Origin of the sequence: Methanotorris formicicus Mc-S-70 (assembly GCF_000243455.1) — an archaeon.
Classification (GTDB): domain Archaea; phylum AGJL01; class Methanococci; order Methanococcales; family Methanococcaceae; genus Methanotorris; species Methanotorris formicicus.
The window spans coordinates 1-57406 of sequence record NZ_AGJL01000003.1; the positions used below are offsets into that span (position 1 = coordinate 1).

Genomic DNA, 57406 nt, shown 5'->3' on the forward strand with positions numbered 1-57406 from the left:
AAATACGAATTATAAAACCATGAATTTAAAAGAATTCGTTATCAAAATTAATGAATTAATTCGAATGCACATATATACAAATAAACCAATAGATAATACTCAGTTGTGCATACCTAATGCATATTCGGAGATACTGTAAAATAAAGTAGGAAATAACCTTCCGTATGCCGAAAAATTTATATAATGGTTTTGAATATTATCTTATGAAAAAGTGAATTATGGTGAAAAAATGAAGGTTCTATTTTTAGGTAAAGAATTGGATGGTATCGATTCTTATAATGTTGAGAACTGCATGTTTTTACCATTTAATACAATAGATATTGCGAAGTATGATTTATCTATAATATACTTGCCGTTATTCTTTAAAAACCTAACTTCCTATTCAGCCAATCAGGCAAGTGTCATTACAATCCTAAAAGATTTGAAAATAAAAGAATGCCTCGAAAATAAAACCAACGTCGTTGTTATTGACCCTTACTTTAAGGATATATCAAAAGGAAGGATAGTGGAGCATTACCTAATGAAGCATTTAACAAGGGATGAGTTTACGGTTAAAGTTAAGGAAGGAAATGGGGTTGAAATTAAGGATGAAAAGTTCAAACCGTATATCAACTTAATTGGAGAATACAGCCACATATACAATATAAAGGATGAAGATGGAAAATTAGGGCTTGTTGATTCATTAGAACTTGTCTCTGATTACGATACTTGGGATTATGAAGTTTTATTCACTACAAAAGATGGAAAACCCTTAGGAGTTAGGGTTTACAAAAATGGCTCATTATATATCTTACATCCTCCAAAAGAAGGATTTAATGACTTTATGGGATTGATAGACACAATAAAAGAAATTATAAAATAAACGTGGTGTAATTATGACAAGTAAAGCAATTGAAGATTTCAAAATAACCTCATTTAAAATAACATTAAAAAAAGATGGTTTGCCAAGATGTAGTACCAAAACTACGCCTGGAGTAATAACACAAAGAAGTTGTGTATACTATGGAGCAAGATGGATTTTAGCACCAATAAAAAATACCATCCATGTAGTTCACGGTCCTGTTGGATGTGCTTACTATGGTGCCTATGTAAGAAAAAAGAACTATATGGTGGTTTCATCTGATGCCAATGAAGTTGATATTATATACGGTGGAGAGGAAAAGTTATTCAACACAATAATAGAATCTGCAAAGGAACTTAAAGGGGATGTAATATTCGTATATGTGACATGCCCAACAGCACTAAACGGAGATGATGTTGAAGGAGTATGTAGAAGAGCAGAAAAAACCTTGAAGATTCCTGTAATTCCGGTCTATTGTCCAGGATTTTGTGGATATCACCAATCAAAAGGGCATGAAATTGGTATGATGGCATTGTTTAGATTGATAGATAAGGAACCATTGGATGAAAAGACCGATGATATAATAAATGAAAAATATGAAGAAAGAAAGAAAACTATAGTTAGATTAGCCACACGGTTAAAGAAAAACCATAAAATCAAAAATTATCCATTAAGATACAATCATATTAAAAAAGTAGAAAAATCCCATAACAATAAAGAGGATTATAAGTATGCAGTAAACATCATTGGGGAGTTTGATGTTGCGGATGATTTAAAAGTAATAAAAGATTTATTGAGTAAATTAGGCATAAAGGTTATTTGCACGTTCACTGGAGATTGTGATGTTAAGAACATAATGGAATCAAAAAAGGCAAAATTAAACTTAATTCATTGTAGAGCAACTGGGAAACATATTGCTAATTACATGGAAGAAAAATATGGTATCCCACAATTGAAGGTTTCATTCTTTGGCATTACAAATACTCAAAAATCCCTATTAGATATTGGAAAGTTCTTTGGAATTGAGGATAAAGTTGTGAGATTGATAAATGAGGAATACAAAAGAATAGAAAAAGAACTAAACTACTACTTGGAAAAACTTGAAAATAAAAGAGTTGGTATATTCATGGGTGGTTCAAAGATAGGAATGCTTTCAAGTGCATTTAGAGACATGGGTATGGATGTTGTTGTTGTAGGTTCCCAGTTTGGAAGTTTGGAGGACTACTTAGAGGCATATATGAATGTTGATGAAGATACAGTTCTAATTGACGATGCATCGAATATTGATTTACAACTCCTCATGGAAAATAAAAGACCTGACATATTTGTTGGAGGTACGAAAGAAAAATTCTTATCATTGAAGGTAGGAATACCTTTCATTTCATTCCCACAAGATGACTACCCATTTACAGGATTTGTAGGCTTCTTAAATTTTGCAAAAGAAGTATATAGAAACATATACCACCCAATTTGGAAAATGATTGAATTTAATATGGGCTGTTTCCTTAAATGAAACATTAGAAATAATTATATACTTTTGAAACATTATAGTTATTCATAATTTGTCGTAAAAAGAAAAAAAAGGTTGTTGAAGATGTCAAACGAATATTTAGAGACAGTTAAACTAACTGCAAGATTTAAAATAAAAGAAATTCCCAACGAATTAACCAATATATTCCCAACCTATAAAACAATCGTTAATAACCTATTAAATTATGCTTTTAAAAATAATATTACAAGTTTTAAACGATTAAAGTCAGAAAAGTATAAGGATTTGAGAGGGAAGTATAAAAAACTACCCTCTCATTATTTATATACTGCATGTCAAATGGCAACCTCAATATTTAAAAGTTGGAGAAAGAGGCATAGAAAGGGAAAGGCAAGTAAAAAACCTGACTTTAAAGGCAGTGTAATAATGTTAGATGACCATTTATTTAAATTGGATTTAGATAAGGGTTTAGCAAGAATTTCAACGCCTTATGGAAGAGTTGAAGTAGAACTTTACTCCTCAGATTATCACAAAAAGTTTAAGGATTGGAAGGTTGGACAAGCATGGATTGTTAGAAAAAAGAATGATTATTATTTAAATGTCGTATTCTCAAAAAATATTTTGATTAAAGAGGGAGAAAACGTTGTAGGAGTTGATTTAAATGAGAATAACGTTACTATTGCCACTGATGAGAATATAATCCAAATTATAACTAATGAGAGAACTATTCGAACTTCTTATTATGTTAAAAGGAGAAAAATACAAGAGAAGATTAGATTGGGAGATAAAAAGAAGGAATTATTAGAAAAGTATGGGGAGAGGGAGAGGAATAAGATTGTTGATATTTATCATAAGGTTGCTAATAAGATTATTGAGATTGCCAAAAAGGTTGGTGGTGTTATTGCCTTAGAAAACTTGAAGGAGATTAGGGAAAAGGTTAATTATTTTAAAAAGTTGAATGGTCGCTTGCATAGATGGAGTTTTAGAAAATTGCAAGAGTTTATTAAGTATAAGGCAAAACTTAATGGGGTTAGGGTTGTTTTTGTAAATCCGCATTATACTTCATCCCGATGCCCGATATGTGGGGGTAGAATGAGCCCGAATGGGCATCGGGTTTTAAAATGTGAGTGTTGCGGTTGTATTGCTGATAGGGATGTTGTTGGTAGTTTAAACATTATGATTAGAGGATTTAAGGCTATAAAACCGAAGGATGTGGGGAGTTCCGTTCCCCCCGAAAGTTATCCAATGAAATTGGGAGGGTGGAAGGTTATCCGCTATGCTTGTTTCAATTGTTTCAAAATTAGCGGATAACCAGAACGGTTATGATACACTACCTGATAGCAAAGATTTTTGGAACTGCAATATTTGGCAGAGGTTTTTGTGGTTGGGGATGTTGGATAGCAATGATCCTTGAAGTTCTACCTTATAAAAACCCATCAGGAAGAGTTAAAAACTTGGGAATTTTGAGATATATTGTTTTTTTACTATCTTTAGGAATTGTCCTTTATTTTTGGAAATGTGGTTACACAATTTATGGATCTAGAGATAAGGAATTATTATGGTTTATTGTAGGATTAGCCATATACTACTCGTTTGGGATTTCAATGGCATTTCTTTTCAAGGATAATAGGGCATTTTGTAAATACTTTTGTCCAATTCCAGTTTTACAAAAAATATTAGGAAGATTTGCATTGTTAAAAATCTCAATTGATAAAAATAAGTGTATTAATTGTGGTTTATGTGAAAAGAACTGTCCAATGGATATAAAACTTTTAGACTACAAAAATAAAGGTAAAAGAGTTTTATCAACCGAATGTATCTTATGCACAACTTGTATGGGTGTTTGTCCAAAAAGTGCAATTGATGTAAAAGTTAAATTTGATTTTGGAGAAGAAATTTTGGGATATAGGGGTTAAAACCCCCAATTATTTAAAGTATCTGTCTAAGATTCCCTTTAACATTTTTGCATGTCTTGCTTCATCCCTACTTGACTCATCAAAGAAATCATGAGCAGGATCTATACCAAGTTCTTTTGCCTTTGTTGCAGCGGCTTTTTTCTCTTTATTTGCCATACATTCTCCTTTTAACATCATTTCAATATTTTCTTTTAAGTTTTCCGAAATAACACCATTCATTTCAGCAAAGTGAGCAGCGTGTTCTGCCTCTTCCATTGCTATTCTTTTTAAAACCTCAGCAACCTCAGGTAATCCTTCTCTTTGTGCCTGTCTTGCCATCGCTAAGTATAATCCAACTTCTTTACACTCTCCCTCAAAGTTTGCTTGGACTTCTTTTTCTAACTCTGTTCCTTTTGTTATTCCTATTTTGTGTTCATTTATTAACTCCAATTCCATACTTTCACCCCATTTTTTTATTACAATAATTAATAGTGTTAATTCTTATATATATCATTAATTGTTCGAGTTTATTTACTTTTAGCCATGAAAAATCCGAGATTCGTCAATAAATAAAAATATGGTAAAAAGTAGAAAGTTTAAGAAGAATTTATTCTTTTATTTTTGCAGCCAATCTTTTACCCATATTGTAGCATTTCTCTAATTCATCTTCTGTTGGGACATAGTAGAGTTCATATTCATCCAAGACCTCAAATCCACATGCTTTAAGTTCTTCTGCAAGTTTTTTAACCGCTCCTCCTTCTCCACCCATTGAACCAAATACAAGAGATAATCTCTTTCTACCTGTTCTGTTGAATTTCAATCCTCTAAGGTAGTATATTAAATCCCCAATACTTGGGTATGGCTCATCGTATATTGTTGGAATTCCAAAGAGGACAGCCTTACTATCTAAAATATCCTTAACAATTTCACTTCTTTCATCTTCATGTAGGTAGTACATAACAACTTCTACTCCCCCACTTATCAACCCTTCTGCAAATGCGTGTGCCATTTTTTGGGTTGAGTAGTGCATTGTGTCGTAGATAATTGTAACTTTATCTTCACATTTTCCAGTAGCCCAATCTGCATAAGCACTTATAACCTTCATTGGGTCTGTCCAAATTTGTCCATGGGAAGGAGCAATCATCTTTATCTTCTCAAGTAATCCAAGTTCTTTTACTTCATCAAACTTCTTCAAGACCAATTTTGATAATGGTGTTATTAAATTTGCGTAGAACTTTTTAGTAGCATCCATTAATACATACTCTGGAATTTCGTGGTCAAATCTCTTTGTGAAGCAAAGGTGTTGCCCAAATGCATCGTTTGAGAATAAAATTCCTTCTTCTGCATAGAATGTAAACATACTATCTGGCCAGTGTAATAATGGAGCCTCTAAGAACACCAATGATTTTCCTCCCAAGTCAACACTGTCTAAGGATTTAACAACTTTAAATGGTGCATCTTTTAATGATGGGTAGTGCTTTTTAAGCCCCTCAACTGCAACTTCAGTACAGTATATTGGTGCCTCTGGGAACTTTTTGTGGATTTCTGGTAAAGCACCACTGTGGTCTTTTTCTACATGGTTCTGAACAATCACATCAATCTTAAATTCCCTTCCCTCTTTTTCAAATGCATCCTTTATCCTCCCCCACATCTGAGTTGAGGTTCCTGGGTACGTGTTGTCTATTAAAGCAACTTTTTCTTCTCCAAACACAAGGTATGCGTTGTAGGTTGTTCCTTTTAAGGTGTATCCGTGGTATTTTCTAATGTCCCAATCTAAAACCCCCGCCCAATAAACTCCATCTGCAATCTTTACAGCATCTGCTTTCATTACTTTCACCCACTCAAATTGTTCAATAATTAAATTTATTTATACTCTAAATTTTTAAATGGTTATATTTATCTTAAATTTTAAAATAAGTTGTAAATCTTACTTAAATTTATGGGTATTTTTCCAATATTTAACGTAAACAACTATATACCAAGAACAAATAAACACCTGTATTTATCACGAAAAAAAGGGATATATTCGATTTACACTACAATAAAACCACTTCTATTTCACATAGATGTCGGGACGGTCGTAGGAGACACTTTTGTAACGACAAAGAAAATTATGAAGGAATCTAAAGAATTGGGGATGGAATATATTGGTAAACTTAGGAAAAACATTATAGTCGAGTATTTCGGTAAGAAGGTTAAGGTAGAAGAATTGTTTAGGATGGATTTTAGCGAAGATAAGCTTAAATTAAGGACTGTTAATGGAATAGAGTTTAGATTATCTGCTAAAATCGTGAATATCTCCGATGTTGGTAAAGTTAAAATCGTTGCAGTGTTTATGGAAAATCAGAGATTAGACGAAATGCTTCGCATTTCGTTGCTCGCTTACTTCGTAAGCGAAAACCCAAGTATTTAGTATCTACAAACTATAAAAAGAAGGCAGAGGATATTATAAGCGAGTATATGAAGAGACCGAAGATAGAAGAAAAACATCGAAGGGACAAATCGATTTTAGAAATCGAAGGAAACTATCTAACGTCTGAAAAGAGCAATATTGGATTTGTTAGATTTATGGCGATAGTATCAAACTGCATAGAATATTTGATACAAATATGGACTATCGTTTTATGAAATGGTTAAAGAGTGTAGTAAAGAACTAATAAAGAGGGGAATATTGTAATCACACTGTCAGTCAATTTAAATCATCGCTAAATACCATTACGGCAATCAACTAACAATCCAAACATTTATATAGCAATAATTGTAATGATTAATAATGATGATTAATACATCCCTGAGGTGAAGAGATGATAGAAATTAGATTTCACGGTAGAGGAGGACAAGGGGCTGTTACTGCTGCACAAATTTTAGCAAAAGCCGCATTTTATGATGGAAAATATTGTCAAGCATTCCCATACTTTGGTGTTGAGAGGAGGGGAGCCCCAGTCATGGCATTTACAAGAATCGATGACAAAAAGATAAGGTTGAGATGTCAGATATATGAGCCGGATTATGTTGTAGTTCAAGATGCTACATTGTTGGATTCTGTTGATGTTACGAATGGTTTAAAAAATGGTGGAAAGGTTATAATAAACATGGTAAAGGACATTAAGTTGGGAGATTGCGATACTTATTGCATTGATGCTACAGGGATAGCATTGGATGTTTTAGGGGTTCCTATTGTAAACACCACAATGTTGGGAGCGTTTGCTGGCGTTACAGGAGAAGTTACAATTGAATCATTAAAAAAGGCAATTATGGAAACATTCTCAGCAAAGTTAGGGGAGAAAAACGCTAAAGCAGCAGAGGTTGCTTACGAAACAATACTTGAAAAATACAAAAAATAAAAAATTAAAAAAGTGGTGGTTTTATGGTTACAATTGCTGCAATTATATATGAGGCAGGAAACTCAATCAGAAATAAAACCGGTAGTTGGAGAGTATTCAGGCCAATTTTGGATGCGGATAAATGTATAAAGTGTGAAAACTGCTATATATTCTGTCCAGAAGGGGCTATACAGGAAGTTGATGGGAAATTCACCATTGATTACGACTACTGCAAGGGATGTTTAATCTGCGTAAACGAGTGTCCAGTAAATGCAATAACAAAAGTTAGGGAAGGAAAATAAAAATAAAACAGGTAAATATAATCCCAAATAATCTAAAAACTTAAAATTGGTGAGATTAAATGTGTAAGGTCAAAGTCATAACTGGAACAAGTGCTGCTGCAGAGGCTGCAAGGCTTGCTGATGTTGATGTTATTGCAGCATATCCAATAACTCCACAAACAACATGTGTTGAGAAACTTGCTGAGTTTGTTGCTAATGGGGAGTTAGATGCAGAATATATCAAAGTAGAAAGTGAACATTCGGCAATGAGTGCTTGTATAGGGGCAAGTGCAACAGGGGCAAGGACATTTACAGCAACTGCATCCCAAGGGCTTGCTTTGATGCATGAGATGTTATTCGTTGCTGCAGGGATGAGGTTGCCAATTGTCATGATGAATGCAAACAGGGCATTGTCTGCCCCAATAAACATCTGGAACGACCAACAAGACAGCATATCCCAAAGGGACACTGGATGGATACAATTTTATGTTGAGGACAACCAAGAAACACTCGATACAATATTGCAGGCGTTTAGAGTAGGAGAGCATGAGGATGTTTTGTTGCCAGTTATGGTTAACCTTGATGGATTTATCTTAACTCACACAGTAGAGCCGGTTATTATTCCTTCAGAAAAGAATGCTAAAGCATTCGTTGGGGTTTATGAATCAAAACATGCTTATTTAGACCCAGACAGGCCAGTAACACAAGGGCCTGTTGGAGTTCCAGAATGTTATATGGAAACAAGATATGCCATTGAAAAGGCTATGGAAAATGCAAAGAAAGTTATTAAAGAGATTCATGATGAATTTGCAGAGAAATTCAAGAGAAGTTATGGAAATGGTTTGATTGAAACCTACAATATGGAAAATGCTGATACAGTTCTCGTTGCAATGGGTAGTGTTTGTGGAACAATCAAGGAAGTTATTGATAAATTAAAGGAAAAAGGAAAAGAAGTTGGTTTGTTGAGGATTAGATGCTACAGGCCATTCCCAGTAGAAGATATTGCAAAAGCATTAAAAGATGCAGAAAACATTGCAGTTCTTGACAAAAACATAAGTTTAGGTATGAACAAAGGGGCATTATATTTAGATTTGGCTTCAACATTTAGGGATAAAAAAGTTGTTAATTACATTGTTGGTTTGGGAGGAAGGGACATAAGAATAGATGATATTAAAAAAATCATCTCACACGTTGAAGTTGCAAAAGATGGAGAAACTGCATGGATTGGATTGAATGAATAAATTAATAATAAAATTTTAAATGGTGAAATTATGCAATTTCCAAGAGAAGAGTACTTTGCTCCAGGACATAGAGGATGTGCAGGATGTGGTGCTGCGATTGTTGCAAGGTTGGTATTGAAAGCATCAGGAAAGGACACAATTTGTACAAATGCAACTGGATGTTTAGAGGTTATGACAACACCATATCCTGAAACAGCATGGAGAGTTCCTTGGATACATACTGCATTTGAGAACTCTGCTGCAGTTGCAAGTGGTGTTGAAAGTGCCATTAAAGCATTAAGAAGGAAAAGGGGAAAATTCAACAAAAAAATAAATGTAATTGCCTTTGGTGGAGATGGAGGGACAGCAGATATTGGTTTCCAAGCATTGAGTGGTGCAATGGAGAGGGGGCATGATATGGTCTATATTATGTACGATAATGAGGCATACATGAACACGGGGGTTCAAAGAAGTGGTTCTACCCCATTAATGGCTGCAACTACAACATCCCCAGCAGGTTCAAAGATTAGAGGGGAAGATAAACCTAAAAAAGACATGCCATTGATTATGGCAGCACACGGAATTCCTTATGTCGCTACTGCCTGCATCTCCTATCCAGAGGATTTCATGAATAAAGTTAAGAAGGCATGTGAGATTGAAGGTCCTGCATATATTCAAGTGTTGCAGCCATGCACAACAGGATGGGGATATCCAGCAGATAAAACCATAGAAATTGGAAGATTAGCAGTTGAAACAGGAATTTGGCCATTATATGAAATAGAGAATGGGGAGTTTAGGATTACATACAAACCAGCAAAAAGAAAACCAATAAAAGAATACATAAGAATGCAAAAGAGGTACAGGCACTTAACTGATGAAGATATTGAGAGATTGCAAAAATACATTGATGAGAGATGCAAAGAATTCGGGCTTTAAATTTTCTAAATTTTGTTTATTTTTTAATTCTTTTATAAAAACTCAATAGGTGCATTGTCATGAAAAAAATAATGATGGTAAATGATAAATGCGACAACTGCGGGGATTGTGTCAAGGCATGTATGGAAATTTATGGAGTTAGTAGGATAAGTATTTTAGAACATGATGGGAACTATCTGCCAATAGTATGCCAGCATTGTTCCTCTGCACCATGTATGCAGGTATGTCCAGTTAATGCCATTGAGTTTAGGGGAGAGGTTGTTTACTTAGATGGTGAAAAATGCATCGGCTGTGGGTTGTGTGCATTGGCATGTCCATTTGGGGCAATAGTGATGGCAGATAAAGCACATAAATGCGTTCTCTGCATTGAGAGGGATGAACCTGCATGCGTTAAGGCATGTTCAAAGAGATGTCTTGAAGTTATTAGTGTTGAAGATGCTATATGGGACAAGAAAATTAAAAATATTGAGAACTTTGCAAAATTGACATTAAATAAAAAAATTGAAAATAAAGGTGGATTATTTTCAAAAATAACTGTTAATGCGAGGGTTAAATTTTAATCTAAAACAAAAACCTACGAGAGGATGCCGAGCAAAGTGAGGCATCCTACCCTATTTGGATGAAACCTTTTTAAAAGGTTTCTTTCAGAGATAACAGTTAATGCGAGGGTTAAGTTCTAATTTAAATAAAAAACCTACGAGATAATGTCGAGGAAGCATCTTTTGAGGTTAAGTTCTAATTAAAAATTTTCAGGTGGATCGTATGAAAATCTTGGCTAATGTTGAGTTGTGTGTAAGTTGTGGGAAGTGTGAGAGAATTTGCCCAAACAATGGGATTTTTGTCATTGATGGTATTCCAATTAAATGTATGCATTGTGAAAAAAGCCCATGCTTAAATGTGTGCCCAGAAAATGCAATCGAAAGAATCAATGGAAAGGTTGTTTTAAATAAAGATAAATGCGTTGGTTGTGGTCTCTGCATGACAGTCTGTCCAATTGGAGCAATAAGATTTGATTTAGATGTTGCTTCAAAATGTAACGGATGCTACGATAGGGAAGAAGAACTTTGCAAATTGGTATGTCCAACACATGCATTGGATGAACTTGAACACACCATAGATAATAAGCAACAAAACGTCATATCAAAATTCAAAAAAATCTACTCATACATCTAGGAAATAGTTTATTTAAATTGGAATTAAGTTTGCATTAATTTTTTTGTCTTCAATCTCCAACTTCATTATGGATTTTATTGGACATCTTGGAGTTGTTGGACTTCCAGGGTTTAGTAATAGGATATCTTTTTGTTTTTCAATTAATGGTGTATGTGTATGTCCGGAGATTAGGATATCCACCCCCATCTCTAAACCCAAGTATTTTAATTTTAAAGTATCTCCCCTTGGGTATATGATATCTCCATGTATAATCCCTATTTTTATACCATCTATATCTAAGATCTCTTTTCTTGGCAATTCTAAGTAATCCATGTTTCCTTTAACAGCAACAACCTTTGACAAATCCTTCAACTCATTTAACACTTGAGGGGATGTTACATCACCACAGTGCACAATTAAATCTACATTTGAGAACTCATCTATAACCTTTTTTGGCAGAATATTTGCTCTATCTGGGATGTGCGTATCTGATATGATGCCAATCAACATGCTCCCACCATGATATATTTAAATATTTTGATAATAATGTCAAAAATAAAATGTGTGTGGCTTCCTTGGGGTGGGCACGACTCCCATACCACCACTTTGCCCCAAACCACCGCTCTATCCCGCTACCCCATGAGCGTTGATGTCCCGCCTACCGCTGCTCCCTTCCGGGCCTGACGGGGTTCGGCGAGTAAAGGAGGTTGCTCCCTCCTTCCAGAGGGAGTTCCTCCACCATCAAACCCCATGGGACGAGATATCACTGCAGGGTTTGGGAGTGGCGGTATAGAAGCCATGCCGCCCCCAAGTTTTCGGCCCCCGCATGAGGACGATTTCGGGTTACAGGGGACGCCCAGCCCCCCGGCCTAGCCACACACATTCTATACTATAGAAATTTGAAGGTATAAATAATTTACTACATGTCAAATTTTTTGTCAAAATGTTCTAAAAAATTATTTGAAAAATGTTTATGACATATATCTACAGGGTGTCATACTGAAACTTACAACAAACTATTTATAAATTAAATATTAAAAAATAAATAATATAATTGTACTTGGAGGATGATTATGAGGTTAATCAAAGAGGCTTTATCTAAAAACAATGATGAATTTAGAAAAAATTTGAGTGATGATTTTGGAGAAGCAAGAATTTTGGTCGTTGGATGCGGAGGAGCAGGAAACAACACCATTCACAGATTGATGGAAATTGGTATTGAAGGGGCAGAAACTATTGCTATAAATACGGATAAACAGCATTTGGAGATAATTAAGGCGGATAAAAAAATACTGATTGGTTCAACATTAACAAAAGGTCTTGGTGCTGGGGGTTATCCAGAGATAGGTAGAAAAGCAGCAGAATTGGCAAAGAATATTTTAGAGGATGTATTAAAAGGTGCAGATTTGGTGTTTGTTGCGGCAGGGATGGGTGGAGGAACTGGAACTGGTTCTGCTCCAGTTGTGGCAGAGGTCGCAAAAGAAAATGGCGCTGTTGTAATTGGGGTTGTAACATACCCATTCAAAATTGAGAGAGCAAGGTTAAAAAAGGCGGATGAGGGTATTGAAAGATTGGCAGAAAGTTGTGATACAGTTATTGTTATAGATAACAACAAATTGGTTGATTTAGTTCCAAACTTGCCAATGAACGATGCATTTAAAGTTGCGGATGAGATTATTGCTCAAGCAGTTAAGGGGATAACTGAAACCATATCTGTCCCAAGTTTGATTAATATAGATTATGCTGACGTTAAAGCGGTAATGACTGATGGTGGAGTGGCGATGATTGGTGTTGGGGAAGTAGATTCAGATACAAAAGGAGATAGGATTCAAACAGTAGTTAAAGAAACCTTAGAATGCCCATTGTTAGATGTTGATTACAAAGGGGCAAAAGGCGCTATCATACACATAACTGGTGGGCCAGATTTAACATTAAAAGAGGCAAACGACATTGGGGAAGGAATAACTGAAAGTTTAGACCCTGATGCAAATGTAATTTGGGGGGCAAGAATAGATCCATCAATGGAAGGTTGTATAAGAGTAATGACAATCATAACAGGTGTTAAATCACCAAATATCCTTGGTAGGGATAGAAAACCTAAGAGGATTATACCAAAACTAGAAAAAAGAGGAACTAGTAGTTTGGGGATTGATTATATTGTATAATTTATTTAAACATTTTTAAATTAACAATTCTGAATTTATTTTTGTACACGATAAAAAGGAATGGATATAAATACCCCTACAATTTTAAGAATTGTACGTTAACAAATATAAATTATCATTTTTTTATGATATTTGGATCATTTATGTTTTAAACTAAATTTTGATGTGGTGGAGTATGAAGGCTCATGAGAGGTTATTATTAAAATTAGAATCATCAGAGGAATTCATAGAAGAATTAAAAAGAATACTTTTGGAGTTGAATGTTCCATTAAAAGAATTTTCTGAGATATCAGGTATTCCCTATAGTACGCTTTACAAAATCATGCAGGGGAAAGATTTTAGAATTTCAACATTAAGAAGAATAGTAGAAACCATAAAAAAATTTGAGCAGGAAGAAACTTGTGAGGATGTGATTGCAATAATTGCTGCAAGGCCTGCACTTGATAGGATTAGAAGTAAAAAAGTAGAAATAAAAGGAAAAGAATACATTTTAAAAGAATATCCTGCCCATACATTGGAAGATTGTATAATTGCTGCAATTCAGGCTGAAAGGGAGGGTGTTAAGGCTATAGTATGTGCCCCAATAGTAAGTGCCAGTATTGAAAAAGTCGTTAGAATTCCAGTAGCAGTTATAATTCCTGAAAAAGATGCATTTATGAATGCTTTGGAGGTTGTAGTTGATAAAATATAAGATAAGTATTATTCAGTATCTTCATCTACGATTTTGACTTTGAATTCACAGTAATCATGTCCTGTTGCGTGGCATTTAACCTCAGTAACATATACACTTTTACCCAATATATTCTCTAACATACCTGCAATAAGCCCTGCCTCAAAAAAACATACTGGTTTTCCAATATTTGGTAGTCCAGAGCAGTCGATGCATTCATAAATCCTTATTTTTAGTGGATTTTCATCTACAATTTCCAATATTCCTATGTTATACGCCTTGAAGAACTCTATCATCTCTTCTATTGATCTAATTTTTAAATATTTTCCAAAAGATTTTCCAGCAGAGTATATTTTGGAATTTTTACTAAATCCCAAATAGTTAAGCATTGAGAACTTAAGAACTCTAAATAACACCACATCAACACATCTTCCTAATGTTGGTCTATCAACGTCATCTAAATCATCAAAGTTTATATTACCTTTATCTTTTTTCCCAATATTTTTATTTTGTAAAGTTTTCATAAACCTCCCCCATGAAAATATAAACCTTAAAGTAATTATTATCATATCTAAATTAATATGTTGTAGTTAAACCTTTAAATACTTTTTTATTTTTTTCATTTTTGGAAATAATAAAAAATAGATAAAAATACCACGTTCAAAAAATTGTTAAAATTATCTTTTTTCAATAAAGGACTTTACTCTATCTAAGTTATTCTCCATTATTCTATTTGCCTCATCTTCAACATCTTCTAATGCACTTATTGTCAAAGCAGGCATATGTACTTCATCTAAAAATTTGTGTATGTCTTTTTCATGGAATATTATTCCCTCATAGTACCTTAAATTAGGAATTACATACAAAACCCCATCTAAATCAAGAACTTCTCTTGCAGAGTCCATAACAGTATCTATCGTCAATGTCATTGTACCAGATGTTTTTGATACCTTTGATTTTCTGTAGGTTTTTAAAATACCAATTCTCTCTCCAACTGTTGCCCTCTCCATGGTGTTATCTACTTTATAGATATATTCGTCATAACAACCTTTTGGATCCTCAACAATCAAACATTTTGGATTGAATTTTTGTAAGAAGTCAGGAGATAGCCCTCCAATGCCAGTTATATCAATGACTAAATCTGGATTTACTTCTCCAGTCCTCATTTTTAACTTTAATTGATTCATTTCCATAAATTTCACATTTTTGTTAAAGACAAACTCTTTTAAATGATGTTGAATATCAACTAAAATAACCTCTTCAGAGTAATCTGTGAGTGAGTGAGCAATATAACCCCCACATAGGTATGCTCCAAAGATAACAGTTTGCTTAAATTCTTCACCTTCTAAAAAGTATTTTATGGCTTTTGCTTTTTTCTCAACGATGTGGTTTATTATGTCATTAATTTTTATCTTTGTATCTATTGTCTTTACTGTTTCGGTTATGCCGTATTTCATTACTTCCACCCTTAGTCATTCCTCAAGATCAGTTTTTAAATAATTACTCGTTCTTATAATATAAAGGTTGTATGTCTATTCCTATTCTTTTTAAGGCATCTATCAACTCTTTTTTTATTCTAACTTCAATATCTTCCTTATGTAATACTGATGACGGGGATAATGAGGCGGATAAAATTCTTCCTTTGCCATCCATTATAACAAGCATTGAACCAGAACCAGGAACTCCCAACCTGCCTCTCGCAATAATTAAATCTGCCTTTTCTGTATCAACTGCCATCAGTCCTTTATTTACAGCAGGCATCCTTGTTAAATCAGCGTAGTTTGTATTTATGTTAAGCATTTCGATTTTTGCATTCACGATATGTGAGAGAATATCCCCTATTACTTTAAATTTTTTTTGATTGTTTGTTGCTATTATTATTTTCTTTGCATTTAGTATGATTCTTTTTATTGCTTCAACTTCCTCTTCTTTATCCCCTTTCCTCTCATTCTCTATAGATTCTGTATATGCTTTTTTTATAATCTTCTCCATACTACCACAAAATTAAGTTTGTGAATTAAAAATAAATAATTAAACTCTCTTCAACCAATCTAAATCATTTTTATGCAAATCTCTAATGTCTGTAAGTCCCAATTTAAGCATTGCCAATCTACTAAACCCAATTCCCCATGCTAAAACTGGCTTTTTAATCCCCAATGGTTCTAAAACCTCTGGCCTAAACATTCCAGCCCCGAGTAACTCAAGCCATCCTTTACCTTCCAAATAAACCTCTGCCTCAAGTGATGGTTCAGTGAATGGGAAATACGCAGGTCTAAATCTAACTTTTTCAAAGCCCAATCTGTTTAAAAATTCCTTTAAAATACCTATGAGATTGTCAAATGTAACGTTGTCATCCATTATTATGCCTTCGCATTGATAAAACTCTGGCAAATGCTTGTAGTCAATTGCTTCATTCCTAAACACTCTACCTATGCAAAATACTTTATGTGGCTTTTCCTTCTCTTCATCTGAAAGTGATGCGAGGTATCTTATTGATGATGCTGTTGTGTGGGTTCTTAAAACTGTTCTTTTTGAAACGTTTTCATCAAACTTATATTTCCAACCCTCTGAAATCTTTAAACCGTTGATGGTTCCATCTTCGTGGATATCCTTGACCTTCCTTAATAAATCCTCTGGAACATCTCCCTCAGTCGGGTATTTTAAGAAAAAGGTATCTTGCATTTCCCTTGCAGGATGGTCTTGTGGCTCAAAAAGAACATCAAAGTTCCAGAACTCTGTTTCTACAATTGGACTTTTAATCTCTTTAAATCCCATACTAATTAAAACTTCCTTAATTTCTTTTATAATTCTTGTTAATGGATGCATTTTTGCAGGATAAACCTCTTCAACAGGAATTTTGACATCATAAGGTCTTATATATGCCTCTCTCCATCTTCCACCAATAATGTCTTCTCTTGTTAATTGGGTAATTTCCTCTTTTATTTCAATTGGATTCTTTATGTATTCTTTACCTTTTTCAGTGAGTTTTATTTTTCTTTCAACTTCTTCATCAATTTTGAGGAATCCTCTCTTTTTTAGGTTTTCAATAATTTTTCTTTCTTTTTCATTATACGAATTCAAGTGTGGATTTTCCTTTATTTTTGCTAATAAAATCTCTTCCTCATCCTCATAATCCAACGTCTCAAAAACAATATTTCCTTTTTCTATTTTTGCAATCCCCTTTTTCTTTAAATTTCCCAATGCCGCATTTATCTCATCTTTATCCAAAATATTTTTAAGGTCTTTTATTGGTATTGAGTTCAAATTGTTTTCTTTTAGGTATTTTGCTATTCTCCTCTCTGGAAGTCCTTTTTCTAATACCCTATTTCCCTCCTCAGTTAATACGGCAATAGATTCTTTATTTTCAATAATATCTACAAGTTTCTTTCCAGAAAGCCATAGAGCAGTTCTCATAATTTTTTCTTTTTCCATGTATTGGGAGAGTTCATCAACGTCCATAATTTCCTTCTGCGTCTCTTGAAAAACCTTTAACAACTTTTTTTCATCCATATGAAGTTCCACAATTACCACCTAATAATTTTTATTATCCTTCATTATTTAGAAATTTTTAGTGAGAATAGATTTTTATTGTAAACATACAGGTGTAATGTTTATTCTATCTTTTACCTAACTAAATAAAAAATTTTTCAAAAAATTCATCTACATTTAAATTTATAAATTTAGAAAAAATAATAATATGAATTAAGAAAATTAAATAACACATTTGGAAATTTAGAAAGTTTAAATTTATCTATCATTGAAATGGTGATTTAATGATTGACAAGAGTATTATTGATGAAATGTATAAAGAAGGTTATAGAATTGCTCAGTATGGTATATACTCAAAAAAGTCAAAACCCTATAAAACCTTTAAAATTCCCGTTGATGCGGGGCTTGGCTGTCCAAATAAGGAGAATGGCGGATGCATATTTTGTCCAAAAATGGGTAGGCCTATTGCTGTTAAATATTGCAACGTAAAATACCCACTAAAAGAGCAAATCGAAATGCAAATGAAAAAACAAAAGGATAAAGGCATTGAGAAGTTTTATATCTACTTCTACCCAGGAACAAACACTTATGCTGATTTGGAAACACTAAAAGAACTTTGGGATTTTGCACTATCTTATGATGATGTTATTGGACTATCTATTGGAACAAGACCAGATTGCTTAGAAAAGGAGAAATTGGATATTTTAGGGGAGTATGTTAAGGAAGGATATGAAATTTGGATTGATTTGGGCATTCAAACCATGCATCAAAAAACACTCGAACTTTTAAATAGAAAACATAATGTCTCAGATACAATAAAGGCAATAAAGGAATGTAAAAAAAGGAATATTTTGGTTTGTGGTCATGTGATCTTAGGTCTTCCAAATGAAACATGGAATGAAATGATGGAAACTGCAAGGATTTTATCCATTTTAGGGATTGATGCATTAAAAATTTATCCTCTTGTTGTTGTAAAAAATACAAAATTAGAGGAGATGTATTGGAGAGGAGAGTATAGAACACTCGATGAGAAACAATACATCAACTTAGTTTGTGATTTTTTAGAGAATCTCTCCCCTCATGTTTTAATTCAAAGAATTTCAAAAGATAAGGTTCCAGAAGATATAAAAGTATCGCCTGAATGGACATTGGGTAGGTTGAGGATATTAAATGAAGTAAATAAAGAATTAGAAAGAAGAAACAGTAGGCAAGGGGCAAAATATACTTATGACACATAGTTATATAAAATTCTACAAATTTTATTTAAGAAATTAAAAAAATAAAGTTTTAATGTCGTGATAGTTAAATTCATAGATAAAATATAAATATGACAATCTATCTTTATATTTTAGGTTAAAGTTTACTGCATACACACAAAAATTAGGGCAATATTTTAACTATTATTTAATGCAATTTTTGATAGTAATCAATCATTTACTAACTATTACGATTTTTACTTTCTATTTTATATAATATTTGTGAGGGATAGGATGGTAAAGATAACCGACACTACTTTTAGAGATGCACATCAATCATTAATGGCTACAAGGATGAGGACGGAAGACATGTTACCTGTTGCCGAGAGGATGGATGAAGTTGGATTCTATTCTATGGAAGTTTGGGGTGGTGCAACATTTGATGCATGTATTAGGTATTTAAATGAAGATCCTTGGGAAAGGTTGAGGGAGTTGAAAAAGAGGATCCAAAATACCCCTTTGCAAATGCTTTTAAGGGGGCAAAATTTGGTAGGATACAGGCATTATCCTGATGACATCGTGGAAAAATTCGTTCAAAAATCAGCGGAGAATGGGATTGATATTTTTAGGATATTTGATGCGTTGAATGATGTTAGGAACATGGAAACAGCAATAAAGACAGCAAAAAAATGTGATGCTCATGTTCAAGGTGCTATTAGTTATACAATAAGTCCAGTTCACACGATAGAGCAATACGTGGAACTTGCAAAAAGATTGGAAGAACTTGGATGCGATTCTATATGTATAAAAGACATGGCTGGACTTTTGAGACCATTTGAAGCAAAAGAATTAATTACAAGATTAAAAGAGGAAGTTTCAGTTCCTATTCAATTGCACAGCCACTGCACAAGTGGAATAGCCCCAATGACATACTTTGCCGCTATTGAGGCAGGGGTTGATGTAATCGATTGTGCAATGTCTCCATTTGCAATGGGGACTTCTCAACCTCCAACAGAAAGTATTGTTGCAGCATTGAAGGGAACTAAATACGATACAGGATTGGATTTGAAGTTATTGGAAGATATTAGAAAATACTTTGAAGAAGTTAGGGAAAAATACAAGTGTTTAATAAACCCAATCTCAGAGAGGGTAGATGCAAGAATCCTCTTATATCAAGTTCCTGGAGGAATGTTGTCAAACCTCGTTTCCCAATTAAAGGAGCAGAATGCATTGGATAAATTTGAAGAGGTTTTAGAGGAGATTCCAAGAGTTAGAAAAGATCTTGGTTACCCACCACTCGTAACCCCAACATCCCAAATTGTTGGAACCCAGGCAGTTATGAACGTTTTAACTGAAGAAAGATATAAGATTATTACAAATGAAGTTGTAAATTATGTAAAAGGATTCTATGGAAAACCACCTGCTCCAATAAGCAAAGAGTTAATGAAGAGGGTTTTGGAAGAGGGAGAGAAACCAATAACATGCAGGCCTGCTGATTTGTTAGAGCCGGAGTATGAGAAGAGAAAGAAAGAGGCTTTAGAAAAAGGTATTGTAAAGAAAGAAGAGGATATTTTAACTTATGCATTATATCCACAAATTGCTGTGAAGTTTTTGAGAGGGGAATTGAAAGCAGAGCCAATACCAAAAGAAAAGGATGTATCCAAATTCATGGAGGTTCCAACGGAGTATGTTGTTGAAGTTGATGGAGAGGTGTTCAATGTTAAAATTGAACCAGTTTGGGGAACTGAATTGAAAGAAAAGAAAGAAATAATAACTGCTGAAACCGAAGGGGCTGTTTTATCTCCATTTAGAGGAATGATTACAAAGATAAAAGTTAAAGAAGGTGATGAAGTCAAAAAGGGAGATGTAATTGCTATATTAGAGGCAATGAAGATGGAGAATCCAATTGAAAGTCCAGTAGATGGTAAGGTTGAGAAGATATTGGTTCATGAAGGGCAATCTGTGAATGTTGGGGAAGTAGTAATGATAATCAAAATAAATTAATTTTTTTGTATATATTTGATACGTTCTTTTTTATTGTAAAATTAAATTTATTTTGGTGAGATACATGTTCGAAAAAGTATTGATAGCAAATAGGGGAGAAATTGCTGTAAGGATTATAAGGGCTTGTAAAGAGTTGGGCATAAAAACTGTTGCTATTTATTCTGAGGCGGATGAACACTCCCTCTATACATCCCTTGCTGATGAATGCTACTGCATCGGCCCCCCTCCAGCATTGAAGAGTTATTTAAATATAAATGCAATATTAAACGTTGCTGAAAAAGCAGGGGTTGATGCTATCCATCCAGGTTATGGATTTTTGTCTGAAAATGCAAACTTTGCAAGGGAATGTAAAAAGAGGGGCTTTGAATTTATAGGGCCTTCTCCAGAGGCAATAGAGGCAATGGGGAGTAAGATAAACGCAAAAAGAATTATGAAAAAAGCAGGAGTTCCGGTTCTTCCAGGAAGGGAAGAGCCAATAGAAACTGAAGAAGAGGCTGTAGAGGTTGCAGAGGAGATAGGATATCCAGTTATAATCAAGGCCTCTGCTGGTGGGGGCGGCATGGGAATGAGTGTTGCCTATAACAAAGAAGAATTAATTGAAAAAATAGGATCCACAAAGTCAATAGCAAAAAGTGCATTTGGTGACGCTACAATATTTATTGAGAAATATTTGGAAAAGCCAAGGCACATTGAGATTCAGATTCTTGGAGATAAGTATGGAAATATGATTCACTTAGGGGATAGAGAGTGTTCAATTCAAAGGAGACACCAAAAGTTGATAGAGGAGGCCCCATCACCAATAATGACGGAGGATTTAAGAGAGAAAATGGGGGAGGCGGCAGTAAGGGCTGGAAAGGCAATAAATTATTACAGTGCAGGGACTGTTGAGTTCTTATACAATGATGGGGAGTTCTACTTTTTGGAGATGAATACAAGGATTCAAGTAGAGCATCCAATAACGGAAATGATAACTGGAGTTGATATTGTAAAAGAAATGATAAAAATAGCTTCTGGGGAGGAACTTTCTATTAAACAGGAGGACGTTGTATTTAGGGGGCATGCAATAGAGTGTAGGATAAATGCAGAAGATGCCATAAATGACTTTGTCCCATGTCCAGGAAAGATTAAGGCCTATAGATCTCCAGGAGGTCCTGGAATTAGGTTGGATAGTGGAGTTTATAGGGGGGCTGAAATACCGCCATACTACGATTCATTGATATCAAAACTTGTAGCATATGGAAGAGATAGGAATGAGGCTATTGCAAGGATGAGAAGGGCATTATCTGAGTATATAATTATTGGAGTTACTACAAATATCCCATTCCATAGGGCGGTTATGGAGGAAGAGGACTTTATAAAAGGAAATCTCTCAACCCACTACGTTGAGGAACATTGGGGGGTTTTAAAAGATAGGATACTTAAGTATGCGATAGAGGCTAAGGAATTGGATAAATTATTTATTGAAAAAGTATTTCAAGATAATAAGAAAGTTGCAGCGATTGTTGGGGGCTTAAATGCCTACATATCTCGCATTATAGCCAATAACAACAAAGAAAAAGATAAATATGGCGGGGAGTAATTATATTTTAATATTTAAATTTGTTTATATTAATCGAAAACTTTATATACCACTTTGTTAATTTTTAATTTGTAGTTAAGTCGTGGGCTCGTGGTCTAGATGGCTATGATGCCGCCCTGACACGGCGGTGGTCGGGAGTTCGAATCTCCCCGAGCCCACCATTTTTATTTATTTTGGAAGTTTATATCCATATATTTGAATTAATAAATTAATAGGTTTAAAAAATAAAAATAAATAGTTATTTCAACAACATCCCAACTTCCATACCAAGTTTTTTTGCACGTTCAACATCATCAATACTACAACTAATTTCTTTTTTTTCTCTTTTAATTTTTCCATCCTCTACAACAGCACATTCAAGTTCTAACTTTTTCAATTTCTCATCATATTTTGCAAGAGATCCAAACGGAGCCTGACAGCCCCCACCATACTCCCTTAAGGCAAATCTTTCAGCAGTAACTTCTAAGAAAGTTTTTTTATCATTTATCTTTTTCAAGATATCTATGATTTCCCAATCATTCTTCCTTACTGCTATACCTATAGCCCCTTGGGCAGGGGATGGTAATATATTTAATCTCTTAAAGTTAAATTCCTCATTTAAATTTATTTTAAGCCTTCTTATTCCTGCCTCTGCTAAGACGATGGCATCGTATTCATTGTTTCTCAACTTATTCAAACGTGTATCGACATTTCCTCTTAAAAGTTTTATCTCAATGTTTGGATACATTATCTTTAAAAATTCTTTCCTTCTTATACTTGATGTTCCAACAACAATTTTTTCCTTTCCATTCAAAAATCCCTCAACTTTTTCATTATCTTTATTCCAAATAATCAAATCATGATAACTTTCCCTCTTAGGCATTGCGGCGATTATTAAATTCTCATTCCATACAGTTGGGACGTCTTTTAAACTATGAACTGCTATATCTATCTCGTTATTTAACATTGCCAAATCAAGTTCTTTTGTAAAAACACCAATCCCCAATTCAGAAAGTTTTTTATTTTGAATCTTGTCTCCAAAAGTCTTTATTATTTTAATCTCAGTTTCCACCCCTTCATTTTTTAGTAAATCAGCAACTTGGTATGTTTGAGTTAATGCTAGCTTACTTCCTCTCGTCCCAATAATTACCTTCAAAAATACCACCTTTTTTAATTATAGTTGTTTGTAAATTTTAACTAAAATTTTATTTATATATACAGTATCTCCGAACATCATAATGAACTATAAAAAAGTTAATATTTGATAATAATCAACCAATATTATTCAATAAAAAATAGGGGGTGAGTCATATAATGCGAAGAATTGCCATGCGGTGGAAGTTATTTCAGCCTTTAACGATTTTATTAATTAAAACAATTCAAATTGTCTAATACATATTCGGAGATACTGTATTAAAATTTAGGAAAGTGTCCATTAATAAGTATATCCATTTTATAGTACTGTGAAACACCTTAGTTTCATATCAACATAAAAACATTGTTACTTCCTAAAATAAATGCTATCGAACTCTATATTCTTAATCAATTTCCAAGTATTTTCATCTAAAATGTGCATCTCCAATGGAGAGAATGTATATAAGTAGTTGTTTATAAACAAAGATCTTAAAACGATGGTTTTATGTACGTCATCTTTAACCATCATTATCTCATTATTCTCAACTTTAAATATATAAGCATGCTTATTAACTGGAAAGAAGAAGATTTTATATTTTTCATCCCATAGAAATGCATGATAATCTCTCAACGTAGGGCTCCAATACTCATCCAATTTGTACTTATCAATCTCTTTTGGATTCTCCAAATCAGAAATATCAAACAAAGAAATCTTTAATTTTCCATCATCATCCCTACCGATACCAATAAATAAGTTATTTCCAATTGGATGTAGGTAAGTTGAATATCCGGGAATTTTTAATTTGCCCAAAACTTTTGGATCTTTTGGATATCTCAAATCAATAACCAACAATGGATCTGTTTCTTTATAGGTTACTACATAAGCCTTATCTCCCATAAACCTAACTGCATAAATCCTTTCCCCTTTTTCTAATCCCGTGAGTTTTCCAACAACATTTAGATTTTCATCTAAAACAAAGATATTATTGGTCATTCTATCCTTGAATCTCCAATCTCCAATAGTTGTTGCTACTCTTAAATATCCTTTATATTCGTCCATTGCAAAGTTATTTAAAAGATGCCCACTAACTTTTCCACTCTTCACTTCAAAGTTATCTAAGTTAACTTTAACTATCCCAGTGAGTTCATATTCTTCCCAGTGTTCTTCCAAATAATTTTCAAAATCATTCTGCAAATTTTTCATTAAGTTGTGTCTATCTTCAGATGGTAGTGAGTTTAGATATTTGTTGATGGTTTCGGTTATTTCAATAAATTTTGCCCTCTCTCCGAAGTCCTTATTTTCAATGACTCTTTTTATCTTATCAACCACGTCTTCTGGGAAATATTTGCCTGCATTTTCTTTTAAAAACTCAAGCATTAGTTTCTCTTCATTTGTTTTTAGATGGTAAGCAAAGTATAGGTTATTCTTTGACATGTATAAGGTTGTTCTGTAAGAACTAGTAATTGCTATTGAGCTTTCAACCTTTCCATCTTCTATATTTATTTTGCCTATTATATAGGTTATATCAAAATTCCTTATGTAGATTGGAGGAGGTATGGGGATGTAGTATTTATCATATCCGATTCTATATCCATTCCATATAATTGGGCATTCAACAGAGTTTTTTCTAACAACTAAGTATATTGTGTTGTTGTATAACCTTGAATCTATATAACTTCCATTTAAGTTCATCTGCCAAATTATTTTTGGATATTTTGGATTTGAAACATCATAAGAGATTATTTTATGCCTACCAATAATTATCAATGTGTTATTTATCAAATAGAGATTTCCACTTTGGGAGATATTGTTTATTACCCCTGCCTCCTCTGGTGGTAAGGGATTAATTAAATAACTCTTTCTATGAGAAAAAACTATAATTTTCCCATTTGTTTTTAATATGTCTGCTTCGTCAACATCCTTAACTTGAACATTCGTTTCCGAGTATCTTTCTGATTCTTTAACACCAGTAGACTTTGCATCAGATACTGCCACTGCCTGTTCACCTGTATACCTAAGTCCTCCAACATAGTATCCATCTCCCTCAAGATTATTCTTAAACTCTTCAAATTTTAGTTTAGATTCAGCGGGAGTTAGTTTAAAGTCCCAATTTTTTTCCTTTATTTCTTCTTTATCCTTCTCAAAACAACCACAAATTAGGGATAAAATCAATAGTATGGATATCCCAAAAGTTATTAAATTTTTCATAATCCCACCAAATATTTAATTTTATAAATTATTTTATTTTAAAAATATAAAAGAGTTTTCAAATTGTTCGGTTACTTCCGAATGATTTTATAAGTAAGATAACCGATAAAAATTAATAAAATAATAGAAATTCCTAAAAAAGATAAGAATAAGATATCTTGATGGAAACCTACTTTAGTATATGAGTTGGCAACTGATTTTGAAAGAACATGAACTTCTTTTGTTCTTATCCCTCTTAAATAGTAAACCCATATTCCAATTAATGTAAATATACTCCCAAGTATTAAAATTAATGACTCTAAGTTCTCTAAAACCTTCTTTCCCTTATCTGTTATTTTATAATAAACCCACTTGCTATAACTCTCTTTTTCAACTAGTCCCATTTTATATAATACATTCAAATGCTCACTTATTGTTGATTTTGATTTACCTAATTTTTCTGATAATTCAGAAACAGTATAATTCCTTTCATTCAATAATTTTAGAATATCAATTTTTGTTTTTAATATTCTCATCATTTATCCACCAATTTGGCATCCTTAACAATATAAACCCCACTTATACCATCCCAAATAATTTCATAATCAACCACTTCAATCCTCTTTTTAAAAAATGGTGCATCAAATACAAATGTCTCCGCTTCCCCCCCTTCAAATGCCTTATTTATTTGGTATTTTTCACAAATCTTTAATAATTTATCAATATTCTCTTCCGTAATCCTTTTACCAAGCCATTCCTTCCCTAAACCATAGGCAGAAACCCCCACTATCCTAACATCAAAGAACTTTGCAACATCTCTTAAAATCAACTCCTGATTTTTATGCCATAAGGGAGCAAAGGATTTTATCCCAATCTCTTCACATATATGGTCGATTCTTGTTCTTTGGTATTCGCTTGCCAATGCTCCACTCACAACTCCATCTATATCTAACTTCTCTAAAACCTTTTTTAAATCTAATACCTCTTTCTCTTTTTCCCCTTTTGTATAAACCCTTACCAAAGGAATACCAACACTTTCAGAAATAAGATCCGTGAGTTCAACGTTTGGAATGTGGAACATGTAACTCTCTTTATTTTTTGAAATGACATTTACCAAATACTTAACTTCCCAACCTTGATGTAATGCCCACCAAAGAGCATAGGTTGAATCTTTTCCTCCTGAATACAGAGAAGCAACCTTCATAATTCCACTCACTTATGCTTTATTTTATTGTTTTTTAAAGAAAATAAATTTATGTAAAGATTTCATAGTTATAGCCATTTTGCAATCAAACGACAATCCTAATAAATCCGATAATATTTTACAACGTAAACGATTATATTCTATTTGACATTTAAATTTAGTGTTGTTTTAATTGTTGAAATCAATCCGTAAAGTATATATAGATAGTTTAGGAAATAAATTTCCGATATGTTGGAAATAGTTTTCCGACCATAACAAGGGGGTCAAAAGATGAGTGACATAGAAAAGGTAATACAATTTGTAAAGGAAAATGGCGTTAAATTCTTAAGATTCCAGTTTGTTGACATTTTAGGATTCCCAAAGAATGTTGCATACCCAATAAAAGAAGGGGAAAAGGGATTGGATGAATTAAGAGACATTTTAGAAAATGGAGTTTACTTTGACGGTTCCTCAATTGCAGGATTTGTTGGAATTCAAGAATCCGATATGATTTTAAAGCCTGATGTTTCAACATTCTCAGTTCTTCCATGGAGACCAAATGAAAAATGCGTAGCAAGAGTTATCTGTGATGTTTACAGAACAGAAGGAAAACCATTTGAAGGAGATCCAAGAAGTTGTTTAAAGAAAATATTGGATGAATTAAAAGAAGAAATGAATGGGGAGTACTTCGTTGGTCCAGAACCAGAGTTTTTCATATTAAAGAGAGACCCACATAACCCACACAAATGGGTTCCTGCTGACGATGGTGGATACTTTGATGTCGAGCCATTAGACGAAGCACCAGACATTAGAAGAGACATCGTCCTTGCATTAGAAAACCTTGGTTTCCATGTTGAGGCATCCCACCACGAAGTCGCTCCAGGACAGCATGAAGTTGACTTCAAATTTGACAATGCATTAAAAACAGCAGATAGTGTTGTAACATTCAAAACAACAATCAAAGCAATTGCTTACAAGCATGGTTTAAAGGCAACATTCATGCCAAAACCATTCTTTGGAATGAACGGAAACGGTATGCACTGCCACCAAAGTGTCTGGCTTAATGGAGAACCTTCATTCTACGACCCAGATGCAAAATACCAATTAAGTGAAACCTGTATGCAATACATCGCAGGTATATTAAACCACGCTAAGGCAATCGTTGCAATTACAAACCCAACAGTTAACTCATACAAGAGATTAGTTCCAGGTTATGAGGCTCCTGTAAACATCGCATGGGCAAACAAAAACAGAAGTGCTATCATTAGAGTTCCTGCAGCAAGAGGAAAAGGTACAAGAATTGAGTTCAGAGCTCCAGACCCAACATGCAACCCATACTTAGCATTCACAGTAATGCTTGCTGCAGGATTAGATGGAATTAAGAAGAAGATGGAAGCTCCAGAACCAGTTGAGAAGAACATCTTCAAGATGGGTGAAGAAGAGAAGAAACAACTTGGAATTGAATCAGTTCCATCCAACTTGAAAGAAGCATTAGATGAATTAGAATGCGACGAAGTATTGCAAAAAGCATTAGGTAATCACATCTACGAAAACTTCATGGAAATTAAGAGAGAAGAATGGGATGGATTCAGAACTTCAATTACAAACTGGGAGTTGGACAACTACTTGATATACTAAATCAACTCCCTTTCTTTTTATTTTATTTGCCACTAAATTCATACATTTAAATTTTTGATAATAATTGATGAAAAAATATAAAAATAATGAGTTACAATGGATTTTTGCAATCTTGCTATTGTCCTAACTCCCGTTTTATGGGGGTTGGGGTAAAGGTCGATGACCCAATGGAGCATTTTGTGGGGACTCCCGCCCACAAACACTGTGATGAAGTCGGGGAGGCTAAGGGAGAGATATTAGTTGTTTGCGTTAAATATTGGAAAAATACCTTAATAAATTTAAGGAAGATTTACAACCTATTTTAAAATTTTAAGACAAATATAACCATTTAAGAATTTGGAATATATGAATATCCACTGCAACCTTCGGTTGCAGGGAAGTTGGATAATTATAGATTATCCAACTATTCCAATAAAATTCGCAAACAACTAATAGTTGCCCACGGAATTAGTGATGGCTATTGAATATAAAAAATTCTAAATATCAATAAAATATTCTTTAAATTTAATGAGGCATAACCAATCATAACGTAGGCAACCATAGTTAAAAATAAGAATAAAACTATTTTTCGTTGTTAAAATTAAATTTAATAGAAAAACAGCCAACAATAATAAAAAAGGAGGATTAACTATGGCAAAGTTTAAAGTTGTAGTTGCTGACCCAAAAGAAGGAAAATGCTACCAAATGGAAGTTGAAACAGATGCATTAATTGGGAAAAAGATTGGCGATATTGTAGATGGAAAAATCGTTGGATTGGAAGGATACAAGTTACAAATCACTGGTGGTTCTGACCAGTGTGGATTCCCAATGAGACCAGATGTTCACGGCAGTGGAAGAGTAAGAATCTTATTAAGTAAGGGCCCAGGATTTAAGCCAAAAGAAAAAGGTGAAAGAAGAAGAAAAACTGTAAGAGGAAATACAATATCAAGTGACATTGTTCAAGTAAACACAAAAATTGTTGAGTATGGGGACAAATCTGTCTCTGAATTATTAGGTTTAGGTGGAGGAGAAGAATAATTTTTTAATCTTTTTTATTTTTGATTTTTGAGTTACATCTGTTTTTGGTTTTATTTTGGGTTTTTACGTGAACTATAAAAATCATTAATGCTATTATTTTTATATGCGATAATTTAATTTAATGTTAATTCTGATGATTAATAGCAATATTTAAAGATTACCGAGAGGGATATCATGACTAAAAGAAGACAATCAGAAGTTAATATTGGAATGGTGGGGCACGTTGACCATGGAAAAACTTCATTAACAAGGGCATTGACTGGAGTTTGGACTGACACACATAGTGAGGAGTTGAAGAGAGGAATCTCTATTAGGTTGGGATATGCAGATTGTGAAATAAGGAAGTGTCCAAAATGTCCAGAGCCAGAGGCATATACAATAAAGGAAGTCTGTCCTAAATGTGGTTCTAAAACAAAGTTTTTAAGGAAAGTATCTTTTGTTGACTCCCCAGGACATGAGACATTAATGGCTACCATGCTCTCTGGAGCATCTTTAATGGATGGGGCTATTTTGGTTATTGCTGCAAATGAACCATGCCCACAACCTCAAACAAAAGAACATTTAATGGCATTAGATATTTTAGGGGTTAAAAATATCATTATAGTACAGAATAAGATTGATTTAGTTGATGAAGAAAAGGCATGGGAAAACTATAAACAAATTAAGGAGTTTGTAAAGGGAACTGTTGCAGAAAACGCCCCAATAATTCCAATTTCAGCACATCATGAGGCAAATCTTGACGTACTTTTAAAGGCAATCCAAGATTTCATCCCAACACCAGAGAGAAATCCTGAATTACCCCCAAGAATGTATGTTGCAAGAAGTTTTGATGTTAATAAGCCGGGAACTGAAATAAAGAAATTAAAAGGTGGGGTTTTAGGGGGAAGTATTATTCAGGGGATTTTAGAGGTTGGAAAAGAAATTGAAATAAGACCAGGAATCCAAGTTACAGAGGGTAATAAAACATACTGGAAACCATTAACAACAAAGATTGTTTCACTTGCAGCAGGAGGGAAGGGTGTTAAAAAAGCATATCCTGGAGGTTTAGTTGGGGTTGGAACTGAATTGGACCCTTCATTGACAAAATCAGATTACTTAAGCGGTAGTGTTTTAGGAGAGCCGGGAACTTTGCCACCAGTACGTGAGAGAATTACTATAAAAGCACATCTATTGGACAGGGTTGTTGGTTCAAAAGAGGAACTTGTTATAGAGCCATTAAGAACAAGTGAGGTTTTAATGATTAACGTTGGAACTGCAACAACTGTTGGAGTTATCACCTCTGCAAGAGGAGATATTGCAGATATAAAATTAAAACTTCCAATCTGTGCAGATAAAGGGGATAGAGTTGCATTGAGCAGAAGAATCGGTTCAAGATGGAGATTAATTGGATATGGAATTATTCAATAAATTTTTTTATTTTCTGATAGTGTGATTTAACACTATTAAAATTAAAACCAAAACGCTCATCTTATAATTTTATGAGCGTCGAAGTATATAAGTTATTCATACCAAAGGATGAGGAGTGTATTGCAATTATAAGGGAGATTAGATGGAGTGATAGATATATTTGCCCATATTGTGGTTCGAAAGATGTTGTTTTAAAAGGCAAAGAGCGTTTATTTTTTTGGTGGTGGTATGGATTTATCCATAATTTTAAAAAAGAAAGGGGTTATAAGGAAAAAAATTGAGGAATTGGAAAACAAAAATTTAAATGTTAACGATTATTGGGTTGAGTGTGATTTTAATAACCCAAAGGATTTATTTTTTGGTGGAGGGGACGGAAGTTTTAACAATATTGATTATATTTCCTACTCGTTGTATATGATTGGGAGTATCTCCTATTTGCATAGAGTTGGTGAAAAGATAGAGAGGGCAAAATCCAGTTATGATATTGATATTATACAACCATATGTTTCTGTTAGAGATAGATTAAGACTCTATATGCTAACAATGGAATTGAAAAATGCACTATGGACTTTAGAAAATAAGGGTGTTGATTACTATTTAATTGATGGCTCGCTATATTCTCTTTTAATCCAAACACACACCTATGGTTCAAAATACGTGGATGTTGAAGAGATATACAATAATTATAGCAAAGAAATAAAGAATTTAATTGAAGAGGAAATTAAAAGTGGGGATATTCGCATAACATCAAATAATATTGAAGTTGAAGATAAAAATGAAAAAATTGTATTAGAGCAAGTTGAATACATAATAACTTTTTTGGAGTTGTTAAAAAAGTATAAGGATAGATTAATAGGCATCTCAAAAACTTCAAAGATAAACATATATTTCAAAAATGCACTAATGCCAGATATTGCAGTATTTTCAAAAAATACAAAAAATAGTGGATATTCAATACCGATAAGTATTGAAAATTTAAAAAAAGAGATGGAGGAAATAGAAGAAATGGAAAAAAATAGCAACAAACTCAAAAGAAAACATGATTACTTAAAAAGAATAATAAACAACATTGAATATATAAATAAATTTGAGAACGTTTTAGACAATCTCTACCTGCAATTTGTTAGGTTAGAGAATAATAAAGGTATCCTTGGAATCTCTTCATTAAAACCTATAGATGAACATGTACTATCAAGTTTAAGAGAAATCTCTGTAAACGGCTACCCATATATATTAAAAAAATCCCATGAAAATGTTGAGATAACGGATGATGCATTAGAGATGTGTGCAAAAATTCTAAAGATTAATGAGACTGTTGATAGGTATCTCCTCAAAAAGCAGAGAAGAATGGGTTTATGATTTTTATTATTTTTTTATCCATCAACTTCGTCAAATAACGAATATAATTACAACAAAATCGAAATGTTTTTATACAAAAAATTTGAAGGTATAGACATGGAAAAGATAGCAATACATATTACTGGGGATATAGTATTGTCAGAGAATCCTGGAAAGGCAATGAAGAAGTGGCGGGAACTCTTTAACATCCCGCAAATTGAGGTAGCAAGATATTTAGGGGTTACTCCCTCTGTTGTAAGTGATTATGAAGTTGGGAGAAGGAGAAATCCTGGAGTTGGAATGATAAAAAAATACGTCCATGCTTTGATTGAGATAGATAAGGAAAAGGGAGGACACACCCTTAAAGCATTGAGAAGAATATTGGATACCCCTCCATCTATAAAGGCAATACTTTCCATTAAAGAATATGAGAATCCAATAACTATTGAAGAATTTGCCAGAACAATTGATGCAAAAATTGCATATGGAGAAAATTTGGGCAATATCATTTACGGGCATACTGTTGTAGATAGCATAAAGGCAATCCTTGAAATGGATGGGCAGGATTTTTTAAACCTCTATGGCTGGACTACTGAGAGGGCTTTGGTATTTACAAATGTCTCTTCTGGAAGGAGTCCAATGGTTGCTATAAGAGTTAGTAACATGAAGCCAAGGGTTGTTGTTTTCCAAGGAGTTCAAGAGATAGATGCACTTGCCATAAAATTGGCTGAGGTTGAGAATATTCCCCTACTAATCACCAAATTGGATATAAGAGAGTTATTAAAAAGATTGTCTGATATTAAATAGCAGATGAAATAAGTGGGATGAAGCGCCATATCGTTGCATCCTGAAAATACTTAATAAAAAGGTGAAATTATGAAAGTGGGAATTGTTGGTTATGGAGCATACATTCCAAAGTATAGGATAAAGGTTGAAGAGATTGCAAGGGTTTGGGGAAAAAATGCAGAGAGTATAAAAAAGGGATTAGTTGTCAATGAAAAAAGTGTCCCAAGTCCTGATGAAGATACAGCAACAATAGCAGTTGCAGCAGCAAGAAATGCCTTAAAAAGGGCAGGGATTGAGGGGAAGAAAATTGGGGCTATCTATGTGGGGAGTGAAAGCCACCCTTATGCTGTAAAACCAACATCAACCATTGTGGCAGAGGCAATTGAGGCAACTCCTGACTTAACATCTGCTGATTTGGAGTTTGCATGTAAGGCAGGAACTGCAGGCATTCAAATGTGCATGGGGTTAGTCGGGAGTGGAATTATTGAATATGGTTTAGGTATTGGGGCAGATACTGCCCAAGGAGCCCCAGGGGATGCATTGGAATATACAGCAGCAGCAGGGGGAGCGGCATATATAATTGGAAACAAGAAGGATGAGTTAATTGCTATTTTTAATGGAACCTACTCATTTACAACAGATACGCCGGACTTTTGGAGAAGAGAAGGGCAACCATACCCGAGACATGGGGGGAGATTTACTGGAGAGCCTGCCTATTTTAAGCATGTTTTGAGTGCAGCAAAAGGGCTAATGGAAAAGATGGGAACAACACCAGAGGATTATGATTACTGTGTTTTCCACCAACCAAATGGAAAATTCTACATAAAAGCAGCAAAAACGCTTGGATTTAAAGAAGAGCAATACAAAAATGGATTGTTAACTCCTTACTTAGGAAACACATATTCAGGAGCAGTTCCTTTGGGATTATCCAATATATTAGATAATGCAAAAGAAGGAGATAGGATTTTGGCTGTCTCTTATGGAAGTGGGGCAGGAAGTGATGCATTTGACTTAACTGTAACAAAGAGAATTGAGGAAGTTAAAGATAAAGCCCCAAAAACAATGGAAATGCTTAACGATAAGATTTACATTGATTATGCAACCTACGTCAAGTTTAGAGGAAAAATTAAGATGTGAAAATTATTTTGAGATGTGATATAATGATTGAAAAAATAAAGAAGGACTTTGAGGAATTTAAAGATAAGATATATGGTATATTGTTATATGGTTCTTACGCAAAAAATGAATATACAGAGAGAAGTGATTTGGATATTTGTTTGGTTGGGGCTGAAAAAGATATTTATTTAGAAATCTTAGGAAAATTGGGGAATAAATATGACATAAAAATCTTTGAAGACCTCCCACTTTATATAAAAATGGATGTTATAAAAAACCATAAAGTTATTTGGGGAGATGAACTGGAACTTTCAGAATATTTCTACAAATTCAGAAAGACTTGGAGGGATATGGAAAAAAGGATTAGGGAGAATCAGTTTGAAAATGTGAGGGAGAAGGTCTTTTTGAGGAGGAGATTTAATGGAAAGAAAAAAGAGATATTTGGAAAAACTTGAAAAGTTTGAAGAAGAATATTACTTCATAAAGGAGCATAAAATTGAGGATGAAGTTACAAAAAGGGCACTGTTATATTCCGTTTCCCATTCCCATAGCTTATCATAACATTTAATAACTTATCATACGAACAGACGGCTATGGGAATGGGTTGTCCTCAACCCATAGCTTCATTGAGAACACCGTTCTCTCTGCTATGGGTTCATTGGTCTTTGGGCTGAACGGAGACAGCCCCATAAAATTAAAAACAACTATCTCATCTGCCTCGAAGGCAGAGCCCTCTCATCGCTAACCTATATATTTAAGATAAGCTTATATTTATATGTTATGGTATGATACAGAAACTAAGGAACTGTTTCAAACCCTCCAAGTGTGTGTTGATGTTGCGATGGATGTTGTAGCAATGCTTGTTAAAGATGTTGGATTAAATGTTGAGGATGATTACACAAACATTGAAAAACTTCTAAATCATAATATTATTACAAAAGAAGAAGCAACCTTACTAAAACAATACAACGGGCTTAGAAATGCAATTGTTCATAAATATGATAAATTAAATTTGGAAGTTGTAAAAGAAGGACTAAAAAGAATTGATGAACTCTATGAAATAATAATTAAACTCATTGAATTTTATGAAAAGGTGGAACAATGAGAGATGTTGCAATCATTGGTTATGGACAGACGAAATTCGGTGAGTTGTGGGAAAAATCATTCAGAGAACTCATCGTTGAGGCAGGAGTTAAGGCAATAAATGAGGCAAATGTGGATGGGAAGGACATTGATGCAATGTATATAGGAAATATGAGTGGAGGTTTGTTTGTTGGGCAAGAACACATTGCTGCATTAATTGCTGACCATGCTGGCTTAAATCCAATCCCATGCACAAGAGTAGAGGCGGCATGTGCATCTGGAAGTTTGGCTTTGAGGAATGCTGTCTTATCAGTTGCGAGTGGGTATCATGATGTTGTTTTGGTTGGTGGTGTGGAAAAGATGACTGATGTTAGTGATGCGACCTCTGCTATTGCTTCCGCATCAGACCAAGAATGGGAGGCATTTTTTGGGGCAACATTCCCATCCCTATATGCAATGATGGCAAGGAGATATATGTATGAATATGGCTTAACAATAGAAGAACTCTCAATGTGGAGCGTTATTATGCATGAGAACGCATCAAAAAACAAATATGCTCAATTCCCATTTAAAGTAACATTGGAGCAGGTAATTAACGCCTCTCCTGTTGCAGAGCCACTGACTTTGATGCACTGCTCGCCAATCTCTGATGGTGCAAGTGCATTAATTGTTTGTGAAGCGGAGAAGGCAAAGGAATTTGTTAATAGTGATGATATCATCTACATCAAGGCATCAACACAGGCATCAGATACGATGGCTTTGCATGATAGAGAGAGTATGACGACATTAAAGGCTGCAAAAGTTGCAAGTGAGAAGGCATATAAAATGGCAGGAATAGAGGCAGATAAAATTGATGTTGCAGAGGTGCATGATTGCTTTGCTATAAATGGACTGATTTTAATTGAGGACTTGGGATTCTGTAAAAAAGGAGAGGCAGGAAAAGTTGTTTATGATGGAAAAATAAAGGTTGATTATGATGGATTCCCAACAATAAATCCAAGTGGTGGACTAAAAGCAGCGGGACATGCGTTAGGGGCTACTGGGATTAGACAAGTTGGGGAAATATATTGGCAATTAAAGCAAGATAAGGAATGCAAAGATAGGCAGGCAAATATTAAGCATGGTTATGGGATAACTGTAAATGTAGGGGGAACTGGAGGAACTGTTTGTGTCCATATCCTTTCAGATAAGAGATAAATGGGGGATATTATGGACAAAATTTTAAAATCCCTTATTAAATTCTTTGCATTATTTGTTGGATTTGTTACATTGGATTTCGTAGTTGAGTATTATTTATTTGATGGATTGGCAGTTTATCTGTAGGTTTCTGCTGCTATGGCATTTGTAGTTTTGATGGTGCTCGTTATAATATACACAAAATTTAGGAATGAATTTGACACATACCTTAAAAAGTTTTGGCAGTTTATTGGAATAATAAACCCACATCATAAAAAATAATAAGAAACAATTAAAACAAATAATAAAGCGTGATTGTTTATGTGCAGTTGCAACCTTTACTTAAATGATGAATTAGTTATGGAAGACGTTATTTTAGTGGAGAAAAAAGATAATAAAATCATAGCGGTTGATTTGTTTGGAGACAGAAAGGAATTTGAGGGAGAAATTAAAAAAATTGACTTAAACAACAATAAAATTATCATTGGATAAGCAAAGCATTATACTTTATTATACAACAAAATTATCATAGGTTGAGAACATGGTAGTTAGAACATGGAGGCATATAAGTGAAAGATATAACTTAATTGGTGTTAAATGTAAAAATTGCGGGACAGTTTATTTCCCTTCAAGAGTGTTATGCCCAAAGTGTAGGAGAAAGACACAAATGGAAAAAGTAAAATTAAGTGGAAAAGGAAAGGTCTATACTTATTCAGTTGTCCACACACCGCCAAAGGAATTTGAAAAAATTGCCCCATACATTATAGCGATAGTAGAACTCGAGGAAGGAGCAAAGGTAACTGCTCAAATTGTGGATTGTGATAAAGATAAAATTTACATAGGAATGCCAGTTGAGGCAGTGTTTAGAAGGATAAAAGAAGACGGGGAAGATGGTATTATAAGTTATGGATACAAATTTAAGCCAATTGTAGGAAATTAACTAATAATATTTTCTTTTTATTTTTTTAATATTAATTTATAGATTTGTTGTATCCCAAAATTGTTTTGCAGTTCATGGTCATGACATCACCTCACTACTACAATCGACACTTTTAAAATATGCTTCATAAGGAGTTTTAAAACCAATGAACGATGTGGTTTTATTCGATTATGTCAATTTATGAACCCCTCTAAACTATTAAACTTGTCTAATCGATATTCAATTAGACGAAAACCTTCGGTTTTCGTTGCTCACTTGCTACTGCAAGCGACTTCTCTATTTATCCTTTCAACTTTTCCTATCGTTTGAGGATGTCTAACAGAGGTTCTTATATGTGAAATATGATTCTCTGTCAAAAACTTCTATTTTTTTAAATCTTTCTGTCGTTAAGTTTACTCCCCTCTCATATTATTAACATCTTCTTTTTTATTACATATTGGTGCGAAATAATTTTGGGATACAACAGAGGTAAAATACCCAACATAAAATATTTATATCAAAACAAAAAAATAAATAAAAACTTTAATTAGTGGTATTTATGAAGTCATTATCATTAGTTTTGTTATTGTGTATATTAGGTTCTTTGATGCATGTTTTTGCTGAGGACTATAAAGATGTTCCACCAATTGTGCCTGATGAATCAGAGTTAAAGCCCGTGGACCCAAATAAAAAGTTTGGAGATGAGGGAATTAGCCCAATTGTTATTGGAGGAATAGTTGTTGTGATTTTGGTTGGAGGATATTTTGGATATAGATATTTGAAAAACAGATAAACCTAAATCATATTTTTTAGTTTTTAATATTTATATATTCCACCTAATCGATTAGGTGATAACATGCTAAGAATTTTTAAAATAATGTTTTTTTATTTTTATTACTAATGCCCTTATACTATTTATCGTGCTTAAAAAGAGGGTGAAATTATGAGAAGACTGTTATTGTTAATCTTAGCATTATTGCTTTTAACTCCTATATGCAATGAGTGGGAATGCTTTATGGTTAGAGAAAGATTACGGCACATCGATGTTTTTGGCGGCTAATGAAACTCTGAGAAATTTGCCCATAAATGATAACGAGAGTTTTGAGTTGGAGTATGATGTGTATGTTGAAAATTACGAAGCTACCAAAAAATGGCAACCATTACACATGATAAGTGTTGCTATAAACACAAGCACAAGTGGGACAAATGGTCAAGTAAGTAGTACTCAATCTTACTCCATAGCATTAACGGCAGATGGTAGCCTTGATGTATATTCTAATTTAGGATATCCACAATCATCGAGCATAACTAAAACAGATAATTTCTCAAAATATGAAAGTTCAGATGCATGGATTGGTGAAGAGCATAGAGTAAAAATTGAAATTAATAAAATCAATAGCACAAATTTTGAAGCTAAATATTATGTTGATGGAGATTTGATTGGAATATGGAACACATCAATGATTAATGATAAAAATTGGCAAAACTTAAGCTTTGATAAAGTTTGTGCGAATCTTGGATTTACATTTGGTTGCAATAGTCCAAACACCACATTTAAAATGGCAATTGATAATTTGAGAATAAAATTACCAAATGGAACAGTTATGGAGGAGGATTTTGAAGATAATGATTGGAATAGAATATTTGGTTACTGTCCTCCAATAAATGAAAAACGTAAATATAGAATAGATCCAGCTCCAAACCAGCCAGTAAAAACGCCAATTCCCATTAGTGTTTTAGTTTTAACATTAACAATAATTCCAATAGTTTTGTTGAGAAATAAAAAATCATAATACAAACCTTTATATACTATGCCACCAATCTTTTTCTATAAGATTTTTAAGGAATGCTATTTTCAAAAAAGGAATTTCCTAGAGAAATTTAAAAAATATTTAGTTTCCTTTTTTGAAAGGGCATTCAATTCAAAATGGACATTATTGTATTTTTTTACTAAATTTTGTCTATTTTGATTAAAGCAATTTTATAAGATTAAAGAAGTGAAAATATGGGTTTTAAAGAATTAGGTTTATCTGAGAATACATTAAAGGCATTAGAGAAAAAAGGATTTAAAGAACCTACTGAAATTCAGGAAAAAACAATTCCAATTCTTTTAAATGGAGATATTGATGTCGTAGGGCAGGCACAAACAGGAACAGGAAAGACGGCAGCATTTGGATTGCCATTAATTGAAAAGATTGATGAGAACTCAAAAGACGTTCAGGCACTTATCTTAACTCCTACAAGAGAATTATCTATCCAAGTTTCAGAAGAAATAGATTCTTTAAAAGGAAATAAAAATCTAAAAATACTTCCTGTTTATGGGGGACAACCAATTGAACCGCAAATAAGGCAATTAAAAAGGGGCGTTCACATAGTAGTTGGAACTCCTGGGAGAATATTAGACCACATTAAAAGAGGTAGTTTAAATTTAAAAAATATCTCCTATTTGGTTTTAGATGAGGCAGATGAAATGTTAAACATGGGATTCATTGATGATGTAGAGGAGATTTTAAGGCACACCAACAAAAATAAAAGAGTTCTTCTCTTCTCTGCAACATTGCCAAGAACCATATTAAATTTAGCAAAAAGGTATATGGGAGAATATAAATTAGTAAGTGTAAAAAAAGAAACACTCACCACAAATTTAGTGGAGCAGATTTATTATGAGGTCTCCAATTCAAAGAAATTTGATGCATTATGCAGGGTTATAGATGTTGAAGATGATTTCTATGGATTGGTGTTTTGTAAAACAAGGGCAGATGTAAATGAAGTTGCAAATAAACTTGTTGAAAATGGATATGAAGCAGATGCATTGCATGGAGATATTGCTCAAAAGCAAAGAGAAAGGATACTAAACAAATTCAAGAAAAAGAGAATCAATATTTTGGTTGCTACAGATGTTGCTGCGAGAGGTATTGATATTAACAACTTAACACATGTGATAAACTACTCTCTCCCTCAAAATCCTGAATCCTATGTGCATAGAATAGGAAGAACGGGAAGAGCGGGGAAAAAAGGAACTGCTATAACCTTTATATCCCCAGATGAATATAGAAAACTCAACTATATCAAAAAAATTGCAAAGGCAAATATTAGAAAAGAAAAACTTCCTGAAAAAGAAGATATTACAAATGCAAAAAAATCAAAGATTTTGAATAAAATTGCAGAAATCATCAAATCAGAAAATTACTTAGAATACGTTGAATTGTCCCAGAAGTTAATTGAGGAATTTGGTGCAGAGAAGGCATTAGCAGGTCTTTTAAAGTATTATTTTAAAGATGGGTTGAATAAAAATAGTATAAGAACCCAGAAAAGAGTAATAAACACAAGAAGAGAGAGAAAAGCAAGATATTAATTTGCTTTTGTTTTTTATCTTCTATTATCCAATCAAGATTTACACTATTTTCAACAATTTTTGCCAATTTATCCATATTCTCTTCAAAAACCTTCCCATAATTATCTCCTTTTATCTCTTTTAGCCCTTTTCTCTTCCTCACGATATTAATCAAATAGTTCCTAAACTCATAGTTATCCAAAATCCCATGGAAATACGTTCCAATTAAGTAGGCATTCCCTATTTTCTTTATAGAACCATCAAAACCATCTCCCTTATTCCCAAAGCCCTTATCTAATTTGATAAGTGGTTTTTCATTAGAGTAAGTTATTCCTTCATGCAACTCATAACCTTCAACCTCAAAAACCTTCCCATCAATTTCCAAAATCCCTTTAGAGTTTTTTATTGCCTTCTCATTGCCAAAATATGTTATGGCACCAAATACCCCCAATCCCTCAATAGTTCCAACTTCACTTTCCTTCTTGTTTTCATCAACCAACACCTTCCCCATAACCTGATAACCCCCGCAAATTCCCAAAACAATACCTCCTTTTTTAATAAACTCCCAAATCTTCTTATCCATGCCATATTTTTTTATTAAATGCATTTCCTTTGTCGATGTTCTCGTCCCTGGAAGGATTAATATATCCCCTGTTATATTCTCCCCAAAATCAATAAATTTTATAAAAGCATCCCTTGATAATGCATCGACATCTGTAAAGTTGGAGATTTTTGAAAATCTCAAAACATTAACCTCTACCTTACTATTTAAATTTCCAAAGGTTTTTTTACTTTGCAATGCTTGACTATCCTCCTCAGGTAGAATTAGATTTTCATCATAAGGAATAATTCCCAAAACTGGAACGCCCGTTAGTTCTTCAATCTTCTCTATCCCGCTCTTTAAAACATCAACATTCCCCCTAAACTTATTTATCACAATTCCCTTTATCAATTTTCTCCAATTTTTAGGGAGGAGTTCAATAGTCCCATAAATTGATGCAAACACTCCTCCTCTGTCGATATCTGCAACTAAAATTGCCTTTGCATTAACCATCTCCGCAATTCTCAAATTTGCTATATCATCATCCAACAAATTAATCTCGCAACAACTTCCCGCCCCTTCCATAACAACATAATCATAATTCTTATCCAAATAATCCAAACTCTCTTTTATTTTTTTTAGGAAATAGTCCTTATTTTTCCTATATTCGTTATAATTCATATCCTTATATGGCTTTCCATGAACGATAACTTGGGAGATGAAGTTTCCCTTCGGTTTTAGTAAAATGGGGTTGAAGTGGATTGAAGGTTCTGTTTTTGCCGCCTTTGCTTGAGTATATTGAGCAACTGCAATCTCCCCATCTTCCTTAGCAACCCTTGAATTTAAACTCATATTTTGGGATTTGAATGGAGCTACTTTGTATCCTTTATTTGCCAAAATTCTACACAATGCTGAAACCAATACGGTTTTCCCACTATTTGAAGATGTTCCGACAACCATTATGAATTTTGCCATAATTTCACCAGATTCTTAAATTCAGATTTACAGATAATTTTATTTTTAAAAAAAAATTTAGGTTTTTTAATTTATTTAATAATTTCCTCCAATATTTTTAAGAACCTCTCATTCTCTTCAAATGTTCCAATTGAAATTCTAACATAATTATCTCCCAAACCATCAAATGAAGAGCAATCTCTAACAATAACTCCTCTTTTTAAAAGTTCTTCACAAAACTCCTTTGATATCATTGTTTTTAATTCAACTAATAGATAATTTGCCTCTGAAGGATAAACCCTTATGTCCTTAAATTTCTTCAATCCTTCATAGAGCATTTCCCTGCTTTTTATTCCATCTCTCACACATCTCTCAAAGAACTCCCTATCTCTCAAAGCAGTTATTGCACAAATCTGGCTCAATCTTGTTAAACTAAATACTGGCTTAACTCTCATCATATAGTTAATTATTTTCTCATTTGTTATACCATAACCAATCCTCTGTCCTGCTAAACCAAATACCTTTGAGAATGTCCTTAAAACTAAGACATTATCATATTTCAATGCCCATTTTGTTAAGTCATACTCTTTCTTTGAATATTCAATGTATGCATGGTCTATAACAACGAGTGCATCGGTTGAGTTTATGATTTTTTCAACATCTTTTTTGTCAATAATGTTCCCTGTCGGGTTGTTTGGTGTGCAAAGGAAGATTACTTTTGTCCTCTCATTTATGTTGCTCAAAACACTATCAACATCCAACTGGAAGTCCCTCTCCTTATCAAATTTAGCCCATCTTATATTTGCTCCATAAATCTTTGTCGATATGGCATATTGTGTGAATGTTGGGATTGGAATAATAACCTCATCTCCCTCATCAATAAAAGTCCTCATTATTGTATCAATTATCTCATCCGCCCCATCTCCACCAACGATAATATTCTCCTTTGGCACATCCAAGAACTTGCTCAACTCTTCCAACAACTCTGGGCTAACTGGTTCTGGATATTGGTGGAGTTTTGGAACTTCTTTCAATATCTCTTCCTTAATTTTTGGTGAAGGTCCCCAGGGATTTTCATTTGAACCTAATTTAATAATTTCCTCTGGATTTATGCCATATTTCCTTACAATTTCTTCCTTTGATTTTCCTGGAACGTAGGGTTTGAATTGTTTAACAACATCTCTTATTTTATCTTCAATCAATTTATCACCTTTTTTATTTGATAATCTCCAAGAAATCTACTTTTTCAAAATCATCATTTGGGAGCAATCCATAATTTTTAATGATTTCTTTGGAGATTTTAACAATTTCCCCATTTAAATCCAATATTCTAAAAATTGAAAATAACTCAAACACATTGTCAAAATCTAATGATTTTAAAATTTCTGGTTTCTTTTTAATGTCATAAGGTTTCTTTTTGGTGTTTGCCCTTATATAAAAAAATAAAACCTCTGAAATAACAATTGGGTTTATAAATCCAATGATTTCGTCATTTTCTACTTTTTCAATTAAATCCCTTGCTTTTTCTTTACCGCATAAATGATAAATTAAAACATTAGAATCAAAGAATATTCTATTGCTCTCCATTCTCAATCTCCTCAATGATTTCTTTGATTTCCTCATCGGTAAGTTTTAGTATGCCATAAGTTTTCTCGGAAATTTTTTTTGGTGTTATTTTTACCTTAACTTTGCAACCATTTGGAAGGTTTAAGCCCTTTTTGAGTTTTAAAATACCATTTTCGTAGATTGCATCAACAACAATTTCCATAATTCCACCATTAGTACTATTATCAAAAATAATTGGTTTATTCCAAAAGTTCCTCAGCGTTAATTTTATCAGCGTTGTATAGGTCTTTTGCTCTCTTATAGATTAACTCATCTGCCTTATCTTCAACAACAACCAAAATTTTTGAAGGTTTTGTTTTTTCAATCCTCTTTGCAATATTATTTTTTGTTATTTCTATTTTCTTTTTAATCCCTCCCAATGCCTTCTCTGGAATGTTTGGATTTATTGCCTTCATGTCTTCTATATCCAACATTCCTTCTGTGCAGATAACATTTAAATCTGGATTCTTATCTTTTAACTTTCTAAACAATTTTTTATTTGATACAATATATAACGCATCTTTATCAATTTCTTTTTCTTCAAATTCAAATCCGAAGTTCTTTAAAACATTGTTTAAATGTTTCTCTGCCTTCAAAATTAATTTACAAAAATCCTTTGCTTCTTCTTCATTAAGTTCATGTAATGGGGCTTTTTTATATAAAAATTCATCTGCCTCAATCAATACATAGATTGCCTTTTTAAGTTCGTTGGTATCTATCTTTCCAGGTTTTGCATCTTTGTAAGATACTTTTTTAGCATCTACAGGGGGCTTTTCCCTTCTTTCTATTTCAGATATTGTAGATATTGCCTTTATAATTAAATTTTTTGAATCTTCCATCCTTTTGGTTATCATAGTATCACTTAATCTTTTTTATTTTCTTCCAACCTCTCTAACTCTTCAACGAGCATAGGTAAGAATACACCAACATCAGTAACTACTCCAATTGCTTGGGATGTTCCCCTATCCATCAATTTTGTAACTGTTGCGGGGTTTATGTCAACGCAGATTGTTTTTACATAGGATGGGAGGAGATTACCTGTTGCTATTGAGTGGAGCATTGTTGAAAGCATTAAAACCATCTTTTTGCCTTTTAGCATCTCCCTCATCTTATCCTGTGCTTCAACAACGTCTGTTATAACATCTGGTAAAGGTCCATCATCCCTAATACTTCCAGCCAATACGTATGGGATATTATTCTTTATACATTCATACATAATTCCTTTCTTTAAAATCCCCTTCTCAACTGCTTCCTTTATACTTCCTGCCTTCATTATGGTGTTTATTGCATACAAATGATGCCTATGCCCTCCTGAAACTGGTTTTCCAGTTTCTATATTAACGCCGAGTGAAGTTCCATATAAAGCCCATTCAATGTCGTGTGTAGCAAGTGCATTTCCACTAAATAATGCCTGAACATAACCCATTTTTATTAACTTAGCCAATGCTTCTCCTGCTCCTGTGTGCACTATTGCTGGGCCCCCAACAACAACAATGCCCCCTTTTCCTGTCTTCCCATATTCCTCTCTTATTGCATACATTTCTTTTGCTATTTTTCTTATTATTGTTTCTTTTGGCTTTTCAGAGGAGGCCTCTGATTTCATGAACTCAAATAACTCTCCCTTTTCCCTTGGTTTTTCTGGCGGGATAACCCTTATACCCTTATGCCCAACAACAATTAAATCTCCCTTTTTAACCTTCCTTATTGTTTTAACCTCTGCCCTCTTTTCCTCTGGATAAACAACAATAACCCCATCCATCTTTGGATTCTCTACCTCAATCCATTCCCCATTATATTTTATGTAGGTTATATGGTTGGTTGTTGAATAGAAACCATCTGGCAATACCATATCCTTCTCCGCTTCTTTCAACTCAACATCCTCAATTTCTGGAATCTCCGCCCCAATGTCTCTAAGTTCCATTAAAATGTCATCAACATGCCCCTCATCCCTTCCAATAACTAGTATCTTTGCATAGGATGGATCCTCCTTCCTCTTCCCAATCTCAAATTTCAAAACCTTATAATCTCCGCCCAAATCCAAAATTTTATCAAATACCTTTGGAAGAATCAAACTATCTATTATATGCCCTCTTAATTCAATCTCTCTCATGAACATAATATCACACATTTTATTTTTTAAAATTAAATAAAATTAAAATACAAAAATTTTAAAAATTTATTCAATTAATTTTCCAGCAAATTCATAACCCTTATTGAATGCCAATAAATTCTTCTCCTCAGTTCCCTTTGGAACACTGTCTAATATTGCCTTTTCCATACTTTCTTTTGAAACTATGCCTGTAATTCTTGTTAAAGCCCCAAGCATTACAATATTTGCTACAATTCCCAAACCAACTTCCTCATTTGCAATTCTTGTAAATGGGATTTTATAAAACTTTACGTTTGGAATATCCTCTCCTGAGACCAAATCTTCATCGATAAGTAAAAACCCATTTTCCTTTATATCATTAACATATTTATCAAATGCTGGCTGGGACATACAGACTAAAATATCTGGCTTTATGACCTTTGGGAAGTCAATTAACTTATCATCAATAACTACCTCTGACTTACTCGCTCCACCTCTTGCCTCTGGACCGTAGGATTGTGTTTGAACCGCCTCTTTCTTATCATATAAAGATGCCGCCCTTCCTAAGATAACTCCTGCCAATATAATCCCTTGCCCACCAAATCCAGACAACCTTATTTCTTTTCTCATGTTTGCCCTCCTTTATTGTTGAAGTTTATGCAATTCTTCAATGAACTCTGGTTTTTCAATATCCACAAACTCCCCAACAATGATTTTTCCGTTCAACTCTTCCTTTGACATATCTTTTGCTCTGTTGATGATGATAGAACTTTCTTTTAGGAATTTCATCATTTCAGATGGTTTCCTTGATACATTAAATCTTCCATAGTATGTTGGACATTGGGAAACAACCTCAATGAATGAAAAGCCCTTCTTTTGAAGTCCCTTCTTTATTGCATTTACTAATTGGATTGGATGGGCTGTTGTCCATCTTGCTACGTAAGTTGCCCCTGCTGCTTCAGCCAATTTACATAAGTCCATTGGATTTTCTGGGTTTCCGTAGGGAGCGGTTGTCGCTTTTTTATGGTGTGGTGTTGTTGGAGAACACTGCCCTCCAGTCATTCCGTAGATGTTGTTGTTTATACAGATAACTGTCATGTCAATGTTTCTCCTACATCCATGGATGAAGTGGTTTCCTCCTATCGCTGCTAAATCCCCATCTCCTGTAAATACAACAACCTTTTTATCTGGTCTCGCTACTTTAATTCCTAAGGCAAATGCAATAGGTCTTCCGTGTGTTGTGTGTAAGGAATCACAATACAAGTATCCCGGAACTCTTGAAGAACAGCCAATTCCTGAAACTGCAATGTAATCCTCTGGTTTTATGTTGAGTTTCTCAATAGCATTTAAAAAGCAGTTTATTACAATCCCGTTCCCACACCCTGAACAAAATATGTGTGGTAATCTATCTGTTCTCATATACTTTAATGCTGGATGCATTTGTTCCACCTCGTTTTATTTTTGCTGCATGAGATAACTCAAAAATCGCTCCAGATAACTCATTTCCAATATCTTGCAATTCTGAAATATCCAATTCTATGTTGTTACCTCCAATAGAAACTGCAACAGGTAGGAATTTGTATGCTATCTCCACAATCTCAAAAGGTTTGCAGAGCATATCAACTGCTATCAATCCATGAAATCCTTCTTTATCATCCAATGCTTTTGTTATAATCTTGTTTATGTGAATGTTTTCATCCAATGATTGGATAATATTTTTTATTACAACTTCCTCTGATTTTCCTTCAACCTCAAATACTACCTTTATTCTTAAATAACCATCTTCCTGCAACTCATGTATGTCATCTTCATCATAAATACCTTCTCTATATTTATCAATATCTATATCCTTCCCCTCTCTCACAAAGGCGTTAAATGCAACATTGTATTTTTTGCAGAAGTTGCTGAAGAATTGGATGATATGGGCAATAGTGTTACCAAACTCCTTTGAATCCATTTTTAATTTTGAAGGGGAGATAACCTCAACATCTGCACCATACTTTAGGCAAAAATCAATATAGTCCAAAAAAGAATTGAATTTTATCTCCAATTCTCCAACCTTGGTGTATAAGTTACCTTCTTCCTCCTCAACAGATAAAAGTTTAGCGTTGTATTTTTCTTTTAATTCATTAACTACTTCTTCAAATTCCTCCTCAACAACACCTTTTTTATTCCCTCTAAGTTCTTCATATGCAATAACTTCAATCATAAAATCACCATTATAAAATAAATTAAAAATATTTAGAATTTGTTTTTGTTTTTGAAATTTATATAATTATCCAAGAAAAAAGAAAAAATTATTCAAACATATTATATCTTCTAACAACAAACTCCCTACCAAGAGTTGCCAAGAAACTTCCCAACTTAGGGCCGTATCTCTTTCCTAACAATATCTTATATGATGCTAAGAATGCCTTCTTTGGTTCTAATCCAATCTCTTTTGCTGTCTCATAAATAAGTTCGTGTATGTTTAAGGCATCAAACTCAATATCTTTAACTTTTTCTCCGAAGTATTTAATCCATTCTTTTTGCTTCTCATCCAATTCGTTGTATATTTTCTTTGCTTCCTCCTCATCAATAATAACCAACTTCTCTCCATACTCCAATGCCCAATTTCTTGCCATTATTAGCCTATCTTTTAATCTCCCTATGTCGTATTCAGTAAAGTTATCCAAATCGTAATTGTTTCTTCTTAATATCTCAAACACCTTATCCATATCCAACTTATCATCTTTCATGGAAAGTTGGGCAATTATTGAACAGAACCTATATGGCACTTGTAAAGGCATTTTTTCTGGGATTCTTGGAGTGGAAAGTTCATACATCCTCAATTTTTCAATGTCATTTTCACTTAAATCATCTCTATCTTTATTTTCAAAGTAAAACTTCTCCAAATTATCATAGTTATCAACTAAATCAGGTATCTTCTTCAAATCAAAGTCAATGTGTTTTGCTGGCTTACTCCTAAGCATTAAATACCTCAAAATTTCTGGATGTGCAATCTTTTCCCAATCCTTAACAGCAAACACGACCCCTGATGAGGATGACATTGGTTTAACAACATCTCCAACCTTCAACTGTATCCACTCATAAACAACCTTTTCTGGTGGGATGTAGTTAAATACCTCCCTCGCTATTTTTATTCCAGTATCATAAGAGCCACCAGATGCTGCATGATCTTTACCCATTGGTTCAACAACAACTCCAAAAATACTCCACCTTGCTGGCCAATCCACCCTCCATGGGAGTTTTGCTCTACCTTTAAATGGCTTAACTGTATTTTCATACCCGCAACTGCATTTATAAGTTACTGTTTCCTCTTCTTTGTTGTAGTTTATGATTTTTGTTGTGTTTAATTTTCCACACCTCTCACAAACAACATTCAATGGATACCAATCATCTGGGAGTGGTTCTTTTCTGTATCTATTCAATATCTCAACTATTTTGTCCCTATTATTTAATGCCTCTATAATTTTTTTATCATAGATGCCTTTTTTGTAGTTCTCATCCGCTCTGTATGTGGTTAATTCAATCCCCAAATCATCTAAACTCTCCAAGAATGGTGTTAAAAAATGCTCTGCATAACTTTTACAGCATCCTTCTGGGCAAGGGATTTCACTTATTGGCATCCCCACATACTCAGCGTAATTCTCTGGTAAGAATGGATACACCTTCCTCAATGGGTCGTAGGTGTCTGCAATGAATATAAGTTCTGCATTAACGCCTTTATTTTTTAAACCTTTATAAATTGCATCTGCTGTGAGTGTTTCTCTTGCATTTCCTATGTGTATGTGTCCAGAAGGTGTTATTCCACAAGCAACAACATATTTTTCTGCCTCTCTTCTTTTTATCACTTTCTCAGCAATTACATCTGCCCAATGCAAGTCATCGCCCCCTAATGTATTTTTATAACAAAATGATCCTAAAAGATAGGATAATTAATTATCAAAATAAACACATCTCAAATAAAAATTTTTGCCATGTAAAAAATTAAAAAAGAATTTATTGTATAATTAACTTAGTATAAATCATTTTTGCAAAATTTAATATTTAACTCCAACGTTCTGTTTCATTCAAAAACCTATCTAAGAATTCCAACCCTCCCCCGTAATTAACCACACCCAAGTGGATTGAGACATAAAATGGGACATTATACTCGGAAGCAGTATGGTAATCAACTTCTGCTATAATTAGATACATATCCACATATTCTTTTTTAAGATACCAAGTATACTCCTTATTTATGATTTTTTTAGAAGAACCATTGGGATATATTATTTTATTGGTTAATATTATTGTGTAGTTGTGTGCAAGAAGAACCTTCAACGATTCATTGTTTAGTGCCCATGCTGGTGGAAGAAATAGGGTTGTATTGTTAAATCCACATTCTTTCATTATAAGTTCTGCGTTGTGCAATTTCTCTAAGCACATGTCTTTTGAACAGTTAAATTCATGAAATGTATGCTTATATCCATGAAGTTCAATTTTATATCCTCTTTTTTCTAATTGATGCAGATATTCAACAAAATCTTTATTTTTCCTCAAATCCCATTTCCCACCACTTGGAGGATTTTCAAGTTCTGGAATGACAAATAATATGGTATTGTTGCTGTAGTTGTGTTTGTCTATAACTTTAACAACCTCCTTCAAATCTGCAAAATATTTGGGAGAAACGTCATGCACCAATATAATGGGCTTTTTGTAGAGGTTTTTTGTAATCTTTGGTTCTTTTGAAGTTTTGTTTAAATAGTTTCCTTGAAGGATTACCAATATTAATGCTATAGATATTAAAAAGATGAATTTTTTCATAATCCACCCTAAATATCTTTATATCCTTCAACAAGGAAGTAGGATTTATTTTTCCATGCTATTTTGTACAAATATGGAGTTTCTTTATTCAACTCTTCTCTGATCCATTTAAGGTTTTTTACAGAGATATTGGTCAAATTTGCATTTTTAAACAAATTTACAATGTCTTCTGGATTTGAGCCCCCATAAAATGGAAGTTTTTTATTGATTTCTTCTTTTTCATAAATGCTTTTAGAGTTCCAAGGATTTCTTTTTTGATATATCATTATTGCTATTTGTCCAATAAACTTTCTGATTTTTTCTTCAAAAGTTTTCTCCATCCATTTACCATCAATAGCAACAACCTTTCCCCTGGGTCTTACAACTCTGCTCCACTCATTAATTGCCTTCTGTGGATTTGGTAATGTCCATAATAAATGCCTATTTACAACAACATCAAACTCCCCATCATCAAAAGGCAAATTCTCAGCATCTGCAATCATAAATTCAATATCTAAACCTTTTTTATCTGCCTTTTCTCTTGCTCTTTCTAACATTTTCTCTGATAGATCAATACCGACAACTTCATGCCCCAACTCCGCCAACAAGATTGCCAAAAACCCGGTTCCAGTTCCAACATCCAAAATCCTCAATTTTTTATTTCCACATATCTCATATAAAACCTTTTTCCAAACCTCTGGTAATCCAGAATGTCCTGGAGAATTGTCGTAGGTTTCACTTCTTACATCCCAATAATTTTTGATATGCCTCTTTACGTCCTCCATAGTATCCCTCATGCATATTTGTGGCATCTAACCTTTCTTTTTTTATCAAGTTCAACCAATGGCGGGGTCTCTTTTAGGCATTTTTCACTACGTTCTGGGCAGAGGTTGTAGTATTTACAACCTTTCCCAAATTTCAAAGTTTTTTTAATCTCTTCCTCAGTATCTGCGATATCTTCCTCCATGGTTAATGATTTGACAAGGAGTTGTGTGTAGGGATGCAATGGTTCATCTAAAATATCAACTCCCTCTTCAACAATCTGTCCTGCATATATAACAGCCATCCTATGTCCAACTATATTTGCAACCTCCAAATCATGAGTTATAAATAAATAAGATAGATTTCTCTCCTTCTGCAAGTCCATAAGGAGGTTAATAATGGATGCTTGGACAGAAACATCAAGCATGGATGTTGGCTCATCACAAACAATAAACTTTGGATTCAATACCATCGTCCTTGCTATAACTGCCCTCTGTAGTTCTCCCCCACTGAGTTCATGTGGAAATCTATTTAGATGATCTTCCTTTAACCCAACAATCTCCATAAGTTCTTTAATTTTATCATAATCGTCATTTCCAATCCCATGAATCCTTAAAGGTTCTAAGATACTTTCATATATCGTCCATCTTGGGTCTAATGCACTGTCTGGATATTGGGGAATTAATTGCATTTTCCTCCTAATTTTCCTAAGTTCTGATTTTTTCATTTTTGTGAGGTTTTTTCCTTTAAAAATCACTTCCCCTTTGGTTGGTTCTGTGAGCATTAGAAGTAGTTTACCAAGTGTTGATTTTCCACTGCCACTCTCTCCAATCAATGCCAGAGTTTCTCCTTCTTTAATCTCAATATCAACCCCATCAACGGCAATCACTTTACGCTTTGAGAATACTCCAGATTCAAAGATTTTATGCAGATTTTTGCCTTTAATCATAGAGATAGCACCTCACAAGGTTGCCGTTACACTCAAAAAATGGCGGTTCTTTTAGGCATTTATCTGTTGCAAACTCACATCTTGGATGGAACTTACAACCTTTTGGGGGGTTAATCATGCTTGGTGGATGTCCTTTAATTGGCTTTAATCCCTTAGATGGGAGGGAGTTTAGGAGTGATTTTGAGTAGGGATGCAATGGCTCTTCAAAAAATGTCTCTGCTTTACTAATCTCAACCACCTGCCCGCAGTACATTACCGCAACTCTATCGGCAAGTTTTTTTGCAAATGGAATATCATGGGTTATTAAAAGGAGGGAGAGTTTATTATTGTCCTTTTTAATCTTCTCAAAGAGTTTAACAACCCTAACTTTTTTTATTACATCAATGCCTTTTGTTGGCTCATCTGCAATGATGAGTTTTGGTTTTGTTGATGTTCCCATGGCTACTAAAGCCCTCTGTCTCATCCCTCCGCTGTATTGATGGGGATATTCCCCAGCCCTTCTCCTTGCTGGATGGATACCAAAGTAATCCAACAACTCAACAGTTCTTTCATAGGCATCTTTTTTGCTTAAGTTTAGATGCAACATCATCGGTTCTGCAACTTGGTAACCAACCTTTAACACTGGGTTGAGGGACGTTGAGGGACTTTGTGGAACCCATGCAATCTCTTTCCCCCTAATCTTCCTCATTTCTTTTTCTGGCAGTGATAGAAGGTTTTTTCCATTAAAAATTATCTCCCCACTAATTTCTGTATTCTCTGGCAATAACCTTAATATTGAAAGTCCTAAGACAGATTTTCCACTTCCACTCTCTCCTATTAGACAGAGAGTCTCCCCTTCTTTTATACTAATGCTAACGCCATTAACCGCCTTAACACTAACATCCTCAACCAAGAAATTCACATATAGATTTTTGACAACCAACAAATCGTTCATTATGTCACTCTCCTTGATTTTGGCTCTAAAACATCTCTCAAACCATCACCAAGCAAGTTAAAGCCAAGGATGGCAAGCATTATTGCCAAACCTGGAAATACCATTATCCATGGGGCAGTTGTTAGGTAATTTTTTCCAGTATTCAAAATCTGGCCCCATTCTGGTGTTGGTGGTTGAATCCCCAAGCCCAAAAAACCTAAACTTGCTATCGTCATAATTATGTTGCCAACGTTTAGGGTTGCAAGGACTATTATTGGAGGAATTGCGTTTGGAATAATATGCTTTAGAAGAATCCACCAATCCGTTGCTCCCATCATCCTTGCAGAGGTTATAAATTCCCTTTCTTTTAAAGATAGGACAATACCTCTTGTCAATCTTGCGTATGTAATCCAATTTGTAACTACGATTGCCATCATAACAACCCAAACTGAGGAAGTAGATTTTAGGATTACGCAAAGAACTCCAACCAATGCGATATTGAATATAAGTTCTGGAATTGCTAAAAATACATCGATAACTCTTCCAATAATATCGTCAACTACCCCTCCAGCATAACCACTCACCGCTCCAATCGAACATCCAACGGTTAAAGAAATGATTGAAATCGTTATCGCAACAATTAAAGAAACTCTTGCACCATAAACAACCCTTGAAAACAAGTCCCTGCCAAGTTGGTCTGTTCCAAATGGATGCTCTGATGATGGAGGAGACAACCTCTCAAGCATGTTTGTTTCATAAGGATTCTTTGCCACAATTGGAGCCAATAATCCTGATAGTGTAATTGCTGAGATTACAATCAAACCTACAAGGCATGTTTTATTCTTTAACATAATCCTTATCGTATCCCTCAACTTAATCACCGTATCTTATTCTTGGATCAATAATTGCATAGAGGATATCAACAATAAGGTTGGTTAATGTGAAAATAACTGCACTCAAAAAAACCAACCCTTGAACCACTGGAAAATCCCTCTTTGCAACAGATTCCACAAAGAAAGACCCCAATCCAGGCCATGCAAATACAACCTCAACCATGACAGAACCAATGATTAAGTGACTTATTGACATGGAAAGATAGGTTAAAATTGGAATTAATGCATTCCTCAATGCATGTTTTAGAACCACAACTTTTTCAGACAATCCCTTTGCCCTTGCAGTTAAAATATAATCCTCATTTAAGGTATCTAACAAAACTGCTCTAATGAACCTTGATTTGATTGCCATAAAAGATATAGACCACGTAACAACTGGAAGGATAGCATGTTTAATTGACCCATATCCAAATGAAGGAAGTATTTGGAGATGAACTGCAAACAACCATATAAACATCAAACCCAGCCAAAAACTTGGAATACTAATTCCAATAAGCGACCATATCCTGCAGAGGTGATCTACCCCTTTGTTCCTATATAAAGCAGAAACAATACCAAACAAAAATGCAAAAGTAACAGAAATTATAAACGTTGAGAAAAACAACTCTGCAGATGCTGGAAATTTTTCCATAATTTCGCTCAATACCGGCTCTCCACTACTCCAAGAAGTTCCAAAATCTCCTTGAATAATTTTAAAGAGCCAATTTATATATTGAATAATCAACGGCTTATCCAAACCAGCCTCAATCCTAAACTTCTCAATCTCTTCTGGACTTGGCTCTGTTCCTGTACTCATGGTTAAGATAAACTCTGCAGGATCTCCAGGGAAGATATAAAGTAATGAAAATGATAAAAAAGACGCTCCAATAAGGGTGGGGATTATTTGGAGAATTCTTTTTAGAATGTATTTTTTCATCTTACCACCAAAACTTTAAATTAATATTAAAAATTTAAAAAATTAAAAGAGAATTATTTTTTAACTCCAACTTCAGCAAAGAACGGCTCTCCACTGATTGTGAAGAATTTGTCTGGACTTGGAGCATCTACCTTTGGACTCATTACTGCAGTCATAATATCATGGTAAAGTGGAACAACTCCCATCTCATCATACAATGCCTTGTAGAATGCTATTAAATCCTTCTTCCTAACATTCTCATCAATATCTTCTGGATTCTCAAGGATTTTCTTACATAAACTTCCAACTTTTTCACTTTCATAGGCACTCCATTTACATCCTGGATAGAATCTCCAATACATCCTTAAGTAGAATCTTCTGTGGGGCCCTCCAATGTAGTATAACCTCATGTCGTAATCTCCTGAATCCCTCTTCTGTTTGTATGCTCCACCTTCGAGGATTTCAAGTTCTGGATTAAAGCCCGCTTTTTTAAGTTGTTCTTGAATAAGTTGTGCGACTAAAACCTGGTCTCCTTGACCTTTATCTACTATGAATTTAACTTTTAAACCTTCCATTCCCTTCTTCTTCAAGATTTCTTTTGCCTTTTCTGGGTTGTATTCATATTTAATATTGGCTTCTTTCATTCCTGGTGCTTCAGGAACAAACATTCCATTCCATGCTGGTCTGACTTGGTTGTCAAATATCTTAACAATCTCATCCCTATTTATTGCTAAACTTACAGCCTTCCTAACTTCTGGGTCATTAAATGGGGATTTTTTATAGTTGAAGGCAATAATCCAAGTAATTGGAACATCGTGCTTATAAACTTTAAATCCATCTTTTTCCAATAATGGTAATTGGTTTCTTGGTGTGTATGCAGAACCACCATGCACAAAGTCAGAAATTGCATCAACCTCTCCACTTCTCAAAGCCATAACTCTTGTATCTTCATCTGGGATGATTTTAACAACAAATTTCTTGAATTTTGGCTCTATGCCATTTCTTTCATACCAGTATGGGTTTGGTTCATAGATTGCGTATTGATCTTTTTTATAATCAACAACTTTGAAAGGTCCTGTTCCAATTGGTTTAACCAATGTTCCATTGGGATCTCCAACAGGATTTACTGACGTAGGAGCCATTATACCGAGATGATATTCTGCCATCTTAGCGAGGTTGAAGAATCCTGGTTTTTCAAAGTGAATTGCAACTGTGTATTTGTCTATAACATCGCATCCTTTTGGTGCTAAACTATGCTCCTTTACAATTAACCTATCCATTGAAAACTTTACAGCATTTGCATCAAATTCAGTTCCATCAGAGAATTTGATTCCTTTTTTGAGGTGGAAGATGATTGTTTTTCCTCCATCTTTAATTTCCCAACTTTCTGCCAATCCAGGAACTAATTTATCATTAGACATATCGTACTCAACCAATCTTTCGAGGACATGTGTTTTTGGGAAAAATCCGATTCCCCATTTTCCTCCTGTAAGTTTGTGGTCTTTTCCATAACCTAAAATAAAGGTGTCTTTGTATTCAACTTTTGTTTCTGTGGATTTTTGGGTTTCTTCAGTCTTTACCTCATTCGGGGATGTTTCTGCTTTTCCTGTACAACCCGCTATAGCAACTCCTCCAAGTAGAAGGAGCGCTATTGTTAATATGGATATTAATTTTTTCATGCACTCACCTCATATAATTTGGGAATTTTATACTATTTAATCTTAACATTTTCAAAAAAGTCACTTTAAGTATATAAAATTTTCTACTTAAGTTGTTATTTAGTAAGATCAACTAAAATTTTAATATTACAAAAATGAAAAAAATAAAAAATGCAAAATAAAATAATAAAAACTAAACATCAGTGTCTAAATCATATTTTTTAGCCAATAAATGTGCTTTTTCCATTTCCTTGTATGTTAAAGTCCTGTCTATGTCTTCATAAAGAGTAGCCTTATATTCTGGCCGATATTGGAACATAACATTTACCTTTGCATCTAAATGCTTTCCAATCCACTTAAATATCCTCTCAGTGCAACACTCTAAGTGATTTGGCATAACCAAGTGCCTAATTATAATGTCCTCATCATTTATCATCAAGTGGTTTCTTTTTACAACTTTGCAGTAATTTTTTATCTTAGATAACCTTTCAGCACAGTTATCGTTTCCAAACTTAAAATCACTCAACCATAAATCAACAACACCATCTAAAAGATACATGGTTTCTTCACTCATATACATATTTGAGTTCCACACCACTGGAATATTTACATTGACATACCCTAATATTTCTAAGATTTTTAGCAAGTGAGGTGTTGGCTCCCCTCCTACAAAATTTACATTTTTGGATATTGTTCTTTTTTCTTCTACGATTTTTGCCATTAGTTTGGGCCTAACTTTTTTGCAGTAGTTTTCAACTTTGAGGTTTTCAAAATAAACCTGTGAAATTTCCCAATTCTGGCAAAATACACATTTAAAGTTG

The 57406-nt window shown here is 33.8% G+C and carries 63 protein-coding genes, 1 tRNA gene, 1 other RNA gene and 1 pseudogene (1 of these 66 cut by a window edge); 35 read left to right on the plus strand and 31 right to left on the minus strand.

What is annotated here, in order from left to right; all coding sequences use genetic code 11:
• Window positions 1-229 precede the first annotated feature (229 nt).
• The 4 genes from METFODRAFT_RS00885 to METFODRAFT_RS00900 all read left to right on the plus strand — a co-directional run bounded on the left by METFODRAFT_RS00885 (window position 230) and on the right by METFODRAFT_RS00900 (window position 4246).
• A complete protein-coding gene (locus METFODRAFT_RS00885; protein ID WP_007043625.1) occupies window positions 230-862 on the plus strand; it encodes a hypothetical protein in 633 nt (210 codons plus the stop codon).
• Between the two features lie 13 nt (window positions 863-875).
• The gene (locus METFODRAFT_RS00890) at window positions 876-2354 is read left to right on the plus strand and encodes a nitrogenase component 1 (protein ID WP_007043626.1); all 1479 of its coding nucleotides are present in this window, start codon (window positions 876-878) and stop codon (window positions 2352-2354) included.
• 81 nt (window positions 2355-2435) lie between these two features.
• Complete coding sequence (locus METFODRAFT_RS00895) at window positions 2436-3641, plus strand: RNA-guided endonuclease InsQ/TnpB family protein (RefSeq protein WP_007043627.1); 1206 nt, start codon at window positions 2436-2438, stop codon at window positions 3639-3641.
• Between the two features lie 11 nt (window positions 3642-3652).
• Window positions 3653-4246, plus strand: coding sequence for a 4Fe-4S binding protein (locus METFODRAFT_RS00900; protein ID WP_007043628.1), 594 nt, complete (start codon window positions 3653-3655; stop codon window positions 4244-4246).
• 9 nt (window positions 4247-4255) lie between these two features.
• Here the strand turns inward: METFODRAFT_RS00900 and METFODRAFT_RS00905 are convergent, their stop codons facing one another.
• A complete protein-coding gene (locus METFODRAFT_RS00905; protein WP_007043629.1) occupies window positions 4256-4681 on the minus strand; it encodes a ferritin-like domain-containing protein in 426 nt (141 codons plus the stop codon).
• A gap of 151 nt (window positions 4682-4832) precedes the next feature.
• On the minus strand, window positions 4833-6053 hold the full coding sequence (locus METFODRAFT_RS00910; protein ID WP_007043630.1) for an FprA family A-type flavoprotein: 1221 nt from the start codon (window positions 6051-6053) through the stop codon (window positions 4833-4835).
• A gap of 285 nt (window positions 6054-6338) precedes the next feature.
• Here METFODRAFT_RS00910 and METFODRAFT_RS09825 point away from each other — a divergent pair, with 285 nt between their 5' ends.
• The 8 genes from METFODRAFT_RS09825 (at window position 6339) to METFODRAFT_RS00945 (ending at window position 11158) form a co-directional block, all read left to right on the plus strand.
• Complete coding sequence (locus METFODRAFT_RS09825; RefSeq protein WP_083820824.1) at window positions 6339-6638, plus strand: hypothetical protein; 300 nt, start codon at window positions 6339-6341, stop codon at window positions 6636-6638.
• Window positions 6639-6670: 32 nt separating this feature from the next.
• Window positions 6671-6853 carry a hypothetical protein gene (locus METFODRAFT_RS11260; protein ID WP_245528861.1) on the plus strand — a complete coding sequence of 61 codons (183 nt, stop codon included), beginning with the start codon at window positions 6671-6673 and terminating at the stop codon, window positions 6851-6853.
• 176 nt (window positions 6854-7029) lie between these two features.
• On the plus strand, window positions 7030-7569 hold the full coding sequence (locus tag METFODRAFT_RS00920) for a pyruvate ferredoxin oxidoreductase subunit gamma (protein WP_007043633.1): 540 nt from the start codon (window positions 7030-7032) through the stop codon (window positions 7567-7569).
• A 23-nt stretch (window positions 7570-7592) separates the two neighbouring features.
• Window positions 7593-7850: a pyruvate synthase subunit PorD gene (gene porD / locus METFODRAFT_RS00925; protein ID WP_007043634.1), complete on the plus strand. Its 258-nt coding sequence runs from the start codon at window positions 7593-7595 to the stop codon at window positions 7848-7850.
• Window positions 7851-7909: 59 nt separating this feature from the next.
• Window positions 7910-9070: a pyruvate synthase subunit PorA gene (porA, locus tag METFODRAFT_RS00930; protein ID WP_007043635.1), complete on the plus strand. Its 1161-nt coding sequence runs from the start codon at window positions 7910-7912 to the stop codon at window positions 9068-9070.
• 30 nt (window positions 9071-9100) lie between these two features.
• Complete coding sequence (gene porB / locus METFODRAFT_RS00935) at window positions 9101-9985, plus strand: pyruvate synthase subunit PorB (protein ID WP_007043636.1); 885 nt, start codon at window positions 9101-9103, stop codon at window positions 9983-9985.
• Between the two features lie 59 nt (window positions 9986-10044).
• A complete protein-coding gene (locus METFODRAFT_RS00940; RefSeq protein ID WP_007043637.1) occupies window positions 10045-10545 on the plus strand; it encodes a 4Fe-4S dicluster domain-containing protein in 501 nt (166 codons plus the stop codon).
• Between the two features lie 202 nt (window positions 10546-10747).
• Window positions 10748-11158, plus strand: a complete 411-nt coding sequence (locus tag METFODRAFT_RS00945) for a 4Fe-4S dicluster domain-containing protein (RefSeq protein ID WP_007043638.1) — start codon at window positions 10748-10750, stop codon at window positions 11156-11158.
• 12 nt (window positions 11159-11170) lie between these two features.
• On the opposite strand, the gene METFODRAFT_RS00950 is transcribed toward METFODRAFT_RS00945, so the two are convergent.
• Together METFODRAFT_RS00950 and ffs are read right to left on the minus strand one after the other, a co-directional pair.
• A complete protein-coding gene (locus METFODRAFT_RS00950) occupies window positions 11171-11647 on the minus strand; it encodes a metallophosphoesterase (protein ID WP_007043639.1) in 477 nt (158 codons plus the stop codon).
• Between the two features lie 53 nt (window positions 11648-11700).
• Window positions 11701-12017: signal recognition particle sRNA (gene ffs / locus METFODRAFT_RS09835), an RNA gene on the minus strand.
• A 193-nt stretch (window positions 12018-12210) separates the two neighbouring features.
• Between ffs and ftsZ the strand changes: the two genes are divergently transcribed.
• Window positions 12211-13302, plus strand: coding sequence for a cell division protein FtsZ (ftsZ, locus tag METFODRAFT_RS00955; RefSeq protein ID WP_007043640.1), 1092 nt, complete (start codon window positions 12211-12213; stop codon window positions 13300-13302).
• Window positions 13303-13477: 175 nt separating this feature from the next.
• Entirely contained in the window at window positions 13478-13993 is a 516-nt protein-coding gene (locus METFODRAFT_RS00960; protein ID WP_007043641.1) for a helix-turn-helix domain-containing protein, read from the plus strand.
• Window positions 13994-14001: 8 nt separating this feature from the next.
• Here the strand turns inward: METFODRAFT_RS00960 and METFODRAFT_RS00965 are convergent, their stop codons facing one another.
• The 4 genes from METFODRAFT_RS00965 to pheS form a co-directional block, all read right to left on the minus strand.
• A complete protein-coding gene (locus tag METFODRAFT_RS00965) occupies window positions 14002-14496 on the minus strand; it encodes a DUF2507 domain-containing protein (RefSeq protein WP_007043642.1) in 495 nt (164 codons plus the stop codon).
• A gap of 153 nt (window positions 14497-14649) precedes the next feature.
• Window positions 14650-15429 (minus strand): SAM-dependent methyltransferase HcgC family protein, encoded by a 780-nt coding sequence (locus tag METFODRAFT_RS00970; protein ID WP_007043643.1) that lies wholly within the window; start codon window positions 15427-15429, stop codon window positions 14650-14652.
• A gap of 43 nt (window positions 15430-15472) precedes the next feature.
• On the minus strand, window positions 15473-15964 hold the full coding sequence (locus METFODRAFT_RS00975) for a DUF3236 domain-containing protein (protein WP_007043644.1): 492 nt from the start codon (window positions 15962-15964) through the stop codon (window positions 15473-15475).
• Between the two features lie 39 nt (window positions 15965-16003).
• Window positions 16004-17494 carry a phenylalanine--tRNA ligase subunit alpha gene (pheS, locus tag METFODRAFT_RS00980; protein ID WP_173361546.1) on the minus strand — a complete coding sequence of 497 codons (1491 nt, stop codon included), beginning with the start codon at window positions 17492-17494 and terminating at the stop codon, window positions 16004-16006.
• Window positions 17495-17745: 251 nt separating this feature from the next.
• Between pheS and METFODRAFT_RS00985 the strand changes: the two genes are divergently transcribed.
• The 4 genes from METFODRAFT_RS00985 (at window position 17746) to METFODRAFT_RS01000 (ending at window position 22401) form a co-directional block, all read left to right on the plus strand.
• Window positions 17746-18699 carry a TIGR01212 family radical SAM protein gene (locus tag METFODRAFT_RS00985; RefSeq protein ID WP_007043646.1) on the plus strand — a complete coding sequence of 318 codons (954 nt, stop codon included), beginning with the start codon at window positions 17746-17748 and terminating at the stop codon, window positions 18697-18699.
• Between the two features lie 252 nt (window positions 18700-18951).
• Window positions 18952-20661, plus strand: coding sequence for a sodium-extruding oxaloacetate decarboxylase subunit alpha (gene oadA, locus METFODRAFT_RS00990; protein WP_007043647.1), 1710 nt, complete (start codon window positions 18952-18954; stop codon window positions 20659-20661).
• Between the two features lie 64 nt (window positions 20662-20725).
• Window positions 20726-22240, plus strand: coding sequence for an acetyl-CoA carboxylase biotin carboxylase subunit (locus tag METFODRAFT_RS00995; protein ID WP_007043648.1), 1515 nt, complete (start codon window positions 20726-20728; stop codon window positions 22238-22240).
• Between the two features lie 84 nt (window positions 22241-22324).
• Window positions 22325-22401 (plus strand) — tRNA-Val (locus tag METFODRAFT_RS01000).
• A gap of 77 nt (window positions 22402-22478) precedes the next feature.
• Here the strand turns inward: METFODRAFT_RS01000 and hemC are convergent.
• From hemC to METFODRAFT_RS01020, 4 genes are all read right to left on the minus strand, one after another.
• Window positions 22479-23375, minus strand: coding sequence for a hydroxymethylbilane synthase (hemC, locus tag METFODRAFT_RS01005; protein WP_007043649.1), 897 nt, complete (start codon window positions 23373-23375; stop codon window positions 22479-22481).
• 345 nt (window positions 23376-23720) lie between these two features.
• Window positions 23721-25562, minus strand: coding sequence for a beta-propeller domain-containing protein (locus tag METFODRAFT_RS01010; protein WP_007043650.1), 1842 nt, complete (start codon window positions 25560-25562; stop codon window positions 23721-23723).
• A gap of 71 nt (window positions 25563-25633) precedes the next feature.
• Entirely contained in the window at window positions 25634-26080 is a 447-nt protein-coding gene (locus METFODRAFT_RS01015; protein WP_007043651.1) for a winged helix-turn-helix domain-containing protein, read from the minus strand.
• Entirely contained in the window at window positions 26077-26745 is a 669-nt protein-coding gene (locus METFODRAFT_RS01020; RefSeq protein ID WP_007043652.1) for a diphthine--ammonia ligase, read from the minus strand. Before METFODRAFT_RS01020 ends, METFODRAFT_RS01015 begins: the two co-directional genes overlap by 4 nt.
• Window positions 26746-27015: 270 nt before the next feature.
• Here METFODRAFT_RS01020 and glnA point away from each other — a divergent pair, with 270 nt between their 5' ends.
• The 14 genes from glnA to METFODRAFT_RS01070 all read left to right on the plus strand — a co-directional run bounded on the left by glnA (window position 27016) and on the right by METFODRAFT_RS01070 (window position 37225).
• The gene (gene glnA, locus METFODRAFT_RS01025; RefSeq protein WP_007043653.1) at window positions 27016-28362 is read left to right on the plus strand and encodes a type I glutamate--ammonia ligase; all 1347 of its coding nucleotides are present in this window, start codon (window positions 27016-27018) and stop codon (window positions 28360-28362) included.
• 167 nt (window positions 28363-28529) lie between these two features.
• On the plus strand, window positions 28530-28667 hold the full coding sequence (locus tag METFODRAFT_RS10840) for a hypothetical protein (RefSeq protein ID WP_159089908.1): 138 nt from the start codon (window positions 28530-28532) through the stop codon (window positions 28665-28667).
• A gap of 325 nt (window positions 28668-28992) precedes the next feature.
• Window positions 28993-29379 (plus strand): 30S ribosomal protein S6e, encoded by a 387-nt coding sequence (locus tag METFODRAFT_RS01030; RefSeq protein ID WP_007043655.1) that lies wholly within the window; start codon window positions 28993-28995, stop codon window positions 29377-29379.
• Between the two features lie 174 nt (window positions 29380-29553).
• The gene (locus METFODRAFT_RS01035) at window positions 29554-30786 is read left to right on the plus strand and encodes a translation initiation factor IF-2 subunit gamma (RefSeq protein ID WP_007043656.1); all 1233 of its coding nucleotides are present in this window, start codon (window positions 29554-29556) and stop codon (window positions 30784-30786) included.
• A 71-nt stretch (window positions 30787-30857) separates the two neighbouring features.
• On the plus strand, window positions 30858-31067 hold the full coding sequence (locus tag METFODRAFT_RS11265) for a transposase (RefSeq protein ID WP_007043657.1): 210 nt from the start codon (window positions 30858-30860) through the stop codon (window positions 31065-31067).
• Window positions 31015-32145, plus strand: a complete 1131-nt coding sequence (locus METFODRAFT_RS01040) for a DNA double-strand break repair nuclease NurA (protein ID WP_007043658.1) — start codon at window positions 31015-31017, stop codon at window positions 32143-32145. The genes METFODRAFT_RS11265 and METFODRAFT_RS01040 overlap by 53 nt, the downstream gene beginning before the upstream one ends.
• A 96-nt stretch (window positions 32146-32241) precedes the next feature.
• The gene (locus METFODRAFT_RS01045; protein ID WP_048115200.1) at window positions 32242-32931 is read left to right on the plus strand and encodes a helix-turn-helix domain-containing protein; all 690 of its coding nucleotides are present in this window, start codon (window positions 32242-32244) and stop codon (window positions 32929-32931) included.
• A 69-nt stretch (window positions 32932-33000) separates the two neighbouring features.
• Complete coding sequence (locus METFODRAFT_RS01050) at window positions 33001-34047, plus strand: hydroxymethylglutaryl-CoA synthase (protein WP_007043660.1); 1047 nt, start codon at window positions 33001-33003, stop codon at window positions 34045-34047.
• A gap of 23 nt (window positions 34048-34070) precedes the next feature.
• Window positions 34071-34481, plus strand: coding sequence for a nucleotidyltransferase domain-containing protein (locus METFODRAFT_RS01055; RefSeq protein WP_007043661.1), 411 nt, complete (start codon window positions 34071-34073; stop codon window positions 34479-34481).
• A complete protein-coding gene (locus tag METFODRAFT_RS11000) occupies window positions 34447-34587 on the plus strand; it encodes a hypothetical protein (RefSeq protein ID WP_007043662.1) in 141 nt (46 codons plus the stop codon). The genes METFODRAFT_RS01055 and METFODRAFT_RS11000 overlap by 35 nt, the downstream gene beginning before the upstream one ends.
• 214 nt (window positions 34588-34801) lie before the next feature.
• Window positions 34802-35131 carry a DUF86 domain-containing protein gene (locus METFODRAFT_RS01060; RefSeq protein ID WP_007043663.1) on the plus strand — a complete coding sequence of 110 codons (330 nt, stop codon included), beginning with the start codon at window positions 34802-34804 and terminating at the stop codon, window positions 35129-35131.
• Complete coding sequence (locus METFODRAFT_RS01065; protein ID WP_007043664.1) at window positions 35128-36306, plus strand: thiolase domain-containing protein; 1179 nt, start codon at window positions 35128-35130, stop codon at window positions 36304-36306. The genes METFODRAFT_RS01060 and METFODRAFT_RS01065 overlap by 4 nt, the downstream gene beginning before the upstream one ends.
• A 300-nt stretch (window positions 36307-36606) precedes the next feature.
• The gene (locus METFODRAFT_RS09845; protein ID WP_007043666.1) at window positions 36607-36777 is read left to right on the plus strand and encodes a CooT family nickel-binding protein; all 171 of its coding nucleotides are present in this window, start codon (window positions 36607-36609) and stop codon (window positions 36775-36777) included.
• A 49-nt stretch (window positions 36778-36826) separates the two neighbouring features.
• Window positions 36827-37225: a Zn-ribbon domain-containing OB-fold protein gene (locus METFODRAFT_RS01070; protein ID WP_007043667.1), complete on the plus strand. Its 399-nt coding sequence runs from the start codon at window positions 36827-36829 to the stop codon at window positions 37223-37225.
• Window positions 37226-37303: 78 nt separating this feature from the next.
• Here the strand turns inward: METFODRAFT_RS01070 and METFODRAFT_RS11915 are convergent.
• A pseudogene (locus METFODRAFT_RS11915) lies at window positions 37304-37587 on the minus strand (hypothetical protein); the annotation flags it as partial.
• A 176-nt stretch (window positions 37588-37763) separates the two neighbouring features.
• Between METFODRAFT_RS11915 and METFODRAFT_RS01075 the strand changes: the two are divergent.
• The 3 genes from METFODRAFT_RS01075 (at window position 37764) to METFODRAFT_RS01085 (ending at window position 40559) form a co-directional block, all read left to right on the plus strand.
• A complete protein-coding gene (locus METFODRAFT_RS01075; protein WP_007043668.1) occupies window positions 37764-37997 on the plus strand; it encodes a hypothetical protein in 234 nt (77 codons plus the stop codon).
• A gap of 283 nt (window positions 37998-38280) precedes the next feature.
• Window positions 38281-38997: a hypothetical protein gene (locus tag METFODRAFT_RS01080; RefSeq protein WP_141564028.1), complete on the plus strand. Its 717-nt coding sequence runs from the start codon at window positions 38281-38283 to the stop codon at window positions 38995-38997.
• Between the two features lie 212 nt (window positions 38998-39209).
• The gene (locus METFODRAFT_RS01085) at window positions 39210-40559 is read left to right on the plus strand and encodes a DEAD/DEAH box helicase (RefSeq protein ID WP_007043670.1); all 1350 of its coding nucleotides are present in this window, start codon (window positions 39210-39212) and stop codon (window positions 40557-40559) included.
• On the opposite strand, the gene cobQ is transcribed toward METFODRAFT_RS01085, so the two are convergent.
• The 18 genes from cobQ to METFODRAFT_RS01175 all read right to left on the minus strand — a co-directional run.
• Window positions 40477-42054, minus strand: a complete 1578-nt coding sequence (gene cobQ / locus METFODRAFT_RS01090) for a cobyric acid synthase CobQ (protein WP_007043671.1) — start codon at window positions 42052-42054, stop codon at window positions 40477-40479. The genes METFODRAFT_RS01085 and cobQ overlap by 83 nt on opposite strands.
• 71 nt (window positions 42055-42125) lie before the next feature.
• Window positions 42126-43235, minus strand: coding sequence for a histidinol-phosphate transaminase (gene hisC, locus METFODRAFT_RS01095; protein WP_007043672.1), 1110 nt, complete (start codon window positions 43233-43235; stop codon window positions 42126-42128).
• 13 nt (window positions 43236-43248) lie between these two features.
• Window positions 43249-43620 (minus strand): PIN domain-containing protein, encoded by a 372-nt coding sequence (locus METFODRAFT_RS01100; RefSeq protein WP_007043673.1) that lies wholly within the window; start codon window positions 43618-43620, stop codon window positions 43249-43251.
• The gene (locus METFODRAFT_RS01105; protein WP_007043674.1) at window positions 43607-43801 is read right to left on the minus strand and encodes an antitoxin family protein; all 195 of its coding nucleotides are present in this window, start codon (window positions 43799-43801) and stop codon (window positions 43607-43609) included. Before METFODRAFT_RS01105 ends, METFODRAFT_RS01100 begins: the two co-directional genes overlap by 14 nt.
• Before the next feature lie 37 nt (window positions 43802-43838).
• Window positions 43839-44492, minus strand: coding sequence for a DUF2100 domain-containing protein (locus tag METFODRAFT_RS01110; protein ID WP_007043675.1), 654 nt, complete (start codon window positions 44490-44492; stop codon window positions 43839-43841).
• An 8-nt stretch (window positions 44493-44500) separates the two neighbouring features.
• Window positions 44501-45754: an ornithine cyclodeaminase gene (locus METFODRAFT_RS01115; RefSeq protein ID WP_048115207.1), complete on the minus strand. Its 1254-nt coding sequence runs from the start codon at window positions 45752-45754 to the stop codon at window positions 44501-44503.
• A gap of 60 nt (window positions 45755-45814) precedes the next feature.
• Window positions 45815-46357, minus strand: a complete 543-nt coding sequence (locus tag METFODRAFT_RS01120; RefSeq protein WP_007043677.1) for a 2-oxoacid:ferredoxin oxidoreductase subunit gamma — start codon at window positions 46355-46357, stop codon at window positions 45815-45817.
• Between the two features lie 12 nt (window positions 46358-46369).
• Window positions 46370-47167, minus strand: coding sequence for a 2-oxoacid:ferredoxin oxidoreductase subunit beta (locus METFODRAFT_RS01125; RefSeq protein ID WP_007043678.1), 798 nt, complete (start codon window positions 47165-47167; stop codon window positions 46370-46372).
• Window positions 47133-47936 (minus strand): hypothetical protein, encoded by an 804-nt coding sequence (locus tag METFODRAFT_RS01130; RefSeq protein ID WP_007043679.1) that lies wholly within the window; start codon window positions 47934-47936, stop codon window positions 47133-47135. Before METFODRAFT_RS01130 ends, METFODRAFT_RS01125 begins: the two co-directional genes overlap by 35 nt.
• Before the next feature lie 88 nt (window positions 47937-48024).
• Window positions 48025-49611 carry a lysine--tRNA ligase gene (gene lysS, locus METFODRAFT_RS01135; protein ID WP_007043680.1) on the minus strand — a complete coding sequence of 529 codons (1587 nt, stop codon included), beginning with the start codon at window positions 49609-49611 and terminating at the stop codon, window positions 48025-48027.
• Between the two features lie 166 nt (window positions 49612-49777).
• Entirely contained in the window at window positions 49778-50536 is a 759-nt protein-coding gene (locus METFODRAFT_RS01140) for a DUF2334 domain-containing protein (protein WP_007043681.1), read from the minus strand.
• An 8-nt stretch (window positions 50537-50544) separates the two neighbouring features.
• Window positions 50545-51300, minus strand: a complete 756-nt coding sequence (locus METFODRAFT_RS01145) for a class I SAM-dependent methyltransferase (RefSeq protein WP_007043682.1) — start codon at window positions 51298-51300, stop codon at window positions 50545-50547.
• An 8-nt stretch (window positions 51301-51308) separates the two neighbouring features.
• Window positions 51309-52226: an ABC transporter ATP-binding protein gene (locus METFODRAFT_RS01150; protein WP_007043683.1), complete on the minus strand. Its 918-nt coding sequence runs from the start codon at window positions 52224-52226 to the stop codon at window positions 51309-51311.
• The gene (locus tag METFODRAFT_RS01155) at window positions 52219-53160 is read right to left on the minus strand and encodes an ABC transporter ATP-binding protein (protein WP_007043684.1); all 942 of its coding nucleotides are present in this window, start codon (window positions 53158-53160) and stop codon (window positions 52219-52221) included. The genes METFODRAFT_RS01150 and METFODRAFT_RS01155 overlap by 8 nt, the downstream gene beginning before the upstream one ends.
• Window positions 53160-54020 carry a nickel transporter permease gene (gene nikC / locus METFODRAFT_RS01160; RefSeq protein WP_048115210.1) on the minus strand — a complete coding sequence of 287 codons (861 nt, stop codon included), beginning with the start codon at window positions 54018-54020 and terminating at the stop codon, window positions 53160-53162. Before nikC ends, METFODRAFT_RS01155 begins: the two co-directional genes overlap by 1 nt.
• Window positions 54013-54948, minus strand: a complete 936-nt coding sequence (nikB, locus tag METFODRAFT_RS01165) for a nickel ABC transporter permease (RefSeq protein WP_007043686.1) — start codon at window positions 54946-54948, stop codon at window positions 54013-54015. The genes nikC and nikB overlap by 8 nt, the downstream gene beginning before the upstream one ends.
• A gap of 53 nt (window positions 54949-55001) precedes the next feature.
• A complete protein-coding gene (locus METFODRAFT_RS01170; RefSeq protein WP_007043687.1) occupies window positions 55002-56606 on the minus strand; it encodes an ABC transporter substrate-binding protein in 1605 nt (534 codons plus the stop codon).
• A gap of 172 nt (window positions 56607-56778) precedes the next feature.
• Window positions 56779-57406, minus strand: partial view of a radical SAM protein gene (locus METFODRAFT_RS01175; RefSeq protein ID WP_007043688.1) — the 3' portion only. Its footprint extends 383 nt past the window's final position; the window shows 628 of its 1011 coding nt (coding positions 384-1011); its start codon lies beyond the right edge, outside the window; it ends in the stop codon at window positions 56779-56781.

Coding starts and splice junctions, on each gene's coding strand:
- METFODRAFT_RS00910 (WP_007043630.1), bottom strand. CDS start 6,053: ATGAAAGCAGATGCTGTAAAGATTGCAGATGGAGTTTATTGGGCGGGG.
- METFODRAFT_RS01110 (WP_007043675.1), bottom strand. CDS start 44,492: ATGATAACCAAAAGGATGGAAGATTCAAAAAATTTAATTATAAAGGCA.
- METFODRAFT_RS01155 (WP_007043684.1), bottom strand. CDS start 53,160: ATGAACGATTTGTTGGTTGTCAAAAATCTATATGTGAATTTCTTGGTT.
- METFODRAFT_RS01140 (WP_007043681.1), bottom strand. CDS start 50,536: ATGAAAAAATTCATCTTTTTAATATCTATAGCATTAATATTGGTAATC.
- porB (WP_007043636.1), top strand. CDS start 9,101: ATGCAATTTCCAAGAGAAGAGTACTTTGCTCCAGGACATAGAGGATGT.
- METFODRAFT_RS00965 (WP_007043642.1), bottom strand. CDS start 14,496: ATGAAAACTTTACAAAATAAAAATATTGGGAAAAAAGATAAAGGTAAT.
- METFODRAFT_RS01100 (WP_007043673.1), bottom strand. CDS start 43,620: ATGGAGAGCAATAGAATATTCTTTGATTCTAATGTTTTAATTTATCAT.
- METFODRAFT_RS01085 (WP_007043670.1), top strand. CDS start 39,210: ATGGGTTTTAAAGAATTAGGTTTATCTGAGAATACATTAAAGGCATTA.
- METFODRAFT_RS01070 (WP_007043667.1), top strand. CDS start 36,827: ATGGTAGTTAGAACATGGAGGCATATAAGTGAAAGATATAACTTAATT.
- glnA (WP_007043653.1), top strand. CDS start 27,016: ATGAGTGACATAGAAAAGGTAATACAATTTGTAAAGGAAAATGGCGTT.
- nikB (WP_007043686.1), bottom strand. CDS start 54,948: ATGAAAAAATACATTCTAAAAAGAATTCTCCAAATAATCCCCACCCTT.
- METFODRAFT_RS01035 (WP_007043656.1), top strand. CDS start 29,554: ATGACTAAAAGAAGACAATCAGAAGTTAATATTGGAATGGTGGGGCAC.
- METFODRAFT_RS00960 (WP_007043641.1), top strand. CDS start 13,478: ATGAAGGCTCATGAGAGGTTATTATTAAAATTAGAATCATCAGAGGAA.
- METFODRAFT_RS01030 (WP_007043655.1), top strand. CDS start 28,993: ATGGCAAAGTTTAAAGTTGTAGTTGCTGACCCAAAAGAAGGAAAATGC.
- METFODRAFT_RS00985 (WP_007043646.1), top strand. CDS start 17,746: ATGATTGACAAGAGTATTATTGATGAAATGTATAAAGAAGGTTATAGA.
- METFODRAFT_RS11265 (WP_007043657.1), top strand. CDS start 30,858: ATGAGCGTCGAAGTATATAAGTTATTCATACCAAAGGATGAGGAGTGT.
- METFODRAFT_RS09825 (WP_083820824.1), top strand. CDS start 6,339: ATGAAGGAATCTAAAGAATTGGGGATGGAATATATTGGTAAACTTAGG.
- porD (WP_007043634.1), top strand. CDS start 7,593: ATGGTTACAATTGCTGCAATTATATATGAGGCAGGAAACTCAATCAGA.
- METFODRAFT_RS01045 (WP_048115200.1), top strand. CDS start 32,242: ATGGAAAAGATAGCAATACATATTACTGGGGATATAGTATTGTCAGAG.
- METFODRAFT_RS01050 (WP_007043660.1), top strand. CDS start 33,001: ATGAAAGTGGGAATTGTTGGTTATGGAGCATACATTCCAAAGTATAGG.
- METFODRAFT_RS01075 (WP_007043668.1), top strand. CDS start 37,764: ATGAAGTCATTATCATTAGTTTTGTTATTGTGTATATTAGGTTCTTTG.
- METFODRAFT_RS00905 (WP_007043629.1), bottom strand. CDS start 4,681: ATGGAATTGGAGTTAATAAATGAACACAAAATAGGAATAACAAAAGGA.
- METFODRAFT_RS00975 (WP_007043644.1), bottom strand. CDS start 15,964: ATGGAGAAGATTATAAAAAAAGCATATACAGAATCTATAGAGAATGAG.
- METFODRAFT_RS00995 (WP_007043648.1), top strand. CDS start 20,726: ATGTTCGAAAAAGTATTGATAGCAAATAGGGGAGAAATTGCTGTAAGG.
- METFODRAFT_RS00940 (WP_007043637.1), top strand. CDS start 10,045: ATGAAAAAAATAATGATGGTAAATGATAAATGCGACAACTGCGGGGAT.
- METFODRAFT_RS10840 (WP_159089908.1), top strand. CDS start 28,530: ATGGAGCATTTTGTGGGGACTCCCGCCCACAAACACTGTGATGAAGTC.
- cobQ (WP_007043671.1), bottom strand. CDS start 42,054: ATGGCAAAATTCATAATGGTTGTCGGAACATCTTCAAATAGTGGGAAA.
- METFODRAFT_RS01040 (WP_007043658.1), top strand. CDS start 31,015: ATGGATTTATCCATAATTTTAAAAAAGAAAGGGGTTATAAGGAAAAAA.
- METFODRAFT_RS00890 (WP_007043626.1), top strand. CDS start 876: ATGACAAGTAAAGCAATTGAAGATTTCAAAATAACCTCATTTAAAATA.
- METFODRAFT_RS00920 (WP_007043633.1), top strand. CDS start 7,030: ATGATAGAAATTAGATTTCACGGTAGAGGAGGACAAGGGGCTGTTACT.
- METFODRAFT_RS01010 (WP_007043650.1), bottom strand. CDS start 25,562: ATGAAAAATTTAATAACTTTTGGGATATCCATACTATTGATTTTATCC.
- METFODRAFT_RS01125 (WP_007043678.1), bottom strand. CDS start 47,167: ATGCATCCAGCATTAAAGTATATGAGAACAGATAGATTACCACACATA.
- METFODRAFT_RS01015 (WP_007043651.1), bottom strand. CDS start 26,080: ATGATGAGAATATTAAAAACAAAAATTGATATTCTAAAATTATTGAAT.
- ftsZ (WP_007043640.1), top strand. CDS start 12,211: ATGAGGTTAATCAAAGAGGCTTTATCTAAAAACAATGATGAATTTAGA.
- oadA (WP_007043647.1), top strand. CDS start 18,952: ATGGTAAAGATAACCGACACTACTTTTAGAGATGCACATCAATCATTA.
- METFODRAFT_RS01020 (WP_007043652.1), bottom strand. CDS start 26,745: ATGAAGGTTGCTTCTCTGTATTCAGGAGGAAAAGATTCAACCTATGCT.
- METFODRAFT_RS01150 (WP_007043683.1), bottom strand. CDS start 52,226: ATGATTAAAGGCAAAAATCTGCATAAAATCTTTGAATCTGGAGTATTC.
- METFODRAFT_RS00970 (WP_007043643.1), bottom strand. CDS start 15,429: ATGAAATACGGCATAACCGAAACAGTAAAGACAATAGATACAAAGATA.
- METFODRAFT_RS00900 (WP_007043628.1), top strand. CDS start 3,653: ATGATACACTACCTGATAGCAAAGATTTTTGGAACTGCAATATTTGGC.
- METFODRAFT_RS01120 (WP_007043677.1), bottom strand. CDS start 46,357: ATGAGAAAAGAAATAAGGTTGTCTGGATTTGGTGGGCAAGGGATTATA.
- METFODRAFT_RS01060 (WP_007043663.1), top strand. CDS start 34,802: ATGTTATGGTATGATACAGAAACTAAGGAACTGTTTCAAACCCTCCAA.
- METFODRAFT_RS01105 (WP_007043674.1), bottom strand. CDS start 43,801: ATGGAAATTGTTGTTGATGCAATCTACGAAAATGGTATTTTAAAACTC.
- METFODRAFT_RS00885 (WP_007043625.1), top strand. CDS start 230: ATGAAGGTTCTATTTTTAGGTAAAGAATTGGATGGTATCGATTCTTAT.
- METFODRAFT_RS00950 (WP_007043639.1), bottom strand. CDS start 11,647: ATGTTGATTGGCATCATATCAGATACGCACATCCCAGATAGAGCAAAT.
- METFODRAFT_RS01145 (WP_007043682.1), bottom strand. CDS start 51,300: ATGGAGGACGTAAAGAGGCATATCAAAAATTATTGGGATGTAAGAAGT.
- METFODRAFT_RS00945 (WP_007043638.1), top strand. CDS start 10,748: ATGAAAATCTTGGCTAATGTTGAGTTGTGTGTAAGTTGTGGGAAGTGT.
- METFODRAFT_RS01170 (WP_007043687.1), bottom strand. CDS start 56,606: ATGAAAAAATTAATATCCATATTAACAATAGCGCTCCTTCTACTTGGA.
- METFODRAFT_RS01065 (WP_007043664.1), top strand. CDS start 35,128: ATGAGAGATGTTGCAATCATTGGTTATGGACAGACGAAATTCGGTGAG.
- METFODRAFT_RS00895 (WP_007043627.1), top strand. CDS start 2,436: ATGTCAAACGAATATTTAGAGACAGTTAAACTAACTGCAAGATTTAAA.
- METFODRAFT_RS01055 (WP_007043661.1), top strand. CDS start 34,071: ATGATTGAAAAAATAAAGAAGGACTTTGAGGAATTTAAAGATAAGATA.
- METFODRAFT_RS01115 (WP_048115207.1), bottom strand. CDS start 45,754: ATGTTCATGAGAGAGATTGAATTAAGAGGGCATATAATAGATAGTTTG.
- METFODRAFT_RS11000 (WP_007043662.1), top strand. CDS start 34,447: ATGGAAAGAAAAAAGAGATATTTGGAAAAACTTGAAAAGTTTGAAGAA.
- porA (WP_007043635.1), top strand. CDS start 7,910: ATGTGTAAGGTCAAAGTCATAACTGGAACAAGTGCTGCTGCAGAGGCT.
- METFODRAFT_RS09845 (WP_007043666.1), top strand. CDS start 36,607: ATGTGCAGTTGCAACCTTTACTTAAATGATGAATTAGTTATGGAAGAC.
- METFODRAFT_RS01130 (WP_007043679.1), bottom strand. CDS start 47,936: ATGATTGAAGTTATTGCATATGAAGAACTTAGAGGGAATAAAAAAGGT.